Below are 57,671 nucleotides of genomic sequence, written 5' to 3' on the forward strand. Positions count from 1 at the left end.
ACACGTGACTCCACGTTATTAATATCTGTAAAGTCATTTTCCTTCCATTTAATTTCATAACTCCCCATCTTAAAGTTTTCAGTAAGGACTTTAAATAAAAATCCGTCCTCATAAGGAATATATTTACCAAAATAACGATCCTTTTTAAACAAGGCGATCCCTTTTACCCGTATTTGGTCCCCTGCCGTTTCCAATAAGGGCAAGACCGGGTCGATTCCTTTACCATGACACGCATATAAATACCTGTGAAGATCCACATCAGGCAAATTAGTCCTTATATTCTGTTCGATTAGCTCTTTCACTTGAACCCCTGGAGTTTTAATCAACTTCGGCTCCATTTTAACTACGTCCTCCGCCTTGCCATGAACGACCGCTAAATACAAATCCCTTCCCACCATTGGGTCACGCCTATATGTATCGACATAATCATTCAACCCCTTGCCTGCCAATTCTTCACCATAGAGAATGACTGTCAGTCTCCCACCGACAATCGGGAATGGTGTTTTTGCATTTTCCTGCTGGCGGGCTGCCTTTATATCATGGGAGACCGCTTCATATACTTCTTTACCTAGGTTTGCTCCCTCCCCAGGCTGAGGAACGCTGACAACGACCGTACCTTTGATTTTTTTATCTTCGGCATCATAACCTACGACTTCAGCAATTAAAATATCTTCTAATATTTGCTTTTCCACGCCGCAAGCCGTCATCAAGAAACCTGCCAATGTTATCAGGAGAAGTCGGATTTTCATGATTTATGCCCCCTGACTTTATAGACAATCGACTGCCATATGAATAAGAGAGGAAGATACAAATAAACGATATAAAAACCAATTTTCGAACTTATCGTGTTAAACTTATCGATTCTATAGCGGTTATCCAAAAAAATGCAGGAAACTAAAATGATTAGCAGAATGAAGACCAACATCTTTTTCTGCCTTAGTCCAAATACTCTTTTTGCTGTCCTGCTCGCTGCCCAAACCCCAATGCAAACATTCGGCAGCACCATGAACAGCCAAACGGAAATCCCTATGTATTCGAACCTTTCAATGAATGGAAGGTCTACAATTTTCCATAAAGTCAAAGTTGCCCATATTACATCTTTCAGTTGATCTTGATGATAGTAGGCTAATGAAACAATGATGGATACTAAATATATCACCATAGTAAACACCGACCCTAAGTGGGCCCACTTTTGAGATTTTTCACGGTTTTTAATGAAAGGGTAATAAATGAGGAGTAATTCAAAACCAAGGTAATTCAGGGTCATTTTCTTACAGGCCTTCATGATTTCCAAAAAGGAATGATCAAGAAAAGGACCCAAATTTTCAAAGTGGGCGTACTTCAATGGGAAGTAATTCAAAAGGAATAATGGCGATCCGATAATAAGCCCGATTATGCAAAAACCGGTGATGACCCTGAACCCTCCCTCCACAAAACTATACACGAGAATAAGAATGACGGTTATTAGCATCAGGACATTGACACCAGGGAACATCCAAACCTGAATGACTTCTAAATAAGTCCTGATAAGAATGATGGAGATCATTATAAAGTAGAGGATGAATAGAATATTTAAAGTATTTCCGACCCATTTACCAAACAAATCCTTGTGGATGGCGACCAAATCAAGTGTTTGGGGACCCCTGCCTAAAAGCTTGAAACACATCCAAAGCAGAACATTTATGATCAAACCTGATATGAGGACAGATAACCATGCGTCTTGACCAGCCTCTTTCGCTATGACCCGTTCAAACCCCAATATCCCTACCCCAATCTGCATGCCGGGCATGAGGAAAAAAACAAAAAATGGAGATATTAGTTTAGTTTCATTTGGTTTGACTTCCATACCTTCTCACCGCTTTCTTCACCTTATTCATCAATATCACTATGGGAGTTTCGCTTTTCCGCCTCCTTCCTTATCCTTACTGGATTTTCCGTCCGCAGAAATTGCGGGCGATTTTTCTGCTTTGAAAAAGGGAGGCGAATGAGACTATCTTTAAAGTCATGAATTCTTAACGGGTAAAGCGGGTCTAAATAAGGACTGCCAAGAGAAGTCAATTTCAATAAATGACTTAAAATGAATGCACTGCATAATGCTATTCCAAACAGACCGTATAACTGGGCTGCAATTAGAAAAGGGAAGCGGATAAGGCGGATGGTATTACTGATTTGGTAAATCGGCACCGTAAATGAAGCCAAGGCAGCCAAAGCGACAAGCATCAATAAGACATTACTGACAAATCCGGCTTCCACGGCGGCTGTACCAATGACTATACCGCCAACAATGCCAATGGTGGAGCCCACCTTAGCAGGTAGCCTGACCGCTGCTTCCCTCAGCAATTCAATCGTCCCTTCCAGCAAGATAGCTTCCAAGATCGGCGGAAAGGGAATCACTCCCCTGGATGAAATTAAGATTGGCAGCAAATCCGTTGGAATCACCTGATAATGATAAGTTAAAACGGCAACATACAGAGGTGAAGATAAAACGGAAAACAGCACTGCGAAAAGCCGAATCAAACGGAATGAGGTGCCAAGGTTCCAAATTTGAAAATAATCTTCAAATGACGAAAAGAACGAAATGATGGTATTGGGACCAACTAATGCATGTGGAGATCCATCCAGCATGATCCCTATTTTCCCTTCCGATAATACACTGGCCAGATGATCAGGCCGCTCCGTATCAATCAGTTGCGGAAACATCGAATTCCGATTATCCGTGATCATCTGGCTTACAAACGAAATATCGACGATCGTATCATACTCTATATCATCTATCCTCTGCATGACTGTATTAACGTTCTGTTGATTTACTACCCCATCTATGTAGAGTACCGCTAACCTTGTTTGCGAAATGCTACCGACCCGGAATTCCCTGGACTGCAATTCAGGAGTGGGCAACCGGTTACGGATCAGATTCAGATTCGAATCAAGCGATTCAACAAAGGCCTCCTTGGACCCAACGACCGTATACTCCGACTCAGGTGTGGAAATTTGCCTTTTCACACTGTGAACACATGGAATCAACAAACACATTTCATCATCTCGCTTGTATTGAACCATGATTGATCCTGCCAAAACCAACCTTTGAATGTCTTTTAGGTCAGCCGTCAATTTCATATCTTCCATCGGAATATCGCCTTTTAATTGCTTAAGATCCTTCTTTGGTTGATTCGACATGACAGCCAATACTTGTTCATGAAGCTGTTGTACACTAACCAGTGAATTGAAGTAGGAAATAGTATAGCCATCATCATTCGGGAATTGGAAGGTAAGAAAATCATTAGATGCTTTAAACTTTTTAAGGAGTTCCTGAAAATCCCTGGAAGTAACCTGAAAGGGTGCTGCATCCATTTCCCTCCTGCCCTTAAAAAACCTCACCATCCCACCCCCATTTCCTTTTTAAAGTTTTTAGTTCATTCGATTATTGTAACCACCCTATTTAAAGTTAGTCATAATCCACCGATATCTTCAAAATAGGAAAAGACCTATCCGGGATCCACCGGATAAGCCTTTACGTCTTAATTCTTTAATGATTACCAATTACCTTGGACTTGGGAAAATGCGTGTTACTAGTTCACGGAACTCTTTAGCGAATCCTGCAACGGGTTTTCCATTCTCAATATCATTCGCATACCCTTTCATTCTTTGAACAAAGTCCGGGTTTGTCGACACATAAACTTGGTCTACCGATGGATCGGCTCCCCTTACTGCATCTGCAATCCTTTCTTTAAGGTCATTGGAGATATCCTTATCTCCGCCGTCTTTCAATACTGCCCCTACATAGGCATTATTTTCAGTAACGATGACACTTGCGTTACTTACTTCTTTCAAGGCTTCGACTCGATTTGAGATATCCTTGGAGACCCTCATATCGTTTATGCCATTACCGTTATCATTATTGTTATTGTTATTAATATCATTAACATTTTGCCTTGTGTCGCTTACTTTCATCGGATTATCTAAATTATCTTGATGGGTACGATTCAGGCCAAGATTTTCACTGGCACCTTGTTTATCATTAGAAGAACAACCTGTAATAACTAATGCCATCATCGCACTCGATACTATCGCTTTATAATTCATTTTCTTCACTCCTCTAAAATCGTTTAACATTACTATTTACGAGGAGTGAATAGATTATTCAGAAGAAGTGACCTTCAAGCCGATAATCCCCACCAAAATTAAACCGACGAATACCAAACGCATCGCATCCTTAGGCTCGTTAAATACGATGATGCCAACCAGAACAGCCCCAAGAGCCCCTATTCCGGTCCAAATTGCATACGCTGTTCCCATAGGCAGGGTTTTTATCGCCGATGATAAAAAATAAAAACTAATGACCATACCAGCAATCGTTATGATAGAAGGCAATAATTTCGTAAAACCCTCAGTATACTTTAAACTTGTCGCCCATACCACTTCAAATAATCCGGCAATCACCAATTGAATCCAAGCCATCTTTTTCCCTCCAATTACAGAAAAAGCCCGATAGGTCATAAATCATAACCTCCCGGGCTTTTTTCCTTCCGTGTACGCAGATTCCTGCGCGTTTCTCTTGGACCATTCCGGTAAAATTCAACCGGTCAAACACTTATGCATCGCTTCTGTTTCTAAGCTTCCACTTGTCACCTTTTATTGAAAACCAAATATTTTTAAAGGGTTCAGGTATTTCTTTAGCCGCATCAACCGTAAATTGTACGGCCTCTTTTTTATATTGAACATCTTCAGTGATTTCTTGCTGTGTCATGGCGAGTTGGTCCGTCTCCGATTTAATCTGGTCCGTTTTGGCCTGGATGCGTGTAACGGTTTCAGTCACATTTTCAATTGTCGGTTTGGAATCCTTAAATGTTTTAAAAGCAACAAACGCTAAATAGATAATCGATCCGATAAAGAGGGCAAGACTAATATATACAATGATCACCTAGATTCCTCCTTTTATTTACCTCTACTATACCCGTAATAATTGGGCAGAAAACGAATCCCCATGTATTTTCTTTTATGCCTGGTCATATTATTGATAGAAAAAGGAGGAATGAAAATGAATCAAATGCCTCTGCTTAAAGCCTGTTTTAAAGCTGGAATTCACTTCATTATACATATGACCATACAGCAGGCTGCAACTATTGCAGGAATCATTTTTTTAATCATTCATCCAGAAGTTTTCAGCCCCCTTTGGCTTACATTGGCAACCTCCGTCTTGATTCTGCTCCTGCTTTGAAGATTATTAGTGACCTCCCTCACACTGGTTCACTGATACCCTCATCCAGATCAGGAAAACACCGAGGATATGCAACAACATTCTTCTTTTGATCTTAGAAGAATGTTCCTGCACGGATCAAACTGCCATGGAGACTCGAACATTAATAGGACTGCTTCTATGCTTACTATCTTATGGAGTACATACGGTGGAAATCACTATTTCCATTAACACCTTATATACACTCTTCTGAAATTACCGCATTGAATTAAAAATGTGCACACTTGGATTTCAAGCTCTTCATAATGATGAACTATTAAAGTTTAATCAATCGATTGATTAAAAAGGAATTTGGCTTGAACCCCCTTGTGACAGCAGAACTTCCCTCCCCTTCATATATTGATTACACTACATTTACCATTTTATCAAACGGTAAACTATTAGAAAATTACAAAATTTGTGTATAATTAGGCTATATACATTAACTCTTAAGGAGGAATCATAGTCATGGATACTCTCATTCAACAGTTCAGGAATTTGCCCACCACGGCGATTTCTGATGCAATGGAAGGGTTGAGCAATCTGTCATCAGCGATTAAACCCTTAAAGGAAGAATTTCATATGGCTGGACGAGCTTTGACTGTACAGATGCCAGTTGGTGATAATTCAGCTGTGTTAAAAGCAATCGGACAAGCAAGGCCTGGGGATATAATAGTCGTTGACAGCAAAGGTGATACATACCGGGCTATAGCAGGAGACTTCGTTGTCGGCATGATGCAGACCATGGAAATTGGCGGCCTCGTAGTAGATGGAGTCATTCGCGATCTTGAAGCCATTAAAGAGATGGATTTCCCTGTCTTCAGCAAAGGGACGGCGGTTGCCTCAAGCGGTAAGGCGGGTGTAGGCGAAACCAATATCCCCATTTCCTGTGGGGGTGTCACCGTATTTCCAAGGGACATTATCATAGGGGACATAGATGGAGTCGTGGTCGTGCCACAAGCCATGGGTGAAGAAATCCTTACCAAAGCAAAGGATAAAATCATGAAAGATGAACAGCGTGCTGAAAAATATGCAGGGAAGCCAGATGAAATAAGAAAGTATATTGCAATGATGACCAATAAAGCATGAGCTAACGCATAAAAAAACAGGCAGGAAGCGATGGCTTCCTGCCTGTTCTTTTCATTAGCCTTATTTATCGGTCTTATCTTCCTTAGAACCTTCTTCATCATATGTGTAATCATAATCAGTAGGGTCTATCGGTTTAAAACCATTTGGAGTATAGAAACGGAGTAAGTCACCGTTCACTACTTGGTCGGATAAATTGAGCATCGTTTCAGCTCTCTTTTTATAATTGAGGATGTCATCATTCTCCTCGACCAATTCCCCTGTTTTAGTATCGTAGTATTTACCTTTAATGGAAGTGACATCCGGTGTAACAAAATCACCATTCCTGAATGGTACCACTTCGTTATGATCTTTTGACAATAAATCTGAACCGAATTGTACATAATCTTTAGATTCGATTCCTAACAGATGCAATAAAGTCGGGAGAAGGTCGATCTGTCCTCCGTATTGGTGCATTTCCCCGCCTTCAACACCCGGAACATGAATCAATAATGGTACACGTTGCAATTGGGCATTCTCAAATGCGCCAACATCCTTGCCAAGCACTTTTGACATGGCTTCTTTATGGTTTTCGGAAATACCATAGTGATCACCATACATAACGATTACCGAGTTATCATATAGACCAGATTCCTTCAGATAAACGAAAAACTCTTTAAGCGCCTCATCGGCATAGCGTGCAGTCTGGAAGTAATTATCTACGGAAGCATCGCCTGTCGTTTGTTTACCGATTGTTGCTTTTTCCTGGTCCATCGCATATGGGAAATGATGAGATACTGTTATGAATTTTGTATAGAAAGGCTGTTTGAGCGTTTCTAACATTGGAATCGATTCTTTAAAGAAAGGCTTATCCATTAATCCATAACTTAGTACTTCCTCTTTATTTTCCATATTATAATGGCTTGCATCGAAGAACTGATTAAAACCAAGAGACTTATACATATTGTCCCGGTTCCAGAAAGATTTGTAATTACCATGGAACACAGCAGATGTGTATCCTTGTTGTCCTAAAATCGCTGGTGCTGCTTGATACGTATTTTGGGATCTGTTTGTGAATGCTGCCCCCTGTGGTAAACCGAACAGGGAATTTTCAAGCATGAATTCGGCATCCGCTGTTTTACCTTGGCCTACTTGATGGAAGAAATTATCAAAGTGCATGAAATCTGATTTATCATGTGCAAGTGAGTTCAAAAATGGAGTTACTTCTTCCCCATTCAATTTATAATCGATCAAGAAATTCTGCATGGATTCCAAATGCAGGTAGATGACATTCTTACCTTTAGCTGCACCAAAATACTTAGGGTTCGGTTCAGCGCTTGTTGCCTTCGTATAGTTAACCACTTCTGCGATATCGGTGCTATTTGCAGTTGCACGTTGAGCGTATGTTTTCGTATTCTGAACGGCATCATAAACCGTATAGTTGAACATGCCCAAATATTTGACGATATAGTTCCGGTCAAATGTTCTTGATAATAATTGCGGGCGATCCTTTTCAGCAAGTCCCAAATTGATTGCGAAAATTGCAAGTCCCGCTAGGTAAACCAAGCCAACTGTACGGCGTTTGACTTTGAAGTCTTCCACTTTAAAGTCTTTGAATCTGTACAACACGATCAAAAAGACGGTATCAAGGAAATAAAATACATCATGGCCTTTAAATAATTCTAAAATACTCGGCCCCAAATCCCCGGCATTTTGCACTTGCGTCAAGGTTGGCAATGTAATGAAATCGGTAAATGACCGATAGTATACAATATTGAAGAATAACCATAAGGACATCAATAGGTTCAACCTGATGATCCATTTAAACGATTTTTTGCCTCTAGCCAATAATGCCAAGCCAAAGAATAAAATGGCTGAACTAATCGGGTTTATGAACAGTAAGAACTGTTGCAAGCCATTTTCAATACCTAAGTTAAATTCAACTCGATATCCAATATAAGTTTTTATCGTAAACAAGACTACCGCAATAAAGAAAAAGCCTAGTATGTTATCTGCAAATAAATGCCGGCTTTTTTTTACAAAATTATTCATGCTTTCACCTCTATTAATCTAGTGGTTTATTTATATAAATTTTTACAAACTTACAAAAGACGGAAAATCAGAAACCTTATAATAGCATTCTTTCACTTGGATAGTCAAGATTGTGAAAACCACCTTTTGTCACATCCATGACTCCTCATATCCAGAACACTTCTTTAGCTTATGAACAAGCCTTTGAAAAAATAACAGAGTTTCGCCCGTCCCGAATGTTCAGCGCACCTATAACAAATATATAGGAACTCCATGTCTTAATCCAATAAATATCACCGTAACTTTTTGGTGTGACTGCGGTTGACAGTCACTAATTAGTTTCACGTCCTTCAGGCTTTTACCATTATAAACGACTCTTTATAAAAAAACCAGTGCATTACAAAATATGTAAGATATAAATCTTCAATTATTTAAAGCTATAGATATATCCAGGATTTCTTTCCCGATAATTCGACAGTTAAAAATGGATGGCCGGTTACATGGATGCATCTCTCCTCCGCACTTTTGATACAAAAGTTTGACCCGTTTATCATTGCGTTCTGCCACACTAAAATCCCATAAACTAACAAATGGATTTCGCGTAATATCGACATCATTCCCCTCCCCGATATTTATTTAGCTTTTTTAAATAATTTTTCCTGTAAGTGTTATCATATTGTGTTTATATTTTTACTTTCCAGGATAATTTTCATCTTCCATAAAAGATTCAATTTACCAAAGTTCACTTAAATTACAATTTTAAAACCACTCCTGGAACCGGAAAGGATGCAAATGACATTATAATAGGAAGAAACTGAATTTTTCCATATCGGCTGAAGGGTTATATTCTTTCGATAGAAGCCCATATGACCATAGCAGCGGTAACAGGCTTGAATATAGGTCTTGTCTTTTCCATTCCCCTTAACGGGGGTTGTGGCGCCTTATAAGCTTACCTGTGTTTTGTAAGAATTTCTTTTCGTCCCCTTTGTTAGTATATTTGTTTCTTCCAGCTTTATTATAAAAAATAAAAATCCTGCCCTCAATCGAGGACAGGATTTCCTTTAACCATATTTATATTACTTAATGCCTTCTGAAATTTCTTTAACCATAGCGTCAACAGATTCTAAACCGCCTCCTGATAAGTACCAGTAGTTAGGGTCTAGATAAATGATATTACCTTCTTTAAATGCTTTTGTATTTTTCACAATGTCATTTTCAACAGTTTCTTTCGCTCTAGCTCCATCACCGGCAACCGCATCTCTATCTACAACGAATAGGTAATCAGGATTCTTTTCAGCAATGTATTCGAAAGAAATACTTTGACCATGTGTCGATACTTCCAATTTATCATCTACTGCAGGTACTCCGAATACATCATGGATGATTCCAAATCTTGAATCCGGTCCGTAAGCACTTACTTTTCCACCGCTAGAAAGAACGATTAAACCAGTTTTGTCAGTTGGGGCTTTTTCTTTCAAAGCATTGATGTTTTCTTCAACACTTGCCAATTGTTTAGCTGCTTCGTCTTCTTTATCGAAGATTTTACCCAAAAGCGTTACGTTTTCTTCAAATGATTCCATATACTTTGTTGTATCTACACCCACAAAAACAGTAGGGGCAATTTTGCTTAATTCTTCATATGCTTCAGATTGACGGCCAGAAATAAGGATTAAGTCAGGAGCAATTTCGTTGATTTTTTCGAAGTCAGGCTCTTTTAATCCGCCGGCATTTTCAGTTGTACCTTCATATTTAGAAAGGTATTTTGGAAGGCCATCATGAGGAACAGCTGCCACTTCCACACCCAATTTATCAAGAGTATCAAGAGCACCCATATCGAATACAACGACTTTTTCAGGGTTTGTTTTTACTTTCGTTTCTCCTAGTTGGTGCTTAACAGTAATTTCTTCGCTTTTAGCACTTTCCTTTTTCGCGCTTGATTCTTCTTTTTCCTTATCTGATCCACAAGCTACAGCCACTACAGCAAGCATTGCGACCAAAAGCAGTAAAGATAATTTCTTGATCATTATGGTCACCTCGAAAAAATTTTTATTTAAAATTACATATTGAATCCTCACCCTCTCAGAGTTCACCTTCATCACTTTCCCTGCCGTATGAACAGGAGGCGGCTAAAGTCTTGGGCGCCCGCCAACTCTTAACTGCCTAAGAAGCGTACGAGGTGATTCTGGGACGGCTACGAATACTGAAGTAATTTAAAACCAAATGGAATTGTCTTACGTGAAGTACACACAGATCTTATTGTCATTGATACTTTGGATTTCAATATCCATATCATAGATTTCCTTTAATACACTGGAATTGATGACTTGTTCGGTAGGTCCATTATGAACAACCTTGCCATCCTTCAATGCGACAATATAGTCGGAATAACAGGATGCAAAATTAATGTCATGAATGACGATAATGACCGTTTTCCCTAATTCATCTGCCAATCTCCTCAATACCTTCATGATTTGGACGGAATGCTTCATGTCAAGATTGTTCAGGGGTTCATCAAGAAGTACATACTCCGTGTTCTGAGCAATAACCATGGCAATGAAGGCCCGCTGTTGCTGCCCGCCGCTAAGCTGGTCAAGGAACTTATCCTGCATGTCGGCAAGTTCCATATATTCAATCGCTTCATCGACGTATTTCCAATCCTCTTTGGTCAGCTTTCCTTGTGAATAAGGAAAACGGCCAAAGGCGACGAGTTCACGAATCGTTAAACGGATATTGATGTGGTTAGCCTGCTTTAAGATGGCAATCTTTTTCGCAAGTTCATTGCTATTGAATTTCCCCATATCCTTACCATCGATCAGGACTTCTCCCGAATCCCGGGTAATGAGACGGCTGATCATCGAAAGGACGGTACTTTTCCCCGCTCCATTGGGACCGATGAAGGATGTGATTTTCCCTTTCATTATTTCAATGGAAACATCCTCGACAACCGTTTTACTATTATATTTTTTGAATAAATTTTTCACTTCTACCATGATTTATTCTCCTTTAATAGAAGATAGATGAAATAGACACCGCCGACAAAGTTGATGATGACACTTAAGGTGGTGGAGAACGTAAAGATCCTCTCCACAATGAATTGGCCGCCGACCAGGGCAATCACACTGATCAGCATCGCACCCGGGATAATATGTTTATGCTGATAGGACTTAATGAATTGATATGCCACATTTGCAACAAGTAATCCGAGGAACGTGATTGGACCGATCAGGGCAGTCGAAATGGAGATTAAAACCGTAACGACGATTAAAACCCGCTTCGTGACAAAATCATAATCCACACCCAAGTTTATGGCTTGGTCCCTCCCCAGTGACATGACATCTAAATATTTCAAAAATCTCATGAAATATATCATTGCCGCTATCATGAGGATAATAGCTAACGTCAACAGATCCGTGTTGACATTATTGAAGCTGGCGAACATTTTATTTTGAATGATTTGAAACTCATTCGGGTCAATCAATACCTGCATGAATGAAGACATGCTTCCGAATAAGGTTCCGAAGATGATACCGATCAGCAATAGGAAGTAAATATTGCGGTTTTTCTTGAACATGAACTTGAACAGCAGGCTGGAAAAAATAAGCATGGCCGCAAGTGTGATCAGGAAATTGAGATTTTTATTCATGATCATGATATGCGTTGAACCGAAGAGGAAAATCAATCCCGTTTGGATCAGCATATACATGGAGTCCAACCCTAAAATGCTCGGTGTCAGGATTTTATTATTCGTGACCGTCTGGAAAATCACTGTTGAAAAAGCTATTGCACAACCAACCACGATGATGGCGATGATTTTTATAACCCTTCTCGGCAGTGCATAATCCCAATTCGGGCCAAGATCCCAAAAGATATAACCTGCCGTTAAAGCTGCTGCAAGAACAGCCAATATAATGATCCTACTTTTATTATTCATATGCCTTTCTCCTCAGTATCAGATAGATAAATACGGCGCTTCCTATCACACCAACCACGAGTCCGATCGGGATTTCAAATGGATATATGAGGATCCTGCCCAGAATATCGCAGATCAATAGGAATACTGCCCCTAGCAATGCTGTATGAGAAAGACTCTTTTTCAAATTGTCACCAAGGTAAAGGGATACAATATTTGGTACGATCAATCCTATGAAAGGAATCGTTCCCACCGTTAACAAAACGACAGTGGAGGATAATGCCACGATGATCAACCCAAAATTGACTATAAGCTTATAATTGAGTCCTAGATTGATAGCAAACTCCTCACCCATCCCTGCCACAGTGAATTTATTGGCAAAGAAGTATGCGAGAATGACTAGAGGGATACTTACATATATAAGTTCGTACCTTCCCGACATGATCATCGAGAAATCTCCATTCATCCATGTGTTGAGGCTTTGAATCAAATCATATTTATAGGCAAAGAAAGTCGAGATGGATCCGACGATATTACCAAACATCAAACCGACCAATGGAATGAAAATCGTATCCTTATATTTCACTTGATCAAGAATTTTCATGAACAAGAATGTACCTGCCAAAGCGAATATGAAAGCGAATGCCATTTTCTCAATAAGTGCTGCCGATGGAAAAATGATAATGGCAAGAAGAAGTCCAAGCCTTGCAGAATCCATGGTTCCGGCAGTCGTCGGGGATACAAATTTATTGCGGCTCAATTGCTGCATGATCAGACCGCTTATACTCATCACAATACCTGCAATGACTATGGTCACCATTCTGGGGAAACGGCTTTGCAGCATGATTTGCACTTTATCATCACTTAGATCCAATAAATCCAGGGGGGTAATATCTTTTACGCCAATGAATAATGACGTAAATGATAAAACAATTAACGCCATGACTAAATATCTTATCTTCATCTACATTTCCTACTCTTCCTATCTCAGTTAATACAGCGATAATATTTTTAATTAAATATATTTGAATAAAGACTATCGCAAAGTCACCTAATGAAATGGAAATTATGAAGTCGCAATAGTTACAAGGTTTTCCCATTCGTGATAATGAGATTCATTATCATTAACTCTTATTCTATCATTTCTCAGACATGTGTCAATATATACAAGGGAATTACTTTGATATTCTCCGAATAGTCATATTGTAATGAATTTTGGGGAACAATCATGCATTTCGTTACAGGAAGTGATAAAATCGAAATAACAAATATTTACTCTTCCAATGAAAGAAGCGATATAATGAAAAACTTGCTATCCAAAGTGTTCTCAAAAAAGGCGAAAATTCAGATTGAATTTTGCCAAAATAATCTTGACCGCTTCCTTAATGAACAAACAGTTGCTGATTATGGTAAGTTCTTAGCGAATCCAAGGATTCAATATAAAGAATATGAATGTTTGAGTGAGTGTAAACTTTGTAAGAAAACCCCCTATGCGAAAGTGAACGGCCAGATATTGAGTGGCGAAGATTCACAGGACCTTTTAAATATGTTACATGATGAATTGAAATGATATGGGCCAAGCAAATTGCTTGATCCGTATCATTTTGACTTTCCACCTGTAATTATACAGAATACAGGTGATGAAGATCTATTTAAAGGATTGGGAATTATGCTATGGAATCATTAATCTAGTCGTTACTTCCTGTTTTTCACTATTTCCTACGTTTTCACTGTATAAATAGCTTAATATATGATAATTTATGGAAAAAGATAGACAGGAGGACGTCCATGAAAAAAATCATTCCTACCATCGTATCAGCCGTAACACTAAGTCTTGTCACTGGATTGCCTGGCCCCATAGCCGAAGCAGAAGAATTCACCCCTTATTATGGAAATGGTCCAAGCTACATTCAACCAGATACCCTCTCCCACCTTTTCCCTGACCCTAATGTATCTTTCAACACTCCTGCCTTTAAACAAAACAAGATCGCCTTTACGAGCCAGGAAGAAATGTTGGATCATATCAAGTCCCTCTCCCATAAATACAAGAACATCCAGTTCAAGACGATAGGCAAATCCACAGAAGGACGCGACATCCCGATGCTTCTTTTCAGCAAGGATTCAAAAAGACCGAATAAGAGTTCACATAAACCATTGATTTGGATTCAAGGTCAGATCCATGGCAATGAACCCGCTTCAGGTGAATCAACATTAGTCCTTGCACAATGGCTGGCTGAAGGCAAGCTTGGTGATGTCCTAGATAAAGTGAATGTTGCCATCGTTCCACGCGTCAATCCTGATGGCTCTTATTATTTCAAACGATATACCGCAAATGACATGGATGCGAATAGGGACTACTTAAAAGTGGAGTATCCTGAAGTACAGACGATTCATCAGTCAATCGATGATTATGAACCGGAAGTCATTCTGGATGTACATGAATATACAGTGAATCCCGCCCCCTTGAAAAAAGTGGGAGCAAATGGATCGATCGCTTTTTATGATTTACTCATCTCCTCAGCCAAGAATTTAAATATTCCCAAACAGCTTAGAAAAGCTTCCGATGAACTGCTTTTACCGAATGTTTTTAAAGCATTGGAAAAAGAAAAGCTTTCCTACCACGATTACTATACACTGGCTACTTCAGATGATGGAGTCCTTACTGCCACAGAAGGAAGTACAGAAGCCCGGATTGGCCGAAACGCCCTCGGTTTGAAAAATACAATGACCTATTTAATTGAAACGAGGGGAATCAATATCGGCCGTACGGATTTTAAACGACGTGTTTTTGCACAAGCTACAGCTCAAGCAGCCTTCATCAAAACGGCAGCTGAACAGGCCACTAAAGTTAAAAAGGCCGTTAAACAGGCAGAAACTGAAGTCGTGCAAAAAGGGCGAAAAGCAAATGATAACGATAAAATTGTCATCACCAGTGAAAATAAAATGGTTAAGGATCAAAAATTGACAGTAGTCGATTTAGCGAAAGCTAAAATGGCCGAAGCCTCCATCGATTGGCTGGATTCTACCGATGCCTACCCTACCCTTGTTAGAGATCGTCCGACAGCCTATATCCTTCCACCGGAATATGAAAATATCGCCAAGAAACTTCAGCTATTGGGAGTAGAAGTTAAAAAATTAAAAAAACCTATGAAAATAGCTGTTGAAAGCTATAGGGTCAAGGATTTAAAAATTTCCGCTGAACTGGAAAGCGGACATTCCACAAGGGAAGTCACGACAACCGTTACTTCAACAACTCGGGATTTCCCAAAAGGAAGCTATGTTTTCGACATGGCCCAGCCTGATGCCAACTTCATCCCCCTTGCCCTCGAACCTGAAGGCATTGACAGCTATGTGACATTCAATTTCATCCCGGCTGATAAAGGAAAAGAACTGCCGATTTACCGCTATATGCAGCCATCTTCCTTACCAGTTAAATGATGCATAGTATCTAAATGACGCTTCGGCAGCTTTCATTGCCAAAGCGTTTTTAGTTTCACCTCCTTTATTCATGTGGGACGATGCGCCTGACATGATTTCTTGAATGCGACAACAAGTTTTGAATATACATATAAACGGAAAATGTGTTTTTAGAGGAGGAAAGTCATTGAACCAACATGTACAATTGGAAATCAATCGCCTTGTTCATCGCTTGAAACAAGACCAATCCGCTGATGGTTCGTGGAATTATCCCTTTGACACCGGGATAACGGCAGATGCCTATATGATCATATTATTGAAAATTTTAGATATGGAAGATGCTCCTCTTATAGAGGCTTTAGTAAAAAGAATCGAAAGCAAGCAAACGGAAAACGGTTCATGGAAACTTTTCCAAGACGAGAAGGACGGCAATGTTACGGTTACGATCGAGGCTTATTATGGCCTTCTTTTTAGCGGACTCCGCAATAAGAACGATCCCCATATGAGGAAAGCCAAACAATTCATTCTTTCCAAGGGTGGCATCAAACAGGCTAAAATGTTAACGAAAATGATGCTTACTGTTACCGGACAATATCAATGGCCGCGCCTATTCCCCATTCCTCTCGAAGTGGTCTTACTTCCTCCGACCTTTTTCGTCAGCATTTATGATCTTTCCGTATATGGGCGGGTCAACATGATACCATTGCTATTGCTTGGCCATAAAAAGTTTCAGATCAAAACCCCGGACACGCCAAGTTTAAAAGAATTATTTCAAACAAGGGAGGACCTTTCCGAAGAGCATGTATGGGAAGAGTATCGTACCGAAGAATATCGTTCCTTCTTTTCCAAACTTCAAACAGGCGTCAAAACTCTGATTGGTTATCCCGATTATTTACATTCCTTAGCCTTGGATTCAACGAAAAGGTTCATGCTCGACAGGCTGGAACCAGACGGGACACTGTACAATTATTTCGGTTCTACCTTTTTCATGATCTTTGCCCTCCTTTCAATTGGATACTCGAAAAAGGATCCAGTGATTCTAAAGGCCATTGCCGGTCTGAAGGGGATGGCCTGCTCCATTAAGGGACACACACATATCCAGTTAACGACGCCACATGTTTGGAATACCTCCTTAATAAGCTACGCCCTTCAAGAAGCGGGCATACCTTCCAAAGACCCAACGGTCAAGGCCGCCAATCAGTACTTACTGTCACGCCAGCATTATATGTATGGAGATTGGCAAATCCATAATCCTAACGTGATTCCAGGCGGCTGGGGGTTCTCGGATTTCAATACCATGAATCCGGATGTCGATGATACGACCGCCTCACTGCGGGCGCTGGCTAAGCAACTGCAAGCAAAACCGGATAATCGGGACAGCTGGCAGCGCGGTGTCTCCTTCACGATATCCATGCAAAATGATGATGGCGGATTTCCAGCCTTCGAACGGAATAACGACCATAAATGGCTGCACCTTCTTCCTATAGAGGGGTCGAAGTACCTCCTGACTGACCCTTCTACCGCTGATTTGACAGGAAGAACGCTGGAATTCCTCGGGAACTATACAAATATGAAGAAGCCGGAAGAAGTCAGTAAAAGAGCGGTGGATTGGCTATTGGAAGACCAGAAGCGTGACGGCTCCTGGTATGGGCGCTGGGGCATCTGCTATCTATATGGCACATGGTCTGCACTGACTGGCATGAAGGCAGCAGGGCAAGCCACTGGTCATCCATCCATCCAAAGAGCCTTAACTTGGTTGAAGAAAATTCAAAATGAAGATGGGGGCTGGGGTGAATCTTGTTACAGTGATATCAAACAACGATATATCCCACTCGGAGAAAGTACACTGACACATACAGCTTGGGCTGTGGATGCGTTGATATCGGCATCCGAAAAGCCGACAGCCGAAATCGAAAAAGGCATTGCCTATCTCATACGTGCAGGTCAACAAGACAGCTGGACCAATGATTATCCTGCAGGCCAGGGAATGGCAGATTTTTTGTATATGCATTATCATAGCTATCGCTATATTTATCCCCTTTTAGCCTTAAGTCATTACAATAAAAAATTCCTGAAGACTTAATCGCCAGTGTTTTTTATCATATAAAGGTGAATATGTGGATTACCTGTGGAAAAGTAGTGAATAACACCGGAAAGTTATCCACAATTCGGGGTTATCCACATTCATTTATCCGTAAATGTGCTAAACACAAGAAATTTCCCATCATATTTGTTGATTAATTCATTTCGGACATGTAAGAATGACTTGTTTTATCCAGGCTTTGTGGATAGTTTGGGGATGATCACTATTATGTGAACTTTATCCAGTTTATCACTATAAAATTCTATCGCCTTAGCATAAGATTGTATGTCTCGATCCTTAGAGGTTTCGGCAATTATCTTCAATAAAGACTCCATTGCAAGATCGTGTTGGTCCAAATTATAAAAAGCCATGGCCCTGAATACCAATAAAGCTTTATCCTCAGGAAACTTCGCCAGCCCTGATTCCAATGTCTGTCTTGATTTTTCATATTCCCCTATGGTGCGATATGTGCTCCCCAATCCTATGTAGGCCCCTTTTGCCTCCTCCTCCGGCAAACCTAATTTGAGTGCCGCTTCATAATAGGGCACCGCCTTTACCTCAAGTCCGAGAATATCCAAACTCCAGGCACACTGATACTGTATGACTGCATCGCCGGGATTTTGCTTTGCCAGATCCATTAATAATCGATTGGATTTTTTGAATTCTTTCTTTCCTCGTAATGACAGTGCCATTTTCAAATTTTCCATTTACATTCCTCCATTGTATAAGATTCCTTATTGCCCCTATTCGCGATTCCTTTTTTTAATTCCTTTATAACCTCAAATATTTCATCAGCTATACGGTGGTTTCTCCCCATCCACCTCTTCATCTAAGGGTAGTTTTTTCTTTTTCCCTAATTTCGCTTGAGACTCATAATGGCAATAAAAAAAGGATCTGCCACTCGGCAAATCCTTTCATGCACTTCAGTTCAAAATCTTTTATAAATCACAGATTACCATCGATTAATCATCCAACTGGTTTTTCAATACTTTTCCCGTGGTGGCATCTATAACTACATCATATTCCTTTTGTCCTTGTTTTATTTCCAGCTCGTACACAAGGGTGCCATTCTCCGAATCAAGCTCCATGTCCGTTACTTGACCATCCACCGCTTTCAAGGCAATCTTTTCGGCTTGATCACTGCTGATTTTTGCAGTTTCCGCCGCTTGTTGTGTGCTCAGATCGTCATCGTCACCGTCTTCCATTTCCTGAGAAAGAATCTCTCCTTTTTCAGCATCAACGTCAACGTCTTGATAGCCTTCTTTCGTTTTAACGGTCATCTCATAGGTCATCGGCTGGTCCCAATCCTTTTCAAATTGGGTAACTTCCCCGCCTAGTTTTTCTGAAATCATTTTGACAGCCTCATCCTCGGATAGGTTACCCTTATTGACTGCATATACCGCCGTTCCAGCAGCACCGCCAAAAAGTAAAACGGAGGCCATGGACACCGTCATGATTACCTTTTTCCTTTGAATGATACCTTCTTTAATCGTACTCCACTGTTTTTTCATGAATGAATTCCTCCTTTAAGTTGTTACCTTAATAATAAGCATCCTTCATGAAACGAACATGAGCGTTAGATTAGAATTTGATGAGAAAGAGTAATCGTCACCAACGTTCCCTCTCCCACTTCGCTTTGAATCTCCAATTTACCTTCGAATGACTCGACCAGCGTCCGGGCGATGGAAAGCCCGAGTCCATTGCCTCCCGTTTTCCTTGCCCTCGATGAATCCACGCGATAAAAACGTTCAAATACATGTGGGAGATGTTCCGGTGATATCCCTGCGCCGTGATCTTTCACACCGATGAAAATTTCATCCGCCTGCCGCTTTATCATGATCTGAATACTTGATTCACTGTATTTCATAGCATTGTCCAATAGGATAACAATCACCTGTTCAAGCTTACTGGAAATGGTCATTGCATATATTTCCTTAAACTCTGATTCTATCGTTATTGCACGATTTCCCGTCCTTCTGAATGTTTGGGCAATCCCTTCACAAAACGAAATAAGTTCTATTTTCCCTTCCACATCTGCTGAAGGTTCCGTTTGGGAAGCAGACTGCAGAAGATGTTCCGTCAGCTTTTTCATCCGGACGGCTTCATGATGGATTGCCCCCACTGCCTCTTCCTGAATCGCCTCATCCTTCATTCCCCAGCGTTTCAATAAGGAAGAGTAGCTTTCTATGACCGTAATCGGTGTTTTCAATTCATGTGAAGCATCTGAAAGGAATTGCTGCTGTTGGTTATAATTCCGCTCCAGCCTTTCTATCATCCTGTTGAATGCCACTCCCATCACCTGCAGCTCGTCCTTTGATTGATCCGCTAGCGGTATCCGTTTGAATTCCCCGCTTTTCTCAATATCGTTCATCGTTCCACTCATGATCGATATCGGTCTGAGGATCAGGTTGGCCAGCCACTTACCGGCAAGAATGGATAAAAGAATGACAAAAAGCGATGCACCGCCTAAAACGAGGGCAAGCGTCGATAAATTATCAAGGAGGGTATCCTGTGGCTGTGTGACCTCTATCATCCCTAGCTTCTTCCCTTCATCGGGATAAGGATAACGGTAGGTCATTACATATTCCCCGTCAGCTTTGGTAAAATCATATCCTTTCTCGTTAATCGCTTTAACCGCAAGCCCCTCAAGGTCCTCTTCATCGGTAAATGATTTTACCAACCTTCCATCTGTGCCGAATATCCGCACCATTCCATCGTCAGGGATATATGGCTCCATTAAATCGGGATCACTGGAAATCAAATCTTTCGTCAGGATATTTTCTTCAATTAATGAGGCTTGATCTTCAAGCAGATCCCGTTCCCTCTCTACCGATATCCAAAGGAAGGCGATTAAAACGATGATACTCAACAATATCAGCATGACGCTTAAAAAAAGACTGGAATACGTTTGGATTTTCGTCCGGATCTTCATACTGGCTCCTTCAAGCTGTAACCTACACCGCGGTATGTATGTATGAGCTGCAGCTCAAAGGGATAATCTATTTTTTTGCGCAAATAACGGATATACACATCGACCACATTCGTATCCCCTGCAAAATCATATCCCCATACATGTGTCAGGATTTGCTCCCTCGAAAGTACTTGATTTTTATTTTGCAAAAGATAAACCAGCAAATCGAACTCGCGGGAAGTCAGCTCAATCCTTTTGCCTTGCCTGTGAATGTCCCTTGTACCAAGGTTCAACTTCAGATCATGAATCTTTAGTTCATCCACTTCCCCTTCTGATTGGCGCTCCCTTACATTGGTACGGAAACAAGCACGGATCCGTGCAAGCAGCTCTTCAATTTCAAACGGTTTCGTTACATAATCATTTGCACCATGGTCAAGGCCATTCACCTTGTCTGGCACAGCATCCCTTGCGGTTAGAAGGATGACCGGTGTCGATCCATTCTTTTTCCTGTAACGCCTAAGTACTTCTATGCCATTCAGCTCGGGCAGCATCACATCCAATAAGATTAAATCCCACTCTTCGGCTTCTGCCCTTTCCAGCCCTGCCTTTCCGGTAAATGCCGATTCTGTTTGATAACCCTCATGATTAAGTTCAAGCTGAAGAACCCTCGCAATTTTTTCTTCATCTTCTATAATTAAAATTCTTTTATTCATGATCATCACCACCTACCCCTTAGTGTACTGAAGAAATATGAAAATATCATGAGAAATTGAACCGTCCGCATGAAAATCCCATGAAATAATGAATTTTTGTGCCTTTAAAAAAGGTCAAAAAAAGAACCGGATGTGAAAGTCCAAGAGGGTCTTTACAGACACCATACACAGATTCCTCACAATCATTAAGAATTTCCCCATAGCTAAATAATAAAAGCCTAAGTATCAATGGCTAACCATAATAAAAAGACTATGGAATATTTCCATAGTCACAGTTTGTCGACAAAATGGGGATCGGAACTGCCTCATCCCGAAAAACTGGCATGGCAGACAGTCGGCGGAAAGAGAGCGGATTTCTGATAACAGCTAGAGCATTGATTTTTAAAGAAAAAACTGTAGTCTGGTCTCATCCCTGAATTTGATTAAGAAATGGTTGCACTTTGGGTTTTTAGAATGAAATGGATCGTTTAATAATGATCCATTTCATTCACCGTTCCAATGCTGGTCAATGAATTCATCGCGTCCCGATTTCGCACGGTCCGCTTTATAATCAACTTTGTTTTTTTTATGATAGCCTTGATGGTATTCTTCGGCAGGATAGAAGGTTTGGGCCGGAAGGATTTCCGTTACGATGGGTTTCTGGAACTTCCCGCTGGCTGCTACCTTTTCTTTCGCTTCAAGAGCCAGTTTTTCTTGAGCTTCATCATGATAGAAGATCGCCGTCCGATATTGGCTTCCCCTGTCATGGAATTGACCGCCATCATCGGTTGGATCAATTTGCTGCCAATATAGTTCCAGCAATCTTTCATAAGGAAATAACTGAGGATCGAAAGTGATTTCCACGACTTCATAATGCCCCGTAGCTCCCGTCTTCACTTCCTCGTAAGTCGGGTTTTCAACATGTCCTCCCGAATAACCGGATACGATCCCCCCAATCCCCGGTAGTTCTTCAAATGGTGTCACCATACACCAAAAACAGCCTCCAGCAAATGTAGCCTTTTGCATAATGGTCATCCCCTTTCCTGTATGTAATAAAAATTAATATACCATATTCCAATCCTGACACTGTGCTTTTTCGATTTGAGAAGCCGCCATTAAATGCGCCAAAAATGATTTACCTTTGATCAATCTTTTGACCAACCCTTTTCCTTGAATCTTACAATCGCTTCAACGCGGTTGCTTACATCCAATTTATCAAGGATGACCGATATATAATTACGAACCGTTCCATTAGTCAGATAAAGCTGGCTTGCGATTTCTTTTGTTGTCTTACCATCCGCGATCAATTTAAGCACTTGGCACTCTCGTTCAGTCAAAGGGTTTTCTTCTTCGAAAGCCATATCCACCAGTTCAGGAGCATAAACGCGCCGCCCATCCATGATGACACGGATCGAGTTCGCCAGTTCATCACTTGGGCTATCCTTCAGCAGATATCCACCTACTTCTGCCTTTCTGGCTCTTTCAAAATACCCAGGACGTGCAAAAGTGGTCAAAATGATGACTTTGCATTGGTGGCCCTGAGCCTTAATCTCCTCCGCTACATCGAGCCCGGTTTTAACTGGCATTTCAATATCGGTTATGCAGATATCCGGCTTTAATTGATTGACGAGATTCATTGCTTCTTCCCCATTGCTCGCTTTTCCTACAACTTCCATGTCACTTTCCAAATCAAGGATGGAGCCTAGCGCGCCAAGCAGCAACCGCTGATCTTCGGCAATTACGATTCGAATCAATGTCAATCCCTCCTATCCATTATTTTTTATAGCATTCGGAACCCTTATATAAAGTGTCGTTCCATCTGTTGATTGAATATCCAGGCTGCCATTAACGAATTCGAGCCTTTCTTTCATTCCTTGAAGCCCATTGCCTTTAAAAAACTCTGATCTATGTGAAAGCCCCACTCCATTATCCTGCACTGTGATCGTCACTCCTGTTTGTAATTCTTCAATGACGATATGACAGCAGTTGGCTCCGCTATGTTTGACGATATTGGTCACAGCTTCTTTCAAGCACATGCTTAAAACCGTTTCAACAAGCAATGGGGTATTTTTCAATTCCGTGGTGCCTTCCAAATTGAATTCTATCCCTGCCGCTTTCAATATTTGCTTGACCCGGATGATTTCATCGCTAAGCTTGGCCCCACGCATTTCCGACACCATTTCACGGACTTCCTTGAGTGCCGTCCTCGCCGTTTGACGGATATCCTTAATTTCCTTCTTGGCCGACTCCGGATTCAATTCGATCAATTTCCCTGCAAGGTCACTTTTCAAGCCAATCAAAGACAGCTTTTGTCCAAGTGTATCATGTAAGTCACGGGCAATCCTCTGACGTTCTTCCATTTTGCCAAGCTCTGATATTCTTTTATGCGCGTCCTCCAATTGTTCCTCCAGCCTGCCCCGTTTATTTCGATTATATGTGTTGAATGGGAGCAGGATCACGCCTACCACACAAATGAGCATAAAGGGAAATTGCGAAAAGAATGTAGGGTCTTTCATGATGAATCCAATATTGACAGACACGATGGTAGCCAATAGCTGGATTGAATATAATACGAAAAAGCCAACCTTATTTTGAACATTCCCAATAAAGAATGCTAAAAAAAGCGAAAAGTAAATATAGCTGAAAAATATGGTCATGGATATGGATATGACTATTTGTATCGCCGTCCATACGTACACGGGCCATCCCTTCGAAACGAATGATAGACCATATGATATGAAAAACAAAATGATCATGACGATTCCAAAAACTATCTCCAACATCGAAGAAGATTTGAAGATGAAATAAAAAGGAAGGATACAAAAAATGATCCAGACATAAGGGCTCAGCCCTGTGTTTTTCGGAAAGATATGATACCAACTTTGCATGGCGCCGCCTCCATTTCTTTTTACCCTAGTATATACTAAGGAGTTTCATCAAAAAACCACCCAATGGAAATTGAATGGTTTTTGATGAACTATTTATTTTTCTTGAAGACTTGGACGTTTATTATTGATCTCCACCTTAGACTTTGTTTCATTTAGACGTTCCTTAATCTCTTTAAAACTTACAAACGTCTTGTTTTCTCCATCATATAGGCGGAAGCGAAGTGATTTTAAACTTGAACTAATCGTGATTGTCGTTGCCTGCTGCAATGGCAGGGTGGAATCATGGACTTTTTCCAGATTATAGTTTGGCACTCTTGGACTAAGATGATGCACGTGGTGAAAACCGATATTACCGGTTACCCATTGCAAAACCTTTGGAAGTTTATAATAAGAACTTCCATCAATGGCAGCCTTCACGTAATCCCATTCCGATTCCTCTTCGAAATAAGAATCTTCGAACTGATGCTGTACATAAAACAGCCAGATGCCCAGTGATCCCGTTACAAAAAGCATCGGTACCTGAATCATCAGGAATGCCTGCCATCCGATAGCCAAGCATAAAAGACCATAAATTGCCACGATTGCGGCATTTGTCAAATACGTATTCATCCGTTCTTTCTTTTTAGCGCCCTTTTTATTCAGACGGTTCGATACAAGAAATAGATAAAATGGACCTAATCCAAACATGACAATCGGATTTCTATATAAACGGTAAGCCAGACGCCCCCAGAATGAAGCGGCGATATATTCATCAACGGTCATGATCCAAATATCTCCTGTACCGCGTTTGTTTAAATTACTGCTCGTTGCATGATGTATGGAGTGGCTATGCTTCCATTGTTCATACGGAAATAATGTAACGATTCCACTGATTGTACCCAGGATGCTATTCGCTTTCCTGCTTTTGAAAAACGATTGATGACAGCAATCATGGAAAATGATGAAAATCCTGACTACGAATCCTGAAGCCAGGACGGCAAATGCAAGGGTCAGCCAGTATGAAATGGTTAAGCTTTGATAAGCTAAAAACCATAACAGGAAAAATGGCGGAAATGTATTTATAAGCTGTTTCACGCTTGATTTAGTATTGGATTTTTCAAAAGGGGCAATATCTTTTCTCAATTGTTTTTGATTATGAATATGATTACTCATGATTTCCTCCTCATAATATATAGGAATGGATTGGTTATGCTTACATCTCTTCCTTTATTATAGGAATAATAACCGATTTTCTATAGTCATAAACGTCAATTCCCTGCCATGACACTTGTCATATACTTGTCTGCTTCAACACATTTCACACGTACTTTTTCCTCTTTCATCATTTTTACACTTCAAAAAAAACGATGAATTCCAATCAATCTGATTCCAAGAAAATGCCTGACATTTATTCGATCCAATAAAAAAAGATCCGCCGCTTGGCGAACCCATTTATAACTTGATGGCATACACCCGTTCAGGACGTCCTACCGTGCCATATGTTAAATCGGCATCAATTTTTTCCTCTGACATCAAGTGCTCCAGATAACGCCTTGCCGTTGTCCTGCTCACCCCGATCTCCTTTGCCACTATTTCGGCAGTTAACCCAGGGGAGGATTTCCCCAACACAACCATCACCTTCTCCAAAGTCATCCGATCGATCCCTTTTGGCAGTGAAGCTTGTTCCCTCTCTTTTTCTTTCATATCCTTTCGCAAAAGCTTATCAACCTGTTGCTGCGTTACGGGAAAATTGCCCTTTTCCAATTCAGACAGCTTAATGTGATACTCTTGATATCGGAGTAGGGACTGCTTGAAACGTTCAAATGCGACAGGCTTGATAATATAATCGAATATGCCGATTTTGATAGCTTCCTGGACTTTTTCGATTTCTTTAGCAGCCGTTATCATAATGACGTCCATTTGTTTGCTTTGCTGCTTGATTTCTTTCAGGATATCAAGCCCATTCATATCCGGAAAATACATGTCGAGCAGCAATAGATCCGGCTGCATGATTTCAATGAAGCTTTTAGCTTCGTCATAGCTTGAGGCGATCCCGATCGTTTGAAAACCCTCAAGCTTTTCGATGAATAGCTTTTGGATTTCGGCAATCCGCAGGTCATCTTCTACGATTAAAACTTCTATATCGCGATTGGCCATCATGTAATCACCCCTCTGTTTTTTGGCAGTGCTACAGTAAATATCGTATATTCCCCTTCTTTCGTCGAAAAAGTGATATACCCCCCTAATCCATCTATCGCTTCCTGAACAAGGCTCAAACCTATACCTGAATTGGTTTGATGGCTTTTCGTGGTAAAGCCGTTCTGGAAAATCAGTTCGGTTACATCTGAATTCATCCCTTTTCCATTATCTTCAATCTCTATGATCAACTCTTTACCCAAGTCCGTGACGAACAACGATACCCTTTTTTCCTCCCTATCGTTTTCCCGTACAGCTTCGAAGGCATTATTTATGAGGTTGCCGATGATCGTCACTAATAAATCCCGATCTATTTCGGACGGAATATCTTTAAAACTGCTCTCTCTATCAATTGTAAAATCAATTTTCAGCTCGCTCGCTAAACTCACCTTCCCTAAGATGAACCCAGCAATAATCGGATCAGGTATTTCCTTCATTAGAAAGTGAATGTAGCCTTGGGTGACATCGACTTCCTTCGATATGAAATCCATCGCTTCTTTATATGAACCGAGTTGAATCAGGCCTAGCAGTGTATAGAGCCGATTCGAATATTCATGTGTCTGGGCCCTCAGCCCTTCTGCATATGCCTTTACATGTGACAGTTCCTGAAGGAGATTGGATAGTTCCGATTTATTTCTTAAACTTGCAACAGCACCGATGATTTCACCCTGTCCATTCAAAATGGGGATCCGGCTTGCCAAAAAAACTTCACCGTCTATCATGAATTCCTTATCATACTCGGCCCGTGCCGTGCTGACTACATCTAGCAAATGTGTTTGCGTTATGACTTCTTCAATTTTTTGCCCGCGAAGCATGACGTCTTTAGGGATATGAAGGATTTTATGCGCCGTTTCATTGACGACCGTAATTTTCCCATGAACATCAATGGCAATGATGCCTTCGTGAATGGATTCCAAAATGGCATGCTTCTCTTGAAACATCCAGGCGATCTCTTTCGGCTCCAGACCCAATATCGCCTTTTTTATATTGTATGAAATGAAAAAGGCTATCAATAAACCGCCGATTAATATAAAAGAGATGATCCAGACGATCTTTCTTTGTATACTGGACACTTCTTTTTCAATATCATCCTGAAGGTAGCCAACAGAGACGACTCCAATGACTTTTCCATTTGCGATTATCGGGGATTTCCCCCTTATGGAAGGACCCAATGTCCCAGTGGACTCCGTGATGATGGATTTCCCATCCCACACTTCGGCGTTATCTCCCCCTACCATTTTCCTCCCGATCATGTCGGGATTTGGATGGGACAGCCGTGTTTCATTCTTATCGCCTATTACTATGAATTCCGCATCGATCTGCCTGCGAATCCTTTCCGCGATGGGCTGGATGATTACAGAGGGATTATCCGTTCGAAAAGCTTGTTTAATTTCAGGCAGCAAAGAAATGGTCTGGGCAACCGACAATGCTTTTTCCCCTGTTTCCTGCTTTAGGTTATTTTCCAGGATATTTATAAAAATAACTTCAAAGATTCCACCCATTAAGATGATTAACGTACAGATGCCCAGCATCAACTTGGTGTGTAAACGCATTCAATCACCTCTACTTACATCATATAAAAAAAAACCCCTTTAAAAAAGGGGTTTTTTCACAACATTCAGAAAATATAGGTTAACCTTCAATATTGATGACAACATCCTTCCCTCTCTTCTTAAGCAAAACCGGAATGAGCAGCCATAATGCCGTTATGATCAGGAATGTCAGGGAAAGCGGCCGAGTGAAAAACAAACTGTAATCCCCATCGGATATCGTCAGGGCCCTGCGCATATTATTTTCTATCATCGGTCCTAAAACCAGTCCTAATACCAATGGGGCGATTGGATAATCATTTTTACTTAAGAAATATCCCAAGACCCCGCATCCTAATAATAGCAATAAATCATAAGTCGATACTTGTACAGCATAAACGCCAAAAATGGAAATCGCGATAATGATCGGAATCAAATATTTCTTTGGCGTTTCTATGATTTTCGCAAAAACCTTAACGAGTGGGAGATTAAGGATGAGGAGCATCAGATTTCCGATGAACATACTGGCGATAAGCCCCCAAGCCACCTGAGGATGGTCCTCGAATAATAATGGACCTGGCTGAACATTGTACATCATGAGCGCACCCATTAAAATCGCCGTTGTACCGGAACCCGGAATTCCCAGCGTCAATAATGGAATCATCGCTCCGCCAGATGCCGCATTATTGGCCGTTTCAGGTCCAGCCACCCCAGCGATCGCCCCTGTACCAAATCTCCAGGGTTTTTTTGAAATCCGTTTTTCCAAAAGATATGAGAAGAAAGAAGCAAGAGTAGCCCCTGCGCCCGGCAGGATCCCTACAAAGAAACCTAAGAGTGACCCCCTCGCAATGGGACCCGCAGATTCCTTGAATTCCTCTTTGGAAGGAATCAAATTTTTGATCTTTGCAATTTCCCCGTCATCCTCTTCTTTTTCCAAGATTGTCTTGAATACTTCTCCAAGTGCGAATAGACCGACTGCGATCGTCAGGAATTCGACCCCTTGATACAGCCAAGGAATGTCGAATGTAAAACGGGCGATCCCGGATACATTATCGATGCCTATCGTCCCGATCAACAAACCGCAAACCGTCATGATCAGTGCCTTGGTTACGGATTTTCCCGCGAGGCCGCTGACGGCCGCCAACCCTAGAAGCATGAGCGAAAAATACTCCGCCGGACCGAATTTAATGGCAATCGTCGATAATGGCTGTGCCAAGGCAATCATGGCAATAAGGGTGACTATCCCTCCGACGAAGGAGCCGATTGCCGAAATGGATAAAGCACTACCGGCCCTTCCCTTTTTCGCCATTTGGTAACCATCCAATGTGGTGACGACAGAAGAAGATTCGCCAGGTGTATTCAATAGGATTGAAGTTGTCGACCCTCCATACATCGCTCCATAATAAACACCTGCAAGTAAAATGATGGCGCTTGTTGCCGCTTGTTCTGGTGGAAGTCCCCCTGTAATCGAAGCGGTTACCGGAATCAAAAGAGCCACCCCGCTCATCGGCCCGATCCCCGGCAAAACGCCGACAGCCGTACCGATCAATACTCCGACAAATGCAAAAAGGATGTTATACCAAGTTAGTGCTGTTTCAAATCCATGCATTAAATAATCAAAAGTGCCCACTTCACATCCCCCTTCCTTTTATGAAAACCAGATTGGCCAACCCGGCAGTGTTCCCTTTAATACATTCACGAATAAATAATAGATGATTCCGGAAAATCCTGCGGAAATGATGAGCGATGTCACCCACTTATTCCGTTCCATCGTTTGAAAGCAAACAAACAAAAAGAGAAAGGTCGTAATGACATATCCTATCGTTTCCAATGTCAAAATATAAATCAAGGTGGAGAGCAGAATGATGATAAAGGGTTTATATTCCAGCTTTTCCTTACCCGATTCCTGCACCTTGCTCCGAAATGCCTCATAGAACAGGCGAATACTTAAAACTGCAAGAACGAGCCCCAATACAAAGGGGAAAATGTCCGGTCCTACCGAACTTCCATAAGAAGAACTGGCCAGTTTCCTGCTTCCTATCATGAACAGCACCCCGACAGCCAGAAAGGCTACAGAAGCAAAGCGATCAAATTTCACTTCCATCCTAATCCCTCCATTTCAGAAAATAAGAAGAAGGTGAAAGCACCTCCTTCTCCCCGATTATTTTTCCATGCCTAAAGCTTCTAATAATTGCTGCACCTGTTTTTCCTGTTCTTTTAAAAACTTGCTGAATTCTTCACTATCTTTATATTCCTGTTCCCATCCTTGAACTTCCACTTCCTTTTTCCATTCAGAAGTTTCAACTAGCTTTGCAATGGTTCCGTCCCAAAAGGTTTTCGCTTCACCAGACATATTCTGAGGTCCAAAAATCCCTCTCCAAATCGTGAATTCAGCATCAACACCCTGTTCCTTTGCCGTCGGTATGTCTTTAAGATCGCCACCCAAACGTTCAGTCGAGGTTACGGCCAACACTCTAATCTTCCCTGCTTTTAAAAATTCCCTGACACTGGATGCATCCGTTCCTATCACATCTGCATTACCGCCAAGCAATGCCGTAATCGCTTCCCCGCCCCCGTCGTACGAAACGTATTTAAGTTCAGTTGGATTCAAGCCATATTCATAGGCTGGTAGAATGGAAATCAAATGATCCATTGATCCAGGAGCCGATCCTCCTGCAAAGGTCAGCTTACGCGGATCTTTCTTCACCGCTTCCAGCACTGATTTCAAATCCTTGAATTCAGAATCCGCCTTGACCACTATCGCCCCATAATCCTTTGTCAGCTGCGCCAAAGGGGTCGTATTTTTATACCCATAAGGACTGTTGCCTTCTTTTTTAAGGTTATTGATGATGACAGGCGGTGAATTCACGAACAGCATGTCATTATTATCCGCTTGCTGTGTTGCATAATCCGCCATGAAGACTGCGCCCCCGCCACCGGGTTTGTTTTCGACGGTCAATGGCTGGTTCACCAGTTTTGTCTCACTCAAGACCTTTGTAAATGAACGGGCGGTTAAATCCCATCCACCGCCTGCGCCCGATGGAGCAACGACCGTTATGGCTTTTTTCGGATAGCCTGTGCTTTCTTTCTTTTCTCCTGATGTATCCGAACTGCTGCATGCACCTAAACTTAAAGCTAACGAACCCGCCAATATGACCGCTGAAATCTTTTTACGAGAAAACATAATAATCCTCCTTTTGAAAGCGTTTTCTTAATTCTACAAAAATATCTTCCTTTTCTTTGATTATTAACCTAAGATGCATAACTTCCATAACCTCTATAATGTTCATAAAGTTTTATCGGGAGACATGGGAAAAAGGCCCGCCCATTAAGGGCAGCCCTGCTAGAATAGTATTTTTGATAGATATACGACCACCGTTACCGTTATACTGCTGAATAAAGTCGACATCAAGACTGCCTGTGCCGCATACTCCGGATGATTGTCATATTCCAAAGCGAATAATGCGCTGTTTCTCGATGTTGGAAATGAGCTTGCGATAAATAATCCCTGAGCGACAGTCCCTTCCAGGCCCAGCAGGAGGATGATCAGGAATGCGATGGATGGCGAGAGTATTAACCGGCCAATCAAGCTAAGGATAAGCGGAAGCGGAAATTGCGTCATTTTCAAATAGGCACTCTGTGCACCCAATGTAATCAAGGCAATGGCTATGAAAGCACTCGCGATATTTTCAATCGGGGTCCATAAGAACAGCGGAATGTCGAAAGAAGCGGAATGTAATAGAAAACCGAGTAATAAAGCATAAATGACGGGGTTCTTCAAGAACTCGCGAATGGCGCCCTTCGCACTTTTTGTATGGACGGAAACGGAATTCATCAATCCATAGGTATATGTCAACAGGTTTTGAAAAATGATCACGATGACTTGGATCGACAGGCCAAGAGGATTACCATTAAAAACCATCTGGCTGACGGGTAACCCGAAATTGGCTGAGTTATTCAGGACTACACTATTTTTAAACGTGGCAGAAAGACTTTGATCAAACCTGGCAAGTTTAGCAATCACTGTACTCACGATGATGAGGCTTACTGCTTGAAGAGCAAGGAAGCTGAATATCTGAACGATCATTCCCCCGCCCATTTTACTTTGATATATATTGACAAAGCTAATGGCCGGCATGAGCAGGAAGTGATTCAATTTAGACAGCGTATTCATATCCAACTTGAATTTACGATGCAGGATGGCCCCAGCCCCTATTAGGAAAAAGACCGGCACAATGACATTCAATACGATCAGAAACAGGACACTCACTTGACTTCCTCTCCATTCCTTAGGCAAATTCCTGATGTTTTACATCTCCCATCTATCATAATCCCGGGATAACCATAGTTAAAATACCAATAAATTATCGTTATCCATTCAAAAAAGGAATGACAAAAAAAGCACAGAGATTTCTGCGCTTCCAGTTAAATATCACTCATGAAATCGACGCCTTTGACAAATTCGACAAACGCTTTGACCAGTTTTAATTCCAGCGACTTTTCATGATATAACATCCACGTATTCCTGATAAGGGGATTACCTTGCTTATCCTTAAGGTCCATTTGACGGAGATTTTGGTCTTTCTCCAATAAAACACTGGGGAGGATGCCATATCCCAGGCCATTCCTGACCATTTCTTTGCATGTATCACCTTTGTCCACTTCCATCCCAACCAAAGGCGGTCCTGAAAAATTGTCTCTCCACCAATTATCAATCATTGTTTTCAAAAAAGCATCCGTCCCATAATCGATCCTCGGCAGGAAAGGCAGGTCCCGGACTTCGATTTCTTCCTTGGAAGCAATACAAATCGTTTCCTCAAAAAGATGGTGCCTTGCTCCAGCCCATTGATAGTCCCCCCGAACGATTCCTACATGCACTTCTTCCTTGTAAATGAGGTTCAGCACTTCTTTACTCCAACCAGTGGTCACATGGAAATCCACTTTAGGATATCGCTCACGAAATAATCTCAACAGGCCTGGCAATTTATGCAGCGTGATATAATTGGAAACACCCAGCCGTAATGTCCCACTGATCTCCTGACCCATATTGAACGCTGTCTCTTTTATCTGCCGGAGCCTGATCAGCATCTCATCTGCACAGTTGGCCAAATATTCTCCTTGAGGGGTGAACTGCACTCCCCTTGTTCCCCGCTCCACAATCTTTAGATTGAACTCCTTCTCTATTTGTTGAATTCGTTTCGTTAAAGAAGGTTGCGATATATATAAACTTTGCGCCGTTTTAGTAATATTTTTGTGCTCATGCAGCTCCTTTAAAATATGCCAATCTCTTTCATTCATAACCCTTCCCCCGATACCGCTTTTTCCTTGAATGTCTTATCAAAACTGTACCATAAAAGGCTTGTTGATATATCCAGCCATGCCGGCAAGGACTTTCCCAAAGCTCATTCTCCAGCCCGCCTTAGGAGCGGCATCTTTCAAGCTCAGTCATTCAATTGAATTCTTTCAGGGCATGTATAGATATTCAGTGAATCATTACGAATGAACCCGACCGTGGTGATTCCCAATCCTTCAGCCAACTCCAAAGCCAATTCGGTTGGAGCTGATTTCGAAAGTATCAGTTCACAGCCGATTTTCGCCACTTTCAAGAGAATTTCCGATGAAATCCGGCCGCTGAACACGATAGCTTTCCCTTCTATCGAAATACCATTTTTCAAGCAATGGCCGTATATCTTGTCCAAGGCATTATGCCGTCCGATGTCCATCCTGCTTAATACGAGGCCATCGACATCGCATAAAGCGGCATTGTGGACCCCGCCTGTGTTCTGGAAGGTGACAGCGGAATTTTGTAAATCCTTCATCAAGCGGAAGCAGTCATCGGGAGTCAGTCTCACCGAAACATTATCCATTTTCTTGGCAGTCAATGCATCATTCACAAAGACGAACCCTTGTCTGCTCATTCCGCAGCATGATGTAATATACCGCTTATTTTGAAAGTCCTGGAAGTAGGGATTCACTTTATCTGTCTTCACATGAACAAAGCCTTCTTTTTCCTGGACCCAGATTTCTTTTATCTCATCATATTTTTTGATGATGCCTTCCGAAGCCAAATAACCAATCACCATATCCTCGATGTATTCAGGTGTACAAACCATCGTGACGAATTCCTGGCCATTTATTTTGACAGTGACGGGATACTCCGTTACGATCGTATCTTCCGTCCGCTCGATGTTGCCTTTGGTTATCCGGATGATGTCCCTCTTGCTTTCAATCGCTTTCATGTTCCCACTCCTTTTACTATCCAGGAGCCAATTGACCAATATGCAAGGAACATGGTCAATGCCCGTTGAGTTTGTCCGCTATTTCCTTATCAAATACGAATACGGAAATCGCTATGTTCTCTTTAATTTTGATATCTGAAAACAAATGGACCAGTTTAGCTCCAACCAGTTCTTCCATTCCATCAGGAGGACTCTCCGAATACACATCCTGAACCATTTTGGTACGTGCAGAATGGACCATGTCCCTTCCTTCCTCCGATCTTGATATGAACATTTCCGTAGGAGTCAAATTCCCATATAACGTAGAAACGGCCATATTTTCCACGAAAACCGTGTGTATGCGCTCTGGTCCTTTACCGAATAGTTCTTTGCGCAGCTTACGAATCATATCATTGAATTCATGGATAACTTTCGACACCGTTACATCACTCCAATTCAAGAAAATTAAGTTCTCAATTTTCTTATCATAAATCAACGCGAAGAAAAACGAAAGGAATTTGGGAATGATACCCTCTTTCCAGGATTGTTTCTTGTTAAAATTAAAGGTATAATATCAAAGAGGAAAGTTGGGAGCATAATAGTGTACTGTTGTGTCCTATCTTTTTTAAAAATTATCCATTATGGTATGGATTGGTATATTGGCAAGCTTTGCTATTAAACTATTCCACCATGACCTACATTTCCGTTCAGAGCCGGAGGTGTGATCATGGTGGTTTTTTTCGTGTTTTTGGCTATAAAAGGGGGAAATATAATGAGCGATTCAAACATCATCATCAAAATCAATGGGAAGGATTATACCGCTAATGAAGGAGCGACAATACTGGAGGTCATCAACCAAAATGAGATAGCTCATCCACAAATTTGTTATGTTCCTGAAGTGGATCCGATCCAAACATGCGACACATGCATCGTCGAAGTTAATGGGGAACTCGTCCGATCATGTTCGACAAAAGCAGCAGGCGGCATGGATATTGCCTTGGACTCAAGCAAGGCAAAAGAAGCCCAAACCGAAGCCATGGACCGGATTCTGGAAAACCATTCTTTATACTGTACTGTATGTGATAATAATAACGGAAATTGCAAACTGCATAACACAGCGGAATTAATGGAAATTGAACACCAAAAATTTCCTTACACACCGAAAGTGGAATTGGGTGCCGTTGATATGTCCCATCCATTTTATCGCTATGATGCCAATCAATGCATCGCATGCGGTCAATGTGTCGAAGTCTGCCAAAACCTTCAGGTCAACGAGACGCTGTCCATCGACTGGAAAGCGGAACGCCCACGGGTAATCTGGGATGAAGGAACGGAAATCAATAACTCATCTTGTGTAGGCTGCGGACAGTGTGTAACCATTTGTCCATGTAATGCATTAATGGAAAAATCGATGCTGGGTGAGGCAGGCTTCATGTCAGGTTTGAAAAACGATATGCTTGAACCAATGATTGACCTTGTCAAAGAAGTGGAACCTGGATACAGCGGGATTTTTGCCATTTCGGAGATTGAAGCGGCAATGCGTGATACACGGACGAAGAAGACAAAAACGGTCTGCACGTTCTGTGGGGTAGGATGCACATTCGAAGTTTGGACAAAAGGCCGTAAAATCCTTAAAGTCCAACCTACTCATGAAGCACCCGTCAATGCGATATCCACATGTGTCAAAGGGAAATTCGGTTGGGACTTCGTAAACTCGGAAAAACGTTTGACCAAGCCCCTGATTCGGAAAAATGGTAAATTCGTTGAATCAAGCTGGGATGAGGCACTTGATTTGGTTGCATCCAGACTTGGTTCGATCAAACAGCAATACGGCGGGAATTCAGTAGGCTTCATTTCCTCATCAAAAATCACAAATGAAGAAAACTATGTGATTCAAAAACTGGCACGGCAGATGTTCGAAACGAATAACGTCGACAATTGCTCGCGTTACTGTCAATCCCCGGCAACAGACGGACTGTTCCGTACAGTCGGCATGGGCGGAGATGCTGGTACGATTAAAGATATCGCCGCAGCAGGTCTTGTCATCATCGTTGGGGCTAACCCTGCAGAAGGCCATCCCGTACTGGCGACACGCGTAAAACGGGCACACAAGCTTCACGGACAAAAACTGATCGTAGCTGACATCCGCAAAAACGAAATGGCCGAGCGCTCCGACATCCATATCAGTCCAAAACAAGGAACAGACCAAGTTTGGTTGATGGCGGTTACAAAATATATGATCGATCAAGGCTGGCATGATCAAGAATTCATCAATGAAAATGTAAACTTCTTCGACGATTATAAAGAAGTTCTTGAAAAATATACCTTGGAATATGCAGAAGCACACACAGGCATTTCAAAAGAGACATTGATACGAATAGCTGAGACCATTCGCGATGCAGACGGAACATGCATTCTTTGGGGAATGGGCGTTACACAAAACACCGGTGCTTCCGATACTTCAGCGGCAATTTCCAACTTGCTATTGGCTACGGGTAACTACCGTCGTCCAGGAGCGGGAGCTTATCCGCTTCGCGGCCATAACAATGTACAGGGCGCTTGCGATATGGGTACCCTGCCAACATGGCTTCCAGGATATCAGCATGTTACCGATGACGTGGCACGTGCTAAATTCGAAAAAGCATATGGAGTGAAAATCGATGGCAAACCAGGCTTGAACAATATTGAAATGCTTAAAGCGATAGAAAAAGGCGACATGAAGGCCATGTATCTTGTCGGAGAAGATATGGCACTTGTTGACGCGGATGCAAACCATGTTGATAAAGTATTATCCGGATTGGATTTCTTCGTTGTCCAGGATATTTTCCTTTCAAGGACAGCCCAATATGCCGACGTGGTATTGCCCGGAGCTCCATCTCTTGAAAAAGACGGAACGTTCACCAATACCGAGCGCCGTGTACAGCGTTTATATAAAGCCCTTCCCACTATGGGAGATTCTAAAGCGGACTGGGAAATCACTCAAGAGATCGCCAATCGCTTAGGTGCAAATTGGAACTACACTCACCCTAGTGAAATCTATGATGAAATGGCAAGCCTGTCACCGATATTCAGCCAAGCGAATTACGGGGTGCTGGAAGGATGGAACAGCTTCCTCTGGGGAAGCCATGATGGCTCAAACACGCCGCTTCTTTATGTGGATGGCTTCAACTTCCCTGATAAGAAAGCGCGCTTTGCACTGGCTGACTGGGTGGAACCTCATAAATTCCCGGAAGAATATGACCTTCATATCAATAATGGACGCATGCTGGAGCATTTCCATGAAGGCAATATGACGAACAAATCCAATGGAATCCAATCGAAAGTACCTGATATTTTCGTTGAGGTATCACCAGAACTTGCCAAAGAACGTAAAGTCGGTGATGGCGGACTCGTTCGCTTAGTGTCCCCATTCGGGGCCGTTAAATTAAAAGCCCTGATCACAGACCGTGTGAAAAATAATGAGCTATTTTTACCGATGAACTCAGTCGATAAAGACTCTGCCATCAACTTCCTGACTGGTCCTATCTATGATCAACGCACAAGCACGCCTGCTTACAAACAGACGATGGTCCGCATGGAAGTATTAAGCGCAAGCGGAGACATCCCATTACCAGGTACCAATCCAAGGAACAAAAAACGTCATCCTCAAAATGGTGTCGAGGTTGAACGGAAGTGGGCCCGTCCAGGGTATGTTCACTTAACGGATAAATAAAACAAGGAGGGTGAAGATCATGGCAGCGCCTATTACGGAAATCCATAATCCCATTACTGAGGAAGAAATAAAGCTACAAAAACTCGAAGAACTGAAAACACTGATCACCGATAATGAAGATGCATTAAACAATATGTTTAAAATCGTCAATGAACTGAATGACTCGGGAGTATTCGAAGCCGCGACCTCCATGCTTCAAGGAAAAGAACAAATTGCAAAAATCGCTCTTCAACAAATCACAAGGCAACCTGTTACAAACCTGATCAATACCCTTATGGGGGCAACAGGAGCCTTGATGAACGCCGATGCCGCACAATCCACGAAACTGCTAAACAGTGCACTTGCAGGAATCGACGAAGGAAACAAATTCCTTCAGGCCGACAAGAAGATCGGCGTTTTGGATTTAATGAAAACATTGAATGATCCAGACATAAACCGGGCGATCGGTTTTGGCGTCCACTTCCTAAAGGGAATGGGCAAGGAATTAAAAGAATAGAATCGGAACAAAGACTCAAGAGAAGCTTCTTTTGAGTCTTTGTTATATATTGGATGAAATGCTAGCATATGAAACACGTTGAAAATCCCCGAATTGCATTAAGATTGATGGGACGATAAAGCTCACCTACGCTAAAAATATGAATCATTTGCTTGTTTCGTGGCTTATTAAATATAGAGAAATAATTTTAAGGAATAGTGTAGAAACTATTCCTTTTTTTAGAGTAGTCTGCGTAATGATGAGGGCCAAATCACTCATCAAAATAAAGGCTGTACACTCACCCTTATTCGTACCACTGCTTGTCAAATTCAATGATTGCAAGATCCTCGTTGCACTGGATGAAGAGGAAATGTTTAAAAATCCCTCAACTGCCGATTCGTTATGGTCGAGCCTAATAGATAAAAATAATCTCGTAAAGCCGGGGTATGTGCTTTTTTACTGGATAGTTGGCATTGAGGGCAAATCCATGTGCCATGCCTTCTACATAACTGATTCCCCTTGCAATTCTCACATATCACTCCTTTTATTAGGTCCTCTTCGGTAAGGTTGTATCGTTCCAGAATGGAAAAGTCCGCATCGATGTGGTGTTTATTCATTACGCGAACGGCTTTTTTCAAATCTTTTTCACTAAAAATGGAGTCTGTTATGGAATCTTCTATTTGACTAATTTTATAAGGAAGTGCATCGCGATGGATAACTTTATAGTGGAGTTTATGGTTACCAGGAGCTGTACGTATGATTGTTTGGGGATTACTGATGACAATTAAAGAGTGGATTGGAAGTGAGGGAAAACCATTTTTCAAGAACCAATTGGTTAACTGTGATTCTTGGCGGCTGACTTGTATGATGGGATCTGGAAATGCCGTCTCTTTTCCTTCTATCGTTCGAATGAGCTGGTTGAAATGCGGATCAAAATAGATTGCCACTAAAATGTTCTTCACTTCAATATTAAGCGCATATTTCTTGGAGATTAATAAGGTATCCAGTTGAAAAAATCGTGATTGATCCTGCAGCCTTAAATCGTGGAAGATGTAATAGCTTTTCGGTTCAAGAAAGCTTAATGGAAAATCAATGGAACATTCCCCTTTATGGCCCGCTTCCCTTTTTTTGAGATCGTTCATGATTAAGGGGAGTTTGGGGTGATTCGGAGGAAGCCAGTACGCTAATGCACGTAATTTGCGGATGGCAAGAGGAACTTTTCGCTTTTTTACAATCAATTTAATCGCTCCAATCTTGGTTTCTCCCAAATGATTCTACAGCAGAAGGGAATATTCCTTTAAATGATGACGATTGTACAATTTATCTGTGAATTTGGGAATATATCTTCGAAAATGGAGATATATCTGCGAAAACTCCTGATTTATCTGCGAATTACACGATTTATCGATTTTTCGACAAAAACAACTTATAAAAACAAATTGCTATATTTTCATCATAAATGTCGTAATCGATACCATAACGGATTTTGAAGATATATCATCTGTACCTAATGCTTATAGGGGTACCGCCTTCCGCGTTTATCTGACGGTACCCCAAATGCCAGTCAGTATTTTCTACGAACAGCTGATTTAGGACACAGCGTGCTATTCAACGCAGGGAGGGCCTGCCGTACTGTCATGACTAAAGCTTAATAATAAGTAAGTTTCCTTCTTCATACCGGCGCAATGTATCTTTAACCTAGAATATCAGAAAGTGCACTTTGTACGTATGGAAATTGAAAGGAGTAATTGTGGTAAAGTGCTTTTTGAGGGAGTACCCGCTGCCCTTTTAATACCAACTGACTCATTTCACCAAGTACTATTTTTACTACAACCCCAGGAACATGAAGCCAATATGGGCGGTGAAGGACGTCTGCAATGGACTGTCCGTATGATGACATGCGTATTGGATGAGGTGAGGTCACATTCAACGGTCCATCTACTTCAGAATTAATTATGGAGAAGTAAACCATCTCAACCGCATCTTGAATGTGCACCCAGGAAATCCATTGCATCCCACTGCCGATTGTCCCCCCAAAACCTAATTTATACGGTAGCACTATTCGCGGAAAGGCACCCTCTTGACCCAGAATGATGCCGAAACGCGCGAAGACCGTTCGAACGCCTAATTCTTTCGCCATTGCCCCTTCTTTCTCCCAACGCTTTACAACACTCGCCAAAAAATCGTTTGCATCACTTTCGGAGGACTCATTAAACGTTTTGAAGTCTGACATCCCGTAGTAACTTACACCTGAAGCGTTAACAAGAACTTTTGGCCTTGGATGAAGATGTCTCAAAATTCGAATGACTTCTTTTGTGACTGTAAGACGGCTATTCAAAATAGCCTCCTTTTTACTTTGGATCCACCGTCCGCTATTAATTGATTCCCCTGCTAAATTGACCATCGCATCGACATCCTTAAGTTCGTTTTCAGGTTGATGATCTGTAGAAAGCCAATCAACATAATGAACGAAATCACTTGTTCTTTTACGATCAGGAAGACGCGTTAATATGGTTACTCGATGGCCCTTTTGAGTCAACAGGTGAGTCAAGGCTTGACCTACAAACCCGCTTCCTCCCGTTATAACAACATGCAATTTCCTCACCTCCTTCTTCAACTGCTTACTTATAAGTTACTGAATAAAATAACGGCCTAAAAGATTGCCAACAAGAAAAATCGGGATCATGAGCAGGCTGACCGGGAGACTTGCAAAAAGTAAATGCCCGTCTATCAGACCGTGTTCGAACAAACTGTCATAGGCAATAAGACAGTAAGGGATGAGAAGGAATAGCGCCGTTATGATGCCAGGTGTGTAGCCTTTGAAAAAGATGGACTGAACAACATGCATGATCGCTTGCAGAATAAATAAATTGAGAATAGCTGTATATAAAAGAAAGCCCCCTCCGTTTAATGTGAGATGGGCAGTCACCACTGTAGTGAATGAAATAATCAACAAAATCCAAGTAGCCGAAACAGAAAGCTGGGCAGCGGTCGAACCTAGTTTTTCCCTCATATTTAATATTAGTTGGACGAAAGAAGATTTTTGAAACCTATTTTTACTTGCCTTCATGGAAGATTCAATGGTTATGATCTCTTCTAAGTCATGGAAAATAAAAATGATTGGGCACAACCAAATAATTGTTTGAAGATCGAAAAATTGGCGGAAAGTTTCAAGCATCTTTTGCCTCCTGCTTGTTGTAGTTTTATTCATTGAATGGGACAAACTTTAAAAATATGCAAAAAGTCACTTGAAAGCTATTTGAATCCACAGATCCCTGTTTAGCTCCCTTCAGCTAATTTTTGATAATGGGCCAAGGCCAATAACGGAAAAACGTATTCGTAACAATGATAATTGATATAAAAGGTTCCCGCCATTCCCCTTCCTTTCGGGTAGGCCTTTGCCCAATCTTTTTCTTTTCCATCTACTAAAAAAGCTGCGCCGCGTTTAATGTCAGGTGTGACTTCAGCCGCGGCTGTGATAAGTGTATCAAGGGCCCATGCTGTATGGGTGCGGGTACTTTCGCCCAACGGCACATAACAATTTTCGATATCACTTTTACAGGATTCTCCCCACCCTCCGTCTTGATTTTGAATGGCTTTTAACCAGTTTACAGCCTTCTGAATGGCAGGATGATTCGGGGAAATCCCAACTGCAACCATTCCCGTTACAGCCGCCCATGTGCCATAAATATAGACGCCCCAGCGCCCTACCCAAGAACCATCCGACTCTTGATTCTTTAACAGCCAACGAATCCCGCGTTTCACCATAGGATGATGAAAATCCAAATGGGTATAGTTCCCGAAAAACTCTAATGTCCTTCCCGTTAAATCAACCGTCGACGGATCAATCAACAAATCTTTTCCGCCCTCGATCGGTAACAGGTTCAATATTTTCTTATTTACATTCTTTTCGAATGCCGCCCATCCACCGTCATTGTTTTGCATGGAAATGAGCCAGCTGATTCCCCGATCCCATGCCTGTCGACAATCCACCCTTTCGATGGCTAACGTTCGAATCGCTCTTAGTGCTGCCGTTGTGTCGTCAATATCCGGATGGATTGTATTCATGTCCTCAAAGCCCCAGCCTCCCGGCAACAGGTCTGGTTCATGAATGACCCAATCCCCGTATTTGACATGTTGCCGGGAGAGGATATATCGGTTTGCCTTCTGGACGGTATTCGATGAATAAGGGACTCCGGATTCTTGCAGAGCATAGCTGATTAACGTCGTGTTCCAGACCGTAGCCGTCGCATATTGGCAGTGGAGTTCTCCATCAATCCGGCAGGTCATCGCATTTAAGCCTTGCAAGGCACGGGTAATCACCGGATGTGTATTCGAATATCCCCTCGCCAATAAGGCAAAAATCATCATAGAAGTTGAACCGAAATAATTACATAAGGTGCCATCCGGTTCTATTCTATCCAGCATATATTGTTCGGCGCGATTTAAAGCTAACTCGCGAAGATTTCCGGGGTAGTCTTTCAGGCCTTTTATCCCTTTTTGAATCGAATCGATAACCGAGCGGAATTCCGGATCTTCTGTAAAAAAACGATTTTCTTTTTTGAGATACAAATCAGAGAGATCAGGAGACCGCAGCGTTCTCCTGCTAAAACCCAAATTGGCCAGAATCAGTAACGGGATGATGTTCGTTCTGCCAAACATGGAGAAGTCAAAAAGATTAATTGGAAAGGAGTCCGGTATAAGCAGCACTTCAATCTTAATGGGGAAAGGCGGCCACTCGCACTGTCCGGTTAAAGCCAACAGGACTTTAAAAAACATATGGACTTCAGTAGCCCCTCCGTTGGCAAGGATAAACCGCCTGGCTGCCTGGATATCCGGGTCATCCCGGTCCCGATAACCGGAGTAAAGAAGGGCATAATAAGCTTCCACAGTGGACGTAAGGTTCCCTTTTCCTTCATCATAAAACAAACCCCATGAACCATCTTTCTGCTGTTTCCCTGCAATACGTTCCACCAGTTCTTTTATGAACGCCTCATCATTTATCTCCAATGTCCGCAATAAGATAATCATGTGACAGTCTGTTCCGATGCCGGTCTCAAAAGGATATTGCCAGGACCCGTCATCTGATTGGTCCCTAATGAACTGATCGACGATTCGGTTCATTTCCTCATTTACCCGATGTCCCATGTTACCCCCCTCTTTTGAATACTCACGTTGTATTCATATTCCTCTAGCAATATGAATATGCATTTCTTTAATGGGAGAATCGAACGCAGTTAAAATGAAATGTTGATAAGGGATGATGTATTTTTGCTTGATTCCTATTCGGATGTAAAGAAGGATTTGAAAAAAAAATTAAAAAGTAAATCTTCCGGCCTCCTGCCCTTTTTATCCGAAAACGATAAACAACGCATTCACTATATAAGAGAACAGACAAAACAACATAATCAAAACAATGTTACAAGGACTCGGGCTTATTATAATTTTTATCTTGAGCATCCAGAAATCCATTGGGCCCTCCTTGGACATATGGTATCCAGGAACGTTGGCTGGAACATGACCGATTTAAAAGGGGATTTGCTGACAAAACTTCTGCCAGAAAGAGATCAGAAGGCGATTTATTCTTTTTTGGAGCGCGGCAGCTGGTTGATTTTTCAGGATGTGTATCCCCAATGTTTGATTTATGACCTAAGCGTGAAAGCCAACCAGGAAATGTTCCACCTTTTACACTTTTTTCACATTTCCACCTTTATGGAAACGATGTGGCGTTATTTTTGGAACAGCGGGGATTCCTACACTCTTGCGATTGCGACTGTGATAAATGAACAAAGTTATTTGGAAAAAAGAGTGATCCAAAATCATCATTTTAAAAAAAACGTAACCGGTACGGCCAGCTTCAAGTTGTATGATTTTTTGCGTTTCAATCACATTCTTTTTCCATACTGTGCAGAGGGAAATAGGCAACGAGCCTTACTTGCCGGCGCTACCTCGCGCCATTTCACTTCGCTTCACGAACGAATTTTATTCGGAAAAAGATTGTATGCCCTTCTTTTTCAGCGTACAAATATTTCAGCGGGCATTTTGAAATGGGCCAACGATCATCCCCATACGGGTTCACGAAAAGATTATTGGCCCGATTTGTTTAACGATGTAAACGAATTTTTCCCCCGTTCCCTTTATAAACCTCGGGTCAAGAATTGTAAGTTGAGAAAAGGCGCCGCCGACCGGTTGTACAGTCCACTGTTAAAATACGCCTGGCCGAATACTTCTCATGAAGATGCGGAAAGCGGTGACTGGTTTGAGGATTGGCATGTTCTGGACTATATTCATAAGGAAGTCGATGTGAATGGAGATATATTCGGGAATTATTGCAAAACGCTTGAAATAATTGAGCTTGCGGTCATGGGAAAGGAAGCCCTTCTGTTACGGGATGAGGAATAACCATCAACGTGCGGTGATTTTGACAGCTGTTCTATATAATTGCATTGGTCGCTCTTTTCATTTTGACTTTTATTCCTCGAATTGTTGATTGTGTACTTCGATTTAAGTGATTGGTTCCGTTATACAGCAGTTCAAATTAGATAAATGAAACAACATTCTTGTAGACTTCAGAGCCCCCGACAACTCCAATAGAAGTTGTCGAGGGCTCTGTGTAATATTGGACTAGATCTACATTATAAACGAATTTATAAAGCATAAAGATGTTATGATGACAATTTTATGCTTCAAGTCACACAAATAAAAAACCACCAATATATGTATTGGTGGAGACGGTGGGAGTCGAACCCACGTCCAGACATAACGGCACTTAAGCTTCTACGAGTGTAGTCGATATATTCGCATTTCGCGAACTCATTAGCCTATCGACAGGCGGCAGAGCAGCTAGTCTGATTGGTCTCTTCCTTCATCCTCAGACGGTGGATTCCGGCGTATCCCACTTAGAGTGAGTCCCTTACCCTACCACGTGGGCCATGGAGGGAGGAACAGCTATCGACTGTTATTAAGCAGCGAAAGCTAGGTTGTTGTTTTGTTTGCCAGTTATAGGCGTTGACGTTTTAACGAGGCCGATCCCCTCGACTCGCAACTTAAGCTCGAACTATCCCTGTCGAATCCGTAACGTCCCCATGATAGAAATGGAGCGTACGAGAGAAGAATAGTCAGCAAGTCGGCTGATATTCAATTGTCATCGGTACAGGATTAATTATAACAGATTGGTTCAAAAAATCAATTGTAAGGTCTTGGCAGTTTTACATCTTCTGACGATCACGGAAAGCACGTTCAATATCACGCTTCGCTTCCTTCTTCTTCAGGTCATCACGCTTGTCATATTGTTTCTTCCCTTTTCCAAGTCCGATTAAAACTTTGGCAAAGCCATTCTTTAAATACATTTTCAACGGGACGATGGTGTAACCTGTTACCTTTGTTTCACCGATCAGTTTACTGATTTCTTTCTTATGCAAAAGAAGCTTCCGTGTCCGTAACGGATCATGGTTAAACTGATTTCCCTGCTCATAAGGGCTGACATGCATATTATGAAGATAAATTTCATTATTTTCTATTTTAGCAAAGGCATCCTTCAAATTCACTCGGGCCGCACGGATTGCTTTGATTTCGGTCCCTTTTAAAACGATTCCCGCTTCAAATGTTTGTTCAATAAAGAAATCATGATATGCTTTTTTATTTTGTGCTAGTTGTTTACCTGAGCCTTTTGGCATCTAACTCTCCCCTTTTTACATCCAATCGCGGCGAGAGGATGTAATGATCATCCCCCCGCCTCAATCTTTATCTCTTTTTTGGTTTTCTCTTGCGCTTGGCAGCTGGCGCATTTTCAAAGAATTTTTTCTTATTTTTCGATTTTCTTCCAGAAGAAGTCGAATCTCCATTACGGCCGCCGCCTTTTTCTTCCTTACGTCCCCCATTGCCGCCTCGGCCGCGTTTTCGTTCACCTGAATTGGCTTTGAATATTTTCTTCTCGCCAGATGGACGAGGACGGCTTACCTTCATGCCGATGATTTCAAAATCGATGGCGCGTTCCTCTTTATTGACGTTGGAAACACGTACGTCGATCTGATCGCCAATCCGGAAAACATTACCTGTACGTTCCCCGATCATTGCAAGCTGACGCTCATCGAAGCGGTAATAATCATCCGTCATAAAGCTGACATGGACAAGTCCTTCAATGGTGTTCGGCAACTCGACGAACATTCCGAAATTCGTAACCGAACCAATGATCCCGGTATATTCTTCGCCGATTTTATCCAGCATATATTCCGCTTTCTTCAAATCATCCGTTTCCCGTTCGGCATCGACTGAGCGACGTTCACGTTTCGATGTATGATCGGCAATTTCAGGTAAAATGGCATTCCATTTCTCCTTCGTAGCTTCATCGAGTTTACCGTCCACCAAGTAGGTCCTGATCAACCTGTGCACGATCAAATCCGGATAACGGCGAATCGGTGATGTGAAATGTGTATAAAACTCAGCTGATAAACCAAAGTGGCCTAAGCTCTCCGGGTCATATTTCGCTTGTTGCATCGAACGAAGCATGACGGTGGATATGACCGTTTCTTCCGGTTTACCGGCAACCGCCTCAATGATTTCCTGTAACGCTTTAGGATGAACGTCATTGGCCGACCCCCGTACAATATATCCGAAGTTCGTAATGAATTCAAAGAAACGCTGCAGTTTTTCCGGCTTGGGATCTTCATGAATACGGTAAATGAACGGAACGTCAAGACGGTTGAAATGTTCTGCAACGGTTTCGTTGGCCGCAAGCATGAACTCTTCAATCAGCTTTTCCGCAACCGACCTTTCACGTAAAACCACATCAGTCGGATGTCCCTCTTCATCAACGATAACTCTCGCTTCATTAAAATCAAAATCGATTGCACCGCGGTTCATCCGATTTTTTCGAAGGATGGCCGCCAACTTCTCCATGTCCTGGAACATCGGCACCAACGCTTCATAGCGTTCGAGTTGTTCTTCATCCTTATCCACAAGGATTTTGTTCACATTGCCATATGTCATACGTTCCGTCGTCTTAATGACACTTTCGAAAATCTCATGGTTGACAACTTCACCATTTGGCGTGATTTCCATTTCACAAGAAAGTGTAAAGCGGTCGACTTGTGGGTTTAAGGAACAAATGCCATTCGATAAACGATGCGGGATCATCGGAATGACCCTGTCAACCAAATAAACGCTCGTCCCTCTTTCTAAGGCTTCCTTATCGATTGGCGAACCTTCCGTTACATAATGGCTGACATCAGCAATATGCACACCCAGCTTGTAATTGCCATTTTCAAGTTTAGAAACAGTGACGGCATCATCCAGGTCCTTTGCATCCGCTCCATCAATCGTGACCAAAACATCACTCCGCAAATCCCTGCGGCTGCCAATTTCACTTTCTTGAATGGTATCCGAAACGGCATTGGCTTGCTCCATGACGTCATCCGGGAACTCCATCGGCAAACCATATTTATGGATCACTGAAAGAATATCTACACCAGGGTCATTCTTATGCCCAAGAATCTCAATGACTTCGCCTTCTGCACTTACACGTCCTTCAGGATAAGAAGTCAGCTTGACGACAACCTTATGTCCCTCTACCGCTCCATGGGAAGCATGCTGTGGAATGAAGATATCATTTGCGATCTTTTTATCATCAGGGATGACGAAACCAAAACTTTTACTTTCGGAGTATGTACCGACCACTTGTGTAATTCCGCGTTCAAGTATCCTGATGACCGTGCCTTCTTGCCTTGAGCCCGATGTTTCCGAAGACACTCGTACCATGACGACATCTCCATGCATCGCTGTGCCCGTTTCATTTGGCGGAATGAAAATATCATCCATTCCCGGGTTATCGTCAGGTGTCACAAATGCGAATCCCTTTGCATGTCCCGTTAATTTACCGCGGAACAAATTCATTTTTTGCGGCAGGCCGTAACGATTGCTTCTCGTTCTGACCACCAATCCCTTTTCTTCCATTTTTACTAAAGCCTTAACGAAATTCTTGAAATCTGCCGAGTCTTCGATTTTCAAAGCCTCTTCCAGTTCTTGTACCGTTAACGGCTTATACGCTTCATCCGTCATGTATGTCAGAAGCTTATTAATATGTTCTTGAATGTTATCTTCCATGAAAACCCTCCTATTCAGGGTATAATAAATTTGTTATTCGGACCAATCCAGACTTTCTAAAAATTCCAATACATCTTCATGCAACTGGTCTTTTTCTTTATCAAGAGTTATGACATGGCCGGATTCTTCATACCACTTGATTCGTTTGACCGGTGATTCAATGGAATCAATAATAATATCGGCACTTTTTGGATTGATAACATCATCATGCCGGCCCTGCACGACAAATGTCGGAGCGTAAATAAGGTCGACGTGCTCTCTTACATCCGTTATCAATTCCTGAAGGGCTTTCAATGTATTCATCGGTTTATCGGCAAGGAGGTCCATTTCAAGCTCTATTTGCTCTTGAGTTTTTCCTTCATACTTCTTAAATTCTCTGGCGTACTCCAATACTCCTTTAAACATCATTTCTTCACTTTTAATATGCATAGGCGCACACATTGATATGATACCCTTTATAGGTACAGTGTAACCTAATTTAAGAGAAAATACGCCTCCTAATGAGAGTCCGGCAACAGCAATTTCTTCATGGCCTTTGCTTTTCAGAAAATCATAGGCCATCATGACATCATTCCACCAATCTTCCGGACCCGTTTTCACCAGTTCCTCTGGCGGAACGCCATGCCCTTTATAGTGCGGGGCATGGCAGGTGTATCCCTGTTTCTCCAAGTAACGGCCCAGCATCCGTACATCCGCCGAATTCCCCGTAAATCCATGTAAAAGTAAGACAGCCCTTTTTCCGCCTTCAAAAGTAAAGGGCTGCTGCAGCTTGATTTTCATGACTTCAAACTCCTTTATCAGTAAATAGAATTCAAAATATCCCTATCCTATAATTAAGTACCAAAATCACTATATCTATTCATGCAACTATTGTGCAAAGAAAAAAGCCTAGCTAATTAGCTAGACTCATTTTTGATCCATTACACATCAAAGAAAGCAACAAGTAAAGTTAAAGCAAAGAATAAAATCGCCAATACTATCGTTGCACGATGTAAAACTAGGTCCAAACCGCGTGCCTTTTGCTTTCCGAATAGCTGCTCAGCACCGCCGGCAATCGCACCCGATAAACCTGCACTCTTACCTGATTGAAGCAATACCGTCACAATGAGGGCGATACTGACAATCACTAAAAGCGTTATGAGAAATGCATGCATGCAATTACACCTCCTGAAGAACCAATAAACAATTACTTTAACTTTACCACACCCAATAAATATCCACAATCTTTGTTATACTATGATGGTAAGAATTCCTAAAAACCCATAGTCATTTATTTCTTTTTGAAACAAAGTTTGAGATAATTTGCATAAATAGAGAAAGAGGTGTCAACATGTTTAAGTCCATACTTCGGATTCTTGATCTCCTGACCATCCTATTCTCGGCGGTTGCCGGCTATTCTTTATGGACAGGCGGAAGCAATCTTATCAGTATCCTATTAATCATTCTATCACCAATTTTATTGCTGCTGGCAAAGTATCACGGAAATCGATACTTATTATTTGCTGCATATATCACGACAACCGTTTATTTTACTGCTATTATTTATAATGGACTTTCCAATAGCGGTACCGATTTTTTCCAATCCAGCTTCCATGTCCTCCTGATTGGGGCAGCAGCCGCCTTGCTGAGCGTCATAGCAGCGGTCATTGGGTTTGGGACAAATACTCTTACGATTCTTTGGTTATCGCTTCACGCCCTTGTCACATTCGAGACAATCAGGATGTCATCTGGTTTCCTTTCGAACTTTTGGTCTGATCCCGTCGTGCAAACCGCAGTTCGTAATGATTATCCATTTTTATTGATGGTCGTCTGGATTGGCTTATTTCTAGATAAATATCAAAGTGAATTAACAAGGGATTACTTATCACGATAATTTTTCAAAACTACTTTTATTGGAAATCTTATATTAAAAGCAAGGGGCCTTTCAAATGTTAAAACCTATTTTTGCAGCAACCGCTCTATCATCTTTCATTCTGATGGCTGGCTGTTCATCAGACCTGACAAGCGATCATGAAAAAGAGCAAAAAGAAGAACAACCGAGCTCCCAGGATACAGAGACGGAGACAGAAACCGACAAGAATGATGATTCAAAAGAATCGACCCAACGCCAGGTGGAAGTTGATGAAGCGGCTAAACCCGCACAGGCTGGCCTTCAGACGTTATCTCATCCGGAAAGCATACCTGTACTTGTCAACAAACAATACAGCCTGCCTGAAGATTATAAACCCGCTGACCTCATCTACCCAAAAGTAGATTTCATCTTTCAAGATAAAATCGAAAAAAGAATGATGCGCGAAGAAGCGGGGAAGGCTCTTGAAAAAATGTTCCAAGCTGCCGAAAAAGACAGCATGCACTTTGCCGGCGTTTCCGCTTACCGCTCACACCAAAGACAAATCACCGTCTTTAATAACTATGTGGCTAAGGACGGGGAAGAAAAAGCGAAAACCTACAGTGCATTGCCTGGGACAAGCGAGCATGAAACGGGTCTAGCGATTGATGTTACGACCCACGACGGTGCATGTGCTGCCCAAGACTGCTTCGGTGATACGAATGAAGCGACCTGGCTTGCTGAACATGCACATGAATACGGATTTATCATCCGCTACCCTGAAGGCAAGGAAAACATCACAGGGTATAAATACGAACCATGGCACATCCGTTATGTTGGTGTCGATACCGCAACTGAAATCTTTGAAGCGAAGATTACATTAGAAGAATACTATAATGCCGTACCAGTGGAAGCTGTATCGAATAAATAAAAAAAAGGTGCCCGGATGCGGCACCTTTTTTTTATATTAATCAAACGTTTGATTAAATCCTTTTATCAGCTCGGCGGCTAACTTTATAAGCAAAAAAACCTCCCATTCACATGGAATGGGAGGTGAAAAGAAATAATTATCTCCATCCGCTTCTCGTCAGAAGAGGATTTTAGCGTTATTACTTCTTCAAGTTATAGAAAGATTTCAAGCCGCCATATACAGCCAAGTCGCCAAGCTGGTCTTCGATGCGAAGAAGTTGGTTGTATTTAGCGATACGGTCTGTACGGGACATTGAACCAGTTTTGATTTGTCCTGCGTTTGTTGCAACGGCAATATCAGCGATCGTTGCATCTTCCGTTTCACCGGAACGGTGGGAAACGACTGCCGTATAGCCTGCGCGTTTAGCCATTTCGATTGCATCAAACGTTTCTGTCAGTGTACCAATTTGGTTCACTTTGATCAGGATGGAGTTACCGATGCCTTTTTCGATGCCTTCAGCCAATTTTTTCGTGTTCGTTACGAAAAGATCGTCACCAACAAGTTGAACTTTAGTACCGATGCGTTCCGTTAAAAGTTTATGGCCTTCCCAGTCATTTTCATCCAGGCCGTCTTCGATGGAGAGAATAGGGAACTCATTCACTAGCTCTTCATAGAAAGCAACCATTTCTTCGGATGTAACACCATTACGGCCTTCGCCTGCAAGATCATATTTGCCTGTTTCTTTGTTATAGAATTCAGATGAAGCTACGTCCATGCCAAGGTAGATATCTTCGCCTGCTTTGTAGCCAGCTTTTTCAATTGCCTCGATGATGACTTGCAGTGCTTCACGGTTTGAACCAAGGTTTGGCGCAAAGCCGCCTTCATCGCCGACTGCCGTATTCAAGCCTTTGGCAGAAAGGACAGATTTCAATGCATGGAATACTTCAGCACCCATACGAACTGCTTCTTTGAAGCTAGGAGCGCCTACAGGAAGGATCATGAATTCCTGGAAGTCAACATTGTTATCGGCATGTGATCCGCCGTTAATGATGTTCATCATTGGAGTTGGAAGTTGTTTCGCATTGAACCCTCCAAGGTAACGATACAATGGTAAACCTGAAAATTCCGCAGCGGCATGGGCAGCAGCCATTGACACGCCAAGGATTGCATTAGCTCCCAGGTTTCCTTTGTTTTCAGTGCCATCCAATTCAATCATAGTAAGGTCAAGGCCTGCTTGGTTCGTTACATCCAAACCGATGACAGCTTCAGCAATGATGTCATTTACATTATCGACTGCTTTTTGTACCCCTTTACCCAGGTAACGAGATTTATCTCCGTCACGAAGCTCAACCGCTTCGTGTTCCCCTGTTGAAGCACCTGATGGTACGATTGCACGTCCAAAGTATCCGGACTCTGTTTGGATTTCTACTTCTATTGTTGGGTTACCACGGGAATCTAGCACTTCGCGTGCATATACATGTTCGATGTACGGCATTATAAATCTCTCCTTTTCCTATTCACAATTTTATTTAGATAATAGGGATTTCCCTGTCATTTCAACAGGTTTTTCGACTCCAAGCAAATCAAGCATCGTTGGAGCTAAATCGCCTAAGATACCACCTGTTCTTAATGTTACCTGATTTTTAGTGATAATGACAGGCACAGGATTCGTAGTATGGGCTGTCATGGGATCGCCTTCAAGCGTTACGACTTCATCAGCATTCCCGTGGTCAGCGGTAATGATTGCTGTACCGCCTTTTGAGACGATTAAATCGACAATCCTGCCTAGGCATTCATCCACTGTTTCAATCGCTTTAATGGTAGGCTCAAGCATCCCTGAATGACCAACCATGTCCGGGTTGGCAAAATTCAAGAGAATGGCATCAAAGCGGTCAGCCTCAATCTGTTCCAACAATGCATCCGTCACTTCATAAGCACTCATTTCCGGTTGTAAATCATATGTAGCGACTTTCGGGGAATTAATTAAAATCCTCTCTTCACCAGGAAACTTCTCTTCACGTCCGCCGCTCATGAAAAACGTCACATGCGGATATTTTTCAGTTTCAGCGATACGAAGCTGGGTTAGCTGGTTTTGGGAAAGTACTTCCCCTAATGTATTATCAAGATTTGTCGGTTTAAATGCAACATATCCGTCAACTGTTTCCGAAAAATGTGTCAAGCAGACAAAATGGAGATGCTTCGGATGTCCAGGACCGCGGTCAAATGAGCGAAAATCCTCATTCGTGAACGTATTGGAAATCTGGATCGCCCGGTCTGGACGGAAGTTATAAAAGATTACGGCATCATCATCTTTTATCGTTGCCACCGGTTTACCGTCTTCCGCCGTTATGACTGAAGGTATCACGAACTCGTCAAAAATACCATGTTCGTAGGAATCCTCGACACATTCCATTGCAGAAGAGTAAGCAGGGCCATCACCATACACCATCGAACGGTAGGATTTCTCCACACGTTCCCAGCGCTTATCACGGTCCATTGAATAATATCTTCCGGATATGGTCGCAAACTGACCAACACCGATTTCCTTCATTTTCGCTTCCGCTTCCTTAATATAACCCTGCGCCGTTTTCGGTCCGACATCACGGCCATCTAAGAATGCATGTACATATACATTTTTAACTCCTTCTTTAGCGGCCAATTTCAGCAGGGCATACATATGATCAATATGACTGTGCACGCCGCCATCTGAAAGAAGACCGAAAAGATGAAGGTCCGTGCCTTTTTCCTTGGTATAGCTCATGGCATCGACCAAAGTTGGGTTTTGTGCAAACTCGCCTTCACGGATAGCCAGGTTCACACGGGTTAGACTTTGATAAACGATCCGTCCTGCCCCGATATTCAAATGCCCCACTTCCGAGTTCCCCATTTGACCGGCAGGCAAGCCGACCGCTTCCCCGCTTGCAGTTAAATGGGAATGCGGATACTGTTCCCAAAAGCGGTCAAAGTTCGGTTTTTTCGCATGAAAAACAGCATTTCCCTTTTCTTCGTTACGGCAGCCAAAACCGTCTAAGATGATAAGTGCCACAGGCGACTTACTCATAGTGACCAGCCTCCAGCAATTGTAAAAATGAATCGGATTTCAAGCTTGCACCGCCAACCAACGCACCGTCTATATCAGGTTGTGCCATGTACTCTTTAATATTTTCAGGTTTTACACTGCCACCGTACTGAATTCGGATGGCTGCAGCTGCTTCATTTGAAAATTTGTCGACAACAACTGAGCGGATATGCGCACAAACCTCATTTGCATCTTGAGCAGATGACGATTTTCCTGTTCCAATCGCCCAAATCGGCTCATAAGCAATAACGGCTTGTTTCAATTGATCTTCAGATAATCCTGCCAGGCCTTTTTCAATCTGACTGCCTACGAAATCATTCGTTTCGCCAGCTTCCCTTTGCTCAAGTGTTTCACCGCAGCAAACGATCGGAGTCAACTGGTGGGCAAAAGCGGCATGAGCTTTTTTATTAACGGCTTCATCCGTTTCGTTGAACAGTTCCCGGCGCTCAGAATGACCAAGTATGACGTAGGATACACCAAGATCAGCCAATGCGATTGGGCTGATTTCTCCTGTGAAAGCACCGCTTTCTTCAAAGTGCATGTTCTGCGCCCCGATTTTCACATCGGTTCCTTTTGCTGCTTGAACCAGCTGATCCAAAAATAAAGCTGGAGCACATACAACCGTATCAATTACATCTTGCTTCGGAATCAAATTGCTCACTTCTTCTAAGAAGGCAGTCGCTTCAGATAGTGTTTTATTCATTTTCCAGTTTCCTGCAATAATCGGTTTACGCATTTGGTTTCTCATCCCTTCTAAAGTTGAAATATGTAACGGATTGATCTTATTTATCGTTCAAGGCCACAACGCCAGGCAATTCTTTGCCTTCCATGAACTCAAGAGATGCACCGCCGCCAGTTGAAATATGGGACATCTTTTCTGCCAAGCCAAACTTTTCTGCAGCTGCGGCTGAATCCCCTCCGCCTACAATGCTGTACGTATCTTTTGCTTCCGCCAAGGCTCTAGCAACCGTTCTCGTTCCATTCGCAAATTTATCGAACTCGAATACACCCATGGGTCCATTCCAAATCACTAGCTTAGAACTTTTGATTACATCCGCAAATAAATCACTTGTTTTTGGACCGATATCAAGAGCCATTTTATCATTTGGAATAGCATCGATATCGACATTCTCTGCCTCTGCATCAGGTGAAAATTCAGCCGTTACGACTGCATCGATAGGCAAATGAAGTTTTACGCCTTTTTCTTTTGCACTTTCGATGAAAGATTTGGCCAATTCTATTTTGTCTTCTTCCAATAAAGAATTACCGATTTCATGACCTTGCGCTTTAATGAATGTATAACCCAGGCCACCACCAATGATCAAGTGATCGACTTTTTCCAAAAGGTTTTCGATAACGCCTATCTTATCCTTTACTTTTGCTCCGCCAATTATAGCTGTAAAAGGACGTTCCGGGTTCGATAGGGCTTTTCCTAGTACAGAAAGCTCTTTTTCCATCAGCAATCCGGAAACAGCTGGGAGATGGTGTGCTATTCCTTCAGTTGAAGCATGTGCACGATGCGCAGCTCCGAATGCATCGTTAACATAAACATCAGCTAGTGCTGCAAATGACTTCGCCAATTCTTGATCGTTTTTCTCTTCTCCTGGATAGAAACGAACGTTTTCCAACAACAAGATCTCGCCATTTTGCATGTTATCAATGATTGATTGCACGGTCTCTCCGTAAGCTTCTTCTGCCTTTTGCACGTCTTTGCCACTAAGTTCGCTTAGTCTTTTTGCAACAGGTGCTAGACGCAATTCTTCAACGACTTGTCCTTTAGGACGGCCAAGGTGGCTGGCTAAGATGACTTTAGCTCCCTGTTCTGTCAGATAGGAAATCGTCGGCAGTGCTGCTTTGATTCTAGTATCGTCCGAAATCTTTCCGTCCTGCATCGGCACATTGAAATCAACACGGCAAAATACGCGTTTCCCCTTTAATTCAATATCTTTAATCGACTTTTTATTCATAATCCAAGAACCTCCTTAGATATTGTTATCATATTTTTGATTCTTTTAGTCAAAAAAGGAGAGGGTAAATTTCCCAACTCCCCTTTTCTCTTTTTCATTATAGTCGGTTTCCAGGAAATTATCCAAAAACAAGAAATGTAAACGCTTGACTGATTAATGACTTACTAATAATATCATCTTCTGCCAAGTTTTTTTAGAGGTGTGATAAAAAAAACCTCACCTTGGTGAGGTTTTTTTATTATCTAATTACAATCCTTTTTTAGCCAAATAGTCGATCAAATCAACAACACGGCTAGAATATCCTGTTTCATTGTCATACCAAGATAATACTTTAACCATGTTTCCTTCCATTACCATTGTGGAAAGGGCATCAATTGTAGATGATGATGGGTTACCGTTATAGTCAGTTGATACTAACGGAAGTTCGCTGTACTCAAGAATTCCTTTTAATTCGCCTTCAGAAGCCTTTTTGAATGCTGCATTAACTTCTTCAACTGTTGTGTCTTTTTCAAGCTCTGCAACAAGGTCGACAACAGACACGTTTGGAGTAGGTACGCGCATTGCCATACCATTCAATTTCCCTTTAAGTTCAGGAAGGACAAGTGCAACAGCTTTTGCTGCCCCAGTTGTTGTAGGAATGATATTCTCGGCAGCTGCACGTGCACGGCGGTAATCTTTATGAGGCAAATCAAGAATTTGCTGATCATTTGTATAAGAGTGAACAGTAGTCATCATACCGCGTTTGATTCCGAATTGTTCATGAAGCACTTTAGCAAATGGAGCCAAGCAGTTCGTTGTACAAGAAGCATTAGAGATTACATGGTGGTTTGCTGAATCATATTTGTCTTCATTTACACCCATGACAATCGTGATATCTTCATCAGATGCAGGAGCAGAGATGATTACTTTCTTCGCGCCAGCTTCTAAATGTTTAGCAGCATCCGCACGTTTTGTGAAACGCCCTGTAGATTCTACAACTACTTCTACTCCTAGTTCACCCCATGCTAATTGTGCAGGATCACGTTCAGCCAATACTTTTACTTTGTGGCCATCAACAACAAGGTAATCCCCATCAACTGTTACTTTTTCATTAAGAGATCCATGAATTGTATCGTATTGAAGAAGGTGCGCTAACATATTAGCATCCGTTAAGTCGTTAATAGCAACAATCTCTACCCCAGGATTACTCAATGCTGCACGAAATACATTACGTCCAATACGTCCAAAACCATTAATACCAACTTTTACTGCCATGAAAAATTCCTCCTTTTAAGTTCGCAAATATATTAAGGGGTGTAATTCCCCTGAATTAACTCTTGTGCCGCCGCTTCATCTGTGATCAAAACGGTTGATGAAGGTGCGCCTTTCATGTAGGAACGGATAGCCTTTGCTTTAGTTTTGCCACCTGCCACAGTTATCACTCGCTTTTCAGGGCTAAGATCAT

At 42.0% G+C, this 57,671-nt stretch carries 53 protein-coding genes and 1 other RNA gene (2 of these 54 running past the window's edge); 11 read left to right on the forward strand and 43 right to left on the reverse strand.

Annotated elements, in window-relative coordinates; genetic code table 11:
* The 6 genes from J7J00_RS13465 to J7J00_RS13490 form a co-directional block, all read right to left on the reverse strand.
* Positions 1–749, reverse strand: partial view of a Ger(x)C family spore germination protein gene (locus J7J00_RS13465; RefSeq protein WP_214791285.1) — the 5' portion only. The gene continues 331 nt to the left of window position 1, outside the view; the window shows 749 of its 1,080 coding nt (coding positions 1–749); the start codon lies at positions 747–749; its stop codon lies beyond the left edge, outside the window.
* Positions 746–1,846: a GerAB/ArcD/ProY family transporter gene (locus J7J00_RS13470; protein ID WP_214791287.1), complete on the reverse strand. Its 1,101-nt coding sequence runs from the start codon at positions 1,844–1,846 to the stop codon at positions 746–748. The genes J7J00_RS13465 and J7J00_RS13470 overlap by 4 nt, the downstream gene beginning before the upstream one ends.
* Before the next feature lie 23 nt (positions 1,847–1,869).
* Positions 1,870–3,381, reverse strand: a complete 1,512-nt coding sequence (locus J7J00_RS13475) for a spore germination protein (protein WP_396020543.1) — start codon at positions 3,379–3,381, stop codon at positions 1,870–1,872.
* 159 nt (positions 3,382–3,540) lie between these two features.
* Positions 3,541–4,083, reverse strand: a complete 543-nt coding sequence (locus J7J00_RS13480; RefSeq protein WP_214791288.1) for a YhcN/YlaJ family sporulation lipoprotein — start codon at positions 4,081–4,083, stop codon at positions 3,541–3,543.
* Positions 4,084–4,137: 54 nt separating this feature from the next.
* Entirely contained in the window at positions 4,138–4,458 is a 321-nt protein-coding gene (sugE, locus tag J7J00_RS13485; protein WP_098371657.1) for a quaternary ammonium compound efflux SMR transporter SugE, read from the reverse strand.
* Between the two features lie 133 nt (positions 4,459–4,591).
* Positions 4,592–4,921, reverse strand: coding sequence for a DUF948 domain-containing protein (locus J7J00_RS13490; RefSeq protein ID WP_214791289.1), 330 nt, complete (start codon positions 4,919–4,921; stop codon positions 4,592–4,594).
* A 117-nt stretch (positions 4,922–5,038) separates the two neighbouring features.
* On the opposite strand from J7J00_RS13490, the gene J7J00_RS13495 reads away from it, so the two are divergent.
* Both J7J00_RS13495 and J7J00_RS13500 read left to right on the forward strand, forming a co-directional pair.
* On the forward strand, positions 5,039–5,218 hold the full coding sequence (locus tag J7J00_RS13495; RefSeq protein ID WP_214791290.1) for a hypothetical protein: 180 nt from the start codon (positions 5,039–5,041) through the stop codon (positions 5,216–5,218).
* A 486-nt stretch (positions 5,219–5,704) separates the two neighbouring features.
* Complete coding sequence (locus J7J00_RS13500; protein ID WP_214791291.1) at positions 5,705–6,325, forward strand: RraA family protein; 621 nt, start codon at positions 5,705–5,707, stop codon at positions 6,323–6,325.
* 60 nt (positions 6,326–6,385) lie between these two features.
* On the opposite strand, the gene ltaS is transcribed toward J7J00_RS13500, so the two are convergent.
* The 5 genes from ltaS to J7J00_RS13525 form a co-directional block, all read right to left on the reverse strand.
* On the reverse strand, positions 6,386–8,353 hold the full coding sequence (ltaS, locus tag J7J00_RS13505; protein ID WP_214791292.1) for a lipoteichoic acid synthase: 1,968 nt from the start codon (positions 8,351–8,353) through the stop codon (positions 6,386–6,388).
* 1,055 nt (positions 8,354–9,408) lie between these two features.
* Positions 9,409–10,353, reverse strand: a complete 945-nt coding sequence (locus J7J00_RS13510) for a siderophore ABC transporter substrate-binding protein (protein ID WP_214791475.1) — start codon at positions 10,351–10,353, stop codon at positions 9,409–9,411.
* A gap of 210 nt (positions 10,354–10,563) precedes the next feature.
* Positions 10,564–11,322 carry an iron ABC transporter ATP-binding protein gene (locus J7J00_RS13515; protein ID WP_214791293.1) on the reverse strand — a complete coding sequence of 253 codons (759 nt, stop codon included), beginning with the start codon at positions 11,320–11,322 and terminating at the stop codon, positions 10,564–10,566.
* On the reverse strand, positions 11,316–12,263 hold the full coding sequence (locus J7J00_RS13520) for an iron chelate uptake ABC transporter family permease subunit (protein ID WP_214791294.1): 948 nt from the start codon (positions 12,261–12,263) through the stop codon (positions 11,316–11,318). Before J7J00_RS13520 ends, J7J00_RS13515 begins: the two co-directional genes overlap by 7 nt.
* Positions 12,256–13,206 carry an ABC transporter permease gene (locus J7J00_RS13525; RefSeq protein WP_076368205.1) on the reverse strand — a complete coding sequence of 317 codons (951 nt, stop codon included), beginning with the start codon at positions 13,204–13,206 and terminating at the stop codon, positions 12,256–12,258. Before J7J00_RS13525 ends, J7J00_RS13520 begins: the two co-directional genes overlap by 8 nt.
* A gap of 264 nt (positions 13,207–13,470) precedes the next feature.
* Here J7J00_RS13525 and J7J00_RS13530 point away from each other — a divergent pair, with 264 nt between their 5' ends.
* From J7J00_RS13530 to shc (J7J00_RS13540), 3 genes are all read left to right on the forward strand, one after another.
* Positions 13,471–13,812 carry a DUF1450 domain-containing protein gene (locus J7J00_RS13530; RefSeq protein WP_214791295.1) on the forward strand — a complete coding sequence of 114 codons (342 nt, stop codon included), beginning with the start codon at positions 13,471–13,473 and terminating at the stop codon, positions 13,810–13,812.
* Positions 13,813–14,030: 218 nt separating this feature from the next.
* Positions 14,031–15,680 (forward strand): M14 family metallopeptidase, encoded by a 1,650-nt coding sequence (locus tag J7J00_RS13535; RefSeq protein WP_214791296.1) that lies wholly within the window; start codon positions 14,031–14,033, stop codon positions 15,678–15,680.
* Positions 15,681–15,846: 166 nt separating this feature from the next.
* Entirely contained in the window at positions 15,847–17,742 is a 1,896-nt protein-coding gene (gene shc / locus J7J00_RS13540) for a squalene--hopene cyclase (protein WP_286201335.1), read from the forward strand.
* Positions 17,743–17,930: 188 nt separating this feature from the next.
* On the opposite strand, the gene J7J00_RS13545 is transcribed toward shc (J7J00_RS13540), so the two are convergent.
* The 4 genes from J7J00_RS13545 to J7J00_RS13560 form a co-directional block, all read right to left on the reverse strand.
* Positions 17,931–18,449 carry a tetratricopeptide repeat protein gene (locus J7J00_RS13545; RefSeq protein WP_214791298.1) on the reverse strand — a complete coding sequence of 173 codons (519 nt, stop codon included), beginning with the start codon at positions 18,447–18,449 and terminating at the stop codon, positions 17,931–17,933.
* 255 nt (positions 18,450–18,704) lie between these two features.
* Positions 18,705–19,253, reverse strand: coding sequence for a PepSY domain-containing protein (locus J7J00_RS13550; protein WP_214791299.1), 549 nt, complete (start codon positions 19,251–19,253; stop codon positions 18,705–18,707).
* A gap of 65 nt (positions 19,254–19,318) precedes the next feature.
* On the reverse strand, positions 19,319–20,674 hold the full coding sequence (locus tag J7J00_RS13555; protein ID WP_214791300.1) for a sensor histidine kinase: 1,356 nt from the start codon (positions 20,672–20,674) through the stop codon (positions 19,319–19,321).
* A complete protein-coding gene (locus tag J7J00_RS13560; protein ID WP_214791301.1) occupies positions 20,671–21,366 on the reverse strand; it encodes a response regulator transcription factor in 696 nt (231 codons plus the stop codon). The genes J7J00_RS13555 and J7J00_RS13560 overlap by 4 nt, the downstream gene beginning before the upstream one ends.
* Before the next feature lie 228 nt (positions 21,367–21,594).
* Between J7J00_RS13560 and J7J00_RS28045 the strand changes: the two genes are divergently transcribed.
* On the forward strand, positions 21,595–21,726 hold the full coding sequence (locus J7J00_RS28045) for a hypothetical protein (RefSeq protein WP_286201336.1): 132 nt from the start codon (positions 21,595–21,597) through the stop codon (positions 21,724–21,726).
* A 123-nt stretch (positions 21,727–21,849) separates the two neighbouring features.
* Here J7J00_RS28045 and msrA read toward each other — a convergent pair whose 3' ends face one another.
* From msrA to J7J00_RS13625, 13 genes are all read right to left on the reverse strand, one after another.
* Positions 21,850–22,371: a peptide-methionine (S)-S-oxide reductase MsrA gene (msrA, locus tag J7J00_RS13565; RefSeq protein ID WP_214791302.1), complete on the reverse strand. Its 522-nt coding sequence runs from the start codon at positions 22,369–22,371 to the stop codon at positions 21,850–21,852.
* Between the two features lie 119 nt (positions 22,372–22,490).
* Positions 22,491–23,099 (reverse strand): response regulator transcription factor, encoded by a 609-nt coding sequence (locus J7J00_RS13570; RefSeq protein WP_214791303.1) that lies wholly within the window; start codon positions 23,097–23,099, stop codon positions 22,491–22,493.
* A 12-nt stretch (positions 23,100–23,111) separates the two neighbouring features.
* Positions 23,112–24,233, reverse strand: a complete 1,122-nt coding sequence (locus J7J00_RS13575; RefSeq protein WP_214791304.1) for a sensor histidine kinase — start codon at positions 24,231–24,233, stop codon at positions 23,112–23,114.
* Positions 24,234–24,326: 93 nt separating this feature from the next.
* On the reverse strand, positions 24,327–25,385 hold the full coding sequence (desA, locus tag J7J00_RS13580; RefSeq protein WP_214791305.1) for a Delta(5) desaturase DesA: 1,059 nt from the start codon (positions 25,383–25,385) through the stop codon (positions 24,327–24,329).
* Positions 25,386–25,664: 279 nt separating this feature from the next.
* Positions 25,665–26,372: a response regulator gene (locus J7J00_RS13585; RefSeq protein ID WP_098371522.1), complete on the reverse strand. Its 708-nt coding sequence runs from the start codon at positions 26,370–26,372 to the stop codon at positions 25,665–25,667.
* Positions 26,369–27,961: an ATP-binding protein gene (locus J7J00_RS13590; protein WP_214791306.1), complete on the reverse strand. Its 1,593-nt coding sequence runs from the start codon at positions 27,959–27,961 to the stop codon at positions 26,369–26,371. The genes J7J00_RS13585 and J7J00_RS13590 overlap by 4 nt, the downstream gene beginning before the upstream one ends.
* 79 nt (positions 27,962–28,040) lie before the next feature.
* Positions 28,041–29,567: a tripartite tricarboxylate transporter permease gene (locus J7J00_RS13595; RefSeq protein WP_214791307.1), complete on the reverse strand. Its 1,527-nt coding sequence runs from the start codon at positions 29,565–29,567 to the stop codon at positions 28,041–28,043.
* 18 nt (positions 29,568–29,585) lie between these two features.
* Complete coding sequence (locus tag J7J00_RS13600) at positions 29,586–30,041, reverse strand: tripartite tricarboxylate transporter TctB family protein (protein WP_214791308.1); 456 nt, start codon at positions 30,039–30,041, stop codon at positions 29,586–29,588.
* A gap of 57 nt (positions 30,042–30,098) precedes the next feature.
* A complete protein-coding gene (locus J7J00_RS13605; protein WP_214791309.1) occupies positions 30,099–31,121 on the reverse strand; it encodes a Bug family tripartite tricarboxylate transporter substrate binding protein in 1,023 nt (340 codons plus the stop codon).
* Between the two features lie 159 nt (positions 31,122–31,280).
* The gene (locus tag J7J00_RS13610) at positions 31,281–32,207 is read right to left on the reverse strand and encodes an AEC family transporter (RefSeq protein ID WP_141992838.1); all 927 of its coding nucleotides are present in this window, start codon (positions 32,205–32,207) and stop codon (positions 31,281–31,283) included.
* Between the two features lie 155 nt (positions 32,208–32,362).
* A complete protein-coding gene (locus J7J00_RS13615; protein ID WP_214791310.1) occupies positions 32,363–33,235 on the reverse strand; it encodes a LysR family transcriptional regulator in 873 nt (290 codons plus the stop codon).
* Between the two features lie 143 nt (positions 33,236–33,378).
* Positions 33,379–34,176, reverse strand: coding sequence for a formate dehydrogenase accessory sulfurtransferase FdhD (fdhD, locus tag J7J00_RS13620; protein WP_214791311.1), 798 nt, complete (start codon positions 34,174–34,176; stop codon positions 33,379–33,381).
* A gap of 55 nt (positions 34,177–34,231) precedes the next feature.
* Positions 34,232–34,594: a Na-translocating system protein MpsC family protein gene (locus tag J7J00_RS13625; protein WP_214791477.1), complete on the reverse strand. Its 363-nt coding sequence runs from the start codon at positions 34,592–34,594 to the stop codon at positions 34,232–34,234.
* 333 nt (positions 34,595–34,927) lie between these two features.
* Between J7J00_RS13625 and fdhF the strand changes: the two genes are divergently transcribed.
* Positions 34,928–37,867 carry a formate dehydrogenase subunit alpha gene (fdhF, locus tag J7J00_RS13630; protein WP_286201337.1) on the forward strand — a complete coding sequence of 980 codons (2,940 nt, stop codon included), beginning with the start codon at positions 34,928–34,930 and terminating at the stop codon, positions 37,865–37,867.
* 19 nt (positions 37,868–37,886) lie between these two features.
* Complete coding sequence (locus tag J7J00_RS13635; RefSeq protein WP_063595796.1) at positions 37,887–38,363, forward strand: helical membrane plugin domain-containing protein; 477 nt, start codon at positions 37,887–37,889, stop codon at positions 38,361–38,363.
* 353 nt (positions 38,364–38,716) lie between these two features.
* On the opposite strand, the gene J7J00_RS13640 is transcribed toward J7J00_RS13635, so the two are convergent.
* The 4 genes from J7J00_RS13640 to shc (J7J00_RS13655) form a co-directional block, all read right to left on the reverse strand.
* Positions 38,717–39,580: a nuclease-related domain-containing protein gene (locus J7J00_RS13640; protein ID WP_214791312.1), complete on the reverse strand. Its 864-nt coding sequence runs from the start codon at positions 39,578–39,580 to the stop codon at positions 38,717–38,719.
* Positions 39,581–40,035: 455 nt separating this feature from the next.
* Positions 40,036–40,938, reverse strand: a complete 903-nt coding sequence (locus J7J00_RS13645; RefSeq protein WP_214791313.1) for a TIGR01777 family oxidoreductase — start codon at positions 40,936–40,938, stop codon at positions 40,036–40,038.
* 36 nt (positions 40,939–40,974) lie between these two features.
* On the reverse strand, positions 40,975–41,520 hold the full coding sequence (locus tag J7J00_RS13650; protein ID WP_214791314.1) for an HXXEE domain-containing protein: 546 nt from the start codon (positions 41,518–41,520) through the stop codon (positions 40,975–40,977).
* Positions 41,521–41,621: 101 nt separating this feature from the next.
* Positions 41,622–43,490, reverse strand: a complete 1,869-nt coding sequence (gene shc / locus J7J00_RS13655) for a squalene--hopene cyclase (protein ID WP_214791315.1) — start codon at positions 43,488–43,490, stop codon at positions 41,622–41,624.
* A 99-nt stretch (positions 43,491–43,589) separates the two neighbouring features.
* Here shc (J7J00_RS13655) and J7J00_RS13660 point away from each other — a divergent pair, with 99 nt between their 5' ends.
* Positions 43,590–44,744 carry a DUF2515 family protein gene (locus J7J00_RS13660; protein ID WP_214791316.1) on the forward strand — a complete coding sequence of 385 codons (1,155 nt, stop codon included), beginning with the start codon at positions 43,590–43,592 and terminating at the stop codon, positions 44,742–44,744.
* A 321-nt stretch (positions 44,745–45,065) separates the two neighbouring features.
* On the opposite strand, the gene ssrA is transcribed toward J7J00_RS13660, so the two are convergent.
* The 5 genes from ssrA to secG form a co-directional block, all read right to left on the reverse strand.
* Positions 45,066–45,427, reverse strand: a transfer-messenger RNA (tmRNA) gene (ssrA, locus tag J7J00_RS13665).
* Positions 45,428–45,550: 123 nt separating this feature from the next.
* Positions 45,551–46,018, reverse strand: a complete 468-nt coding sequence (gene smpB / locus J7J00_RS13670) for an SsrA-binding protein SmpB (RefSeq protein ID WP_214791317.1) — start codon at positions 46,016–46,018, stop codon at positions 45,551–45,553.
* A gap of 67 nt (positions 46,019–46,085) precedes the next feature.
* Complete coding sequence (rnr, locus tag J7J00_RS13675; protein ID WP_214791318.1) at positions 46,086–48,443, reverse strand: ribonuclease R; 2,358 nt, start codon at positions 48,441–48,443, stop codon at positions 46,086–46,088.
* Positions 48,444–48,476: 33 nt separating this feature from the next.
* Positions 48,477–49,223, reverse strand: coding sequence for an alpha/beta hydrolase (locus J7J00_RS13680; protein WP_214791319.1), 747 nt, complete (start codon positions 49,221–49,223; stop codon positions 48,477–48,479).
* A 140-nt stretch (positions 49,224–49,363) separates the two neighbouring features.
* Complete coding sequence (gene secG, locus J7J00_RS13685; RefSeq protein ID WP_063233970.1) at positions 49,364–49,597, reverse strand: preprotein translocase subunit SecG; 234 nt, start codon at positions 49,595–49,597, stop codon at positions 49,364–49,366.
* A 176-nt stretch (positions 49,598–49,773) separates the two neighbouring features.
* Between secG and J7J00_RS13690 the strand changes: the two genes are divergently transcribed.
* Both J7J00_RS13690 and J7J00_RS13695 read left to right on the forward strand, forming a co-directional pair.
* On the forward strand, positions 49,774–50,316 hold the full coding sequence (locus J7J00_RS13690; protein ID WP_214791320.1) for a hypothetical protein: 543 nt from the start codon (positions 49,774–49,776) through the stop codon (positions 50,314–50,316).
* Positions 50,317–50,371: 55 nt separating this feature from the next.
* On the forward strand, positions 50,372–51,202 hold the full coding sequence (locus tag J7J00_RS13695) for a M15 family metallopeptidase (protein WP_214791321.1): 831 nt from the start codon (positions 50,372–50,374) through the stop codon (positions 51,200–51,202).
* Between the two features lie 178 nt (positions 51,203–51,380).
* Here the strand turns inward: J7J00_RS13695 and eno are convergent, their stop codons facing one another.
* From eno to J7J00_RS13725, 6 genes are all read right to left on the reverse strand, one after another.
* A complete protein-coding gene (eno, locus tag J7J00_RS13700) occupies positions 51,381–52,676 on the reverse strand; it encodes a phosphopyruvate hydratase (protein ID WP_096339382.1) in 1,296 nt (431 codons plus the stop codon).
* A gap of 30 nt (positions 52,677–52,706) precedes the next feature.
* Positions 52,707–54,242 carry a 2,3-bisphosphoglycerate-independent phosphoglycerate mutase gene (gpmI, locus tag J7J00_RS13705; protein WP_214791322.1) on the reverse strand — a complete coding sequence of 512 codons (1,536 nt, stop codon included), beginning with the start codon at positions 54,240–54,242 and terminating at the stop codon, positions 52,707–52,709.
* Complete coding sequence (gene tpiA, locus J7J00_RS13710) at positions 54,235–54,996, reverse strand: triose-phosphate isomerase (RefSeq protein ID WP_214791323.1); 762 nt, start codon at positions 54,994–54,996, stop codon at positions 54,235–54,237. Before tpiA ends, gpmI begins: the two co-directional genes overlap by 8 nt.
* 46 nt (positions 54,997–55,042) lie before the next feature.
* Positions 55,043–56,227: a phosphoglycerate kinase gene (locus J7J00_RS13715; RefSeq protein WP_214791324.1), complete on the reverse strand. Its 1,185-nt coding sequence runs from the start codon at positions 56,225–56,227 to the stop codon at positions 55,043–55,045.
* Between the two features lie 246 nt (positions 56,228–56,473).
* Positions 56,474–57,481 carry a type I glyceraldehyde-3-phosphate dehydrogenase gene (gene gap / locus J7J00_RS13720; RefSeq protein ID WP_214791325.1) on the reverse strand — a complete coding sequence of 336 codons (1,008 nt, stop codon included), beginning with the start codon at positions 57,479–57,481 and terminating at the stop codon, positions 56,474–56,476.
* Between the two features lie 32 nt (positions 57,482–57,513).
* Positions 57,514–57,671 carry the end of a sugar-binding transcriptional regulator gene (locus J7J00_RS13725; RefSeq protein WP_098371545.1) on the reverse strand. It continues 877 nt past the right edge of the window, so the window shows 158 of its 1,035 coding nt (coding positions 878–1,035); its start codon lies beyond the right edge, outside the window — the gene reads right to left on this strand; its stop codon occupies positions 57,514–57,516.

Source organism: Bacillus sp. ISL-4, assembly GCF_018613275.1.
In the GTDB taxonomy this organism is placed as follows: domain Bacteria; phylum Bacillota; class Bacilli; order Bacillales; family DSM-1321; genus Peribacillus; species Peribacillus simplex_E.

What these genes read in the sequence shown, in the direction of transcription:
- J7J00_RS13470 (WP_214791287.1), bottom strand. Translation starts at nt 1,846, where the DNA reads ATGGAAGTCAAACCAAATGAAACTAAACTAATATCTCCATTTTTTGTT.
- J7J00_RS13475 (WP_396020543.1), bottom strand. Translation starts at nt 3,381, where the DNA reads ATGGTGAGGTTTTTTAAGGGCAGGAGGGAAATGGATGCAGCACCCTTT.
- J7J00_RS13480 (WP_214791288.1), bottom strand. Translation starts at nt 4,083, where the DNA reads ATGAATTATAAAGCGATAGTATCGAGTGCGATGATGGCATTAGTTATT.
- sugE (WP_098371657.1), bottom strand. Translation starts at nt 4,458, where the DNA reads ATGGCTTGGATTCAATTGGTGATTGCCGGATTATTTGAAGTGGTATGG.
- J7J00_RS13495 (WP_214791290.1), top strand. Translation starts at nt 5,039, where the DNA reads ATGAATCAAATGCCTCTGCTTAAAGCCTGTTTTAAAGCTGGAATTCAC.
- J7J00_RS13500 (WP_214791291.1), top strand. Translation starts at nt 5,705, where the DNA reads ATGGATACTCTCATTCAACAGTTCAGGAATTTGCCCACCACGGCGATT.
- ltaS (WP_214791292.1), bottom strand. Translation starts at nt 8,353, where the DNA reads ATGAATAATTTTGTAAAAAAAAGCCGGCATTTATTTGCAGATAACATA.
- J7J00_RS13515 (WP_214791293.1), bottom strand. Translation starts at nt 11,322, where the DNA reads ATGGTAGAAGTGAAAAATTTATTCAAAAAATATAATAGTAAAACGGTT.
- J7J00_RS13520 (WP_214791294.1), bottom strand. Translation starts at nt 12,263, where the DNA reads ATGAATAATAAAAGTAGGATCATTATATTGGCTGTTCTTGCAGCAGCT.
- J7J00_RS13525 (WP_076368205.1), bottom strand. Translation starts at nt 13,206, where the DNA reads ATGAAGATAAGATATTTAGTCATGGCGTTAATTGTTTTATCATTTACG.
- J7J00_RS13530 (WP_214791295.1), top strand. Translation starts at nt 13,471, where the DNA reads ATGCATTTCGTTACAGGAAGTGATAAAATCGAAATAACAAATATTTAC.
- J7J00_RS13535 (WP_214791296.1), top strand. Translation starts at nt 14,031, where the DNA reads ATGAAAAAAATCATTCCTACCATCGTATCAGCCGTAACACTAAGTCTT.
- J7J00_RS13545 (WP_214791298.1), bottom strand. Translation starts at nt 18,449, where the DNA reads ATGGAAAATTTGAAAATGGCACTGTCATTACGAGGAAAGAAAGAATTC.
- J7J00_RS13550 (WP_214791299.1), bottom strand. Translation starts at nt 19,253, where the DNA reads ATGAAAAAACAGTGGAGTACGATTAAAGAAGGTATCATTCAAAGGAAA.
- J7J00_RS13555 (WP_214791300.1), bottom strand. Translation starts at nt 20,674, where the DNA reads ATGAAGATCCGGACGAAAATCCAAACGTATTCCAGTCTTTTTTTAAGC.
- J7J00_RS13560 (WP_214791301.1), bottom strand. Translation starts at nt 21,366, where the DNA reads ATGAATAAAAGAATTTTAATTATAGAAGATGAAGAAAAAATTGCGAGG.
- J7J00_RS28045 (WP_286201336.1), top strand. Translation starts at nt 21,595, where the DNA reads ATGGCTAACCATAATAAAAAGACTATGGAATATTTCCATAGTCACAGT.
- msrA (WP_214791302.1), bottom strand. Translation starts at nt 22,371, where the DNA reads ATGCAAAAGGCTACATTTGCTGGAGGCTGTTTTTGGTGTATGGTGACA.
- J7J00_RS13575 (WP_214791304.1), bottom strand. Translation starts at nt 24,233, where the DNA reads ATGCAAAGTTGGTATCATATCTTTCCGAAAAACACAGGGCTGAGCCCT.
- desA (WP_214791305.1), bottom strand. Translation starts at nt 25,385, where the DNA reads ATGAGTAATCATATTCATAATCAAAAACAATTGAGAAAAGATATTGCC.
- J7J00_RS13585 (WP_098371522.1), bottom strand. Translation starts at nt 26,372, where the DNA reads ATGATGGCCAATCGCGATATAGAAGTTTTAATCGTAGAAGATGACCTG.
- J7J00_RS13590 (WP_214791306.1), bottom strand. Translation starts at nt 27,961, where the DNA reads ATGCGTTTACACACCAAGTTGATGCTGGGCATCTGTACGTTAATCATC.
- J7J00_RS13600 (WP_214791308.1), bottom strand. Translation starts at nt 30,041, where the DNA reads ATGGAAGTGAAATTTGATCGCTTTGCTTCTGTAGCCTTTCTGGCTGTC.
- J7J00_RS13605 (WP_214791309.1), bottom strand. Translation starts at nt 31,121, where the DNA reads ATGTTTTCTCGTAAAAAGATTTCAGCGGTCATATTGGCGGGTTCGTTA.
- J7J00_RS13615 (WP_214791310.1), bottom strand. Translation starts at nt 33,235, where the DNA reads ATGAATGAAAGAGATTGGCATATTTTAAAGGAGCTGCATGAGCACAAA.
- fdhD (WP_214791311.1), bottom strand. Translation starts at nt 34,176, where the DNA reads ATGAAAGCGATTGAAAGCAAGAGGGACATCATCCGGATAACCAAAGGC.
- fdhF (WP_286201337.1), top strand. Translation starts at nt 34,928, where the DNA reads ATGAGCGATTCAAACATCATCATCAAAATCAATGGGAAGGATTATACC.
- J7J00_RS13635 (WP_063595796.1), top strand. Translation starts at nt 37,887, where the DNA reads ATGGCAGCGCCTATTACGGAAATCCATAATCCCATTACTGAGGAAGAA.
- J7J00_RS13650 (WP_214791314.1), bottom strand. Translation starts at nt 41,520, where the DNA reads ATGCTTGAAACTTTCCGCCAATTTTTCGATCTTCAAACAATTATTTGG.
- shc (WP_214791315.1), bottom strand. Translation starts at nt 43,490, where the DNA reads ATGGGACATCGGGTAAATGAGGAAATGAACCGAATCGTCGATCAGTTC.
- J7J00_RS13660 (WP_214791316.1), top strand. Translation starts at nt 43,590, where the DNA reads ATGTTGATAAGGGATGATGTATTTTTGCTTGATTCCTATTCGGATGTA.
- smpB (WP_214791317.1), bottom strand. Translation starts at nt 46,018, where the DNA reads ATGCCAAAAGGCTCAGGTAAACAACTAGCACAAAATAAAAAAGCATAT.
- rnr (WP_214791318.1), bottom strand. Translation starts at nt 48,443, where the DNA reads ATGGAAGATAACATTCAAGAACATATTAATAAGCTTCTGACATACATG.
- J7J00_RS13680 (WP_214791319.1), bottom strand. Translation starts at nt 49,223, where the DNA reads ATGAAAATCAAGCTGCAGCAGCCCTTTACTTTTGAAGGCGGAAAAAGG.
- secG (WP_063233970.1), bottom strand. Translation starts at nt 49,597, where the DNA reads ATGCATGCATTTCTCATAACGCTTTTAGTGATTGTCAGTATCGCCCTC.
- J7J00_RS13690 (WP_214791320.1), top strand. Translation starts at nt 49,774, where the DNA reads ATGTTTAAGTCCATACTTCGGATTCTTGATCTCCTGACCATCCTATTC.
- J7J00_RS13695 (WP_214791321.1), top strand. Translation starts at nt 50,372, where the DNA reads ATGTTAAAACCTATTTTTGCAGCAACCGCTCTATCATCTTTCATTCTG.
- eno (WP_096339382.1), bottom strand. Translation starts at nt 52,676, where the DNA reads ATGCCGTACATCGAACATGTATATGCACGCGAAGTGCTAGATTCCCGT.
- gpmI (WP_214791322.1), bottom strand. Translation starts at nt 54,242, where the DNA reads ATGAGTAAGTCGCCTGTGGCACTTATCATCTTAGACGGTTTTGGCTGC.
- tpiA (WP_214791323.1), bottom strand. Translation starts at nt 54,996, where the DNA reads ATGCGTAAACCGATTATTGCAGGAAACTGGAAAATGAATAAAACACTA.
- J7J00_RS13715 (WP_214791324.1), bottom strand. Translation starts at nt 56,227, where the DNA reads ATGAATAAAAAGTCGATTAAAGATATTGAATTAAAGGGGAAACGCGTA.
- gap (WP_214791325.1), bottom strand. Translation starts at nt 57,481, where the DNA reads ATGGCAGTAAAAGTTGGTATTAATGGTTTTGGACGTATTGGACGTAAT.